The 50,427-nt window shown below is 38.3% G+C and carries 40 protein-coding genes, 1 pseudogene and 1 other annotated feature; of the genes and pseudogenes, 39 read left to right on the forward strand and 2 right to left on the reverse strand.

Going from position 1 to position 50,427, the window contains the following annotated elements:
* Positions 1-354 precede the first annotated feature (354 nt).
* From ftsE to HMPREF3103_RS01845, 12 genes are all read left to right on the forward strand, one after another.
* On the forward strand, positions 355-1,041 hold the full coding sequence (gene ftsE / locus HMPREF3103_RS01790) for a cell division ATP-binding protein FtsE (protein WP_049555840.1): 687 nt from the start codon (positions 355-357) through the stop codon (positions 1,039-1,041).
* Positions 1,031-1,918 carry a permease-like cell division protein FtsX gene (gene ftsX, locus HMPREF3103_RS01795; protein ID WP_005604931.1) on the forward strand — a complete coding sequence of 296 codons (888 nt, stop codon included), beginning with the start codon at positions 1,031-1,033 and terminating at the stop codon, positions 1,916-1,918. The genes ftsE and ftsX overlap by 11 nt, the downstream gene beginning before the upstream one ends.
* A 508-nt stretch (positions 1,919-2,426) precedes the next feature.
* Positions 2,427-3,284, forward strand: a complete 858-nt coding sequence (locus tag HMPREF3103_RS01800) for a MetQ/NlpA family ABC transporter substrate-binding protein (RefSeq protein WP_049555838.1) — start codon at positions 2,427-2,429, stop codon at positions 3,282-3,284.
* A 97-nt stretch (positions 3,285-3,381) separates the two neighbouring features.
* Positions 3,382-4,407, forward strand: a complete 1,026-nt coding sequence (locus HMPREF3103_RS01805) for a methionine ABC transporter ATP-binding protein (protein ID WP_049555837.1) — start codon at positions 3,382-3,384, stop codon at positions 4,405-4,407.
* Positions 4,400-5,113, forward strand: a complete 714-nt coding sequence (locus HMPREF3103_RS01810; RefSeq protein WP_070437013.1) for a methionine ABC transporter permease — start codon at positions 4,400-4,402, stop codon at positions 5,111-5,113. The genes HMPREF3103_RS01805 and HMPREF3103_RS01810 overlap by 8 nt, the downstream gene beginning before the upstream one ends.
* Before the next feature lie 248 nt (positions 5,114-5,361).
* Positions 5,362-5,703 (forward strand): MazG nucleotide pyrophosphohydrolase domain-containing protein, encoded by a 342-nt coding sequence (locus HMPREF3103_RS01815; protein WP_005604940.1) that lies wholly within the window; start codon positions 5,362-5,364, stop codon positions 5,701-5,703.
* 38 nt (positions 5,704-5,741) lie between these two features.
* Positions 5,742-5,944: a binding site (T-box leader), on the forward strand.
* Between the two features lie 49 nt (positions 5,945-5,993).
* Positions 5,994-7,442, forward strand: coding sequence for a proline--tRNA ligase (gene proS / locus HMPREF3103_RS01820; RefSeq protein WP_070437014.1), 1,449 nt, complete (start codon positions 5,994-5,996; stop codon positions 7,440-7,442).
* Between the two features lie 35 nt (positions 7,443-7,477).
* The gene (locus HMPREF3103_RS01825) at positions 7,478-8,962 is read left to right on the forward strand and encodes a UDP-glucose--hexose-1-phosphate uridylyltransferase (protein ID WP_070437015.1); all 1,485 of its coding nucleotides are present in this window, start codon (positions 7,478-7,480) and stop codon (positions 8,960-8,962) included.
* Positions 8,963-8,980: 18 nt separating this feature from the next.
* Positions 8,981-9,712, forward strand: a complete 732-nt coding sequence (gene tsaB, locus HMPREF3103_RS01830) for a tRNA (adenosine(37)-N6)-threonylcarbamoyltransferase complex dimerization subunit type 1 TsaB (protein WP_070437016.1) — start codon at positions 8,981-8,983, stop codon at positions 9,710-9,712.
* Positions 9,696-10,778 carry a ribosomal protein S18-alanine N-acetyltransferase gene (rimI, locus tag HMPREF3103_RS01835; protein ID WP_070437017.1) on the forward strand — a complete coding sequence of 361 codons (1,083 nt, stop codon included), beginning with the start codon at positions 9,696-9,698 and terminating at the stop codon, positions 10,776-10,778. The genes tsaB and rimI overlap by 17 nt, the downstream gene beginning before the upstream one ends.
* Positions 10,779-10,788: 10 nt before the next feature.
* Positions 10,789-11,808, forward strand: coding sequence for a tRNA (adenosine(37)-N6)-threonylcarbamoyltransferase complex transferase subunit TsaD (gene tsaD, locus HMPREF3103_RS01840; RefSeq protein ID WP_005604945.1), 1,020 nt, complete (start codon positions 10,789-10,791; stop codon positions 11,806-11,808).
* Positions 11,809-11,915: 107 nt separating this feature from the next.
* On the forward strand, positions 11,916-12,161 hold the full coding sequence (locus HMPREF3103_RS01845) for a type B 50S ribosomal protein L31 (protein WP_005604946.1): 246 nt from the start codon (positions 11,916-11,918) through the stop codon (positions 12,159-12,161).
* A gap of 533 nt (positions 12,162-12,694) precedes the next feature.
* Here HMPREF3103_RS01845 and HMPREF3103_RS01850 read toward each other — a convergent pair.
* A complete protein-coding gene (locus tag HMPREF3103_RS01850) occupies positions 12,695-13,552 on the reverse strand; it encodes a DUF368 domain-containing protein (protein ID WP_049555828.1) in 858 nt (285 codons plus the stop codon).
* A gap of 195 nt (positions 13,553-13,747) precedes the next feature.
* On the opposite strand from HMPREF3103_RS01850, the gene HMPREF3103_RS01855 reads away from it, so the two are divergent.
* From HMPREF3103_RS01855 to HMPREF3103_RS01900, 10 genes and pseudogenes are all read left to right on the forward strand, one after another.
* Positions 13,748-14,623: a DegV family protein gene (locus HMPREF3103_RS01855; protein WP_049555827.1), complete on the forward strand. Its 876-nt coding sequence runs from the start codon at positions 13,748-13,750 to the stop codon at positions 14,621-14,623.
* A 46-nt stretch (positions 14,624-14,669) separates the two neighbouring features.
* On the forward strand, positions 14,670-15,212 hold the full coding sequence (locus HMPREF3103_RS01860; RefSeq protein ID WP_070437018.1) for a TetR/AcrR family transcriptional regulator C-terminal domain-containing protein: 543 nt from the start codon (positions 14,670-14,672) through the stop codon (positions 15,210-15,212).
* A 140-nt stretch (positions 15,213-15,352) separates the two neighbouring features.
* On the forward strand, positions 15,353-17,125 hold the full coding sequence (locus tag HMPREF3103_RS01865; RefSeq protein ID WP_070437019.1) for an oleate hydratase: 1,773 nt from the start codon (positions 15,353-15,355) through the stop codon (positions 17,123-17,125).
* A gap of 63 nt (positions 17,126-17,188) precedes the next feature.
* Complete coding sequence (locus HMPREF3103_RS01870) at positions 17,189-18,286, forward strand: competence protein CoiA (RefSeq protein ID WP_049555824.1); 1,098 nt, start codon at positions 17,189-17,191, stop codon at positions 18,284-18,286.
* A 204-nt stretch (positions 18,287-18,490) separates the two neighbouring features.
* Positions 18,491-19,264, forward strand: a complete 774-nt coding sequence (gene udp, locus HMPREF3103_RS01875) for a uridine phosphorylase (RefSeq protein WP_070437020.1) — start codon at positions 18,491-18,493, stop codon at positions 19,262-19,264.
* Between the two features lie 14 nt (positions 19,265-19,278).
* Positions 19,279-19,950 (forward strand): deoxyribose-phosphate aldolase, encoded by a 672-nt coding sequence (deoC, locus tag HMPREF3103_RS01880; protein ID WP_070437021.1) that lies wholly within the window; start codon positions 19,279-19,281, stop codon positions 19,948-19,950.
* 299 nt (positions 19,951-20,249) lie between these two features.
* Positions 20,250-23,724: pseudogene (gene rpoB, locus HMPREF3103_RS01885) on the forward strand (DNA-directed RNA polymerase subunit beta); the annotation flags it as partial.
* Between the two features lie 215 nt (positions 23,725-23,939).
* The gene (gene rpoC / locus HMPREF3103_RS01890; protein WP_070437022.1) at positions 23,940-27,584 is read left to right on the forward strand and encodes a DNA-directed RNA polymerase subunit beta'; all 3,645 of its coding nucleotides are present in this window, start codon (positions 23,940-23,942) and stop codon (positions 27,582-27,584) included.
* 127 nt (positions 27,585-27,711) lie between these two features.
* Positions 27,712-28,350: a PepSY domain-containing protein gene (locus HMPREF3103_RS01895; RefSeq protein ID WP_049555819.1), complete on the forward strand. Its 639-nt coding sequence runs from the start codon at positions 27,712-27,714 to the stop codon at positions 28,348-28,350.
* 306 nt (positions 28,351-28,656) lie between these two features.
* On the forward strand, positions 28,657-29,736 hold the full coding sequence (locus HMPREF3103_RS01900) for a hypothetical protein (RefSeq protein WP_049555818.1): 1,080 nt from the start codon (positions 28,657-28,659) through the stop codon (positions 29,734-29,736).
* A 237-nt stretch (positions 29,737-29,973) separates the two neighbouring features.
* Here the strand turns inward: HMPREF3103_RS01900 and HMPREF3103_RS01905 are convergent, their stop codons facing one another.
* Positions 29,974-30,606 carry a YigZ family protein gene (locus HMPREF3103_RS01905; RefSeq protein ID WP_070437023.1) on the reverse strand — a complete coding sequence of 211 codons (633 nt, stop codon included), beginning with the start codon at positions 30,604-30,606 and terminating at the stop codon, positions 29,974-29,976.
* Positions 30,607-31,635: 1,029 nt separating this feature from the next.
* Here HMPREF3103_RS01905 and HMPREF3103_RS01915 point away from each other — a divergent pair.
* The 17 genes from HMPREF3103_RS01915 to cls all read left to right on the forward strand — a co-directional run bounded on the left by HMPREF3103_RS01915 (position 31,636) and on the right by cls (position 50,089).
* A complete protein-coding gene (locus HMPREF3103_RS01915; RefSeq protein ID WP_049555815.1) occupies positions 31,636-32,142 on the forward strand; it encodes a hypothetical protein in 507 nt (168 codons plus the stop codon).
* Positions 32,143-32,155: 13 nt separating this feature from the next.
* Positions 32,156-32,755: an ATP-binding cassette domain-containing protein gene (locus tag HMPREF3103_RS01920; RefSeq protein WP_049555814.1), complete on the forward strand. Its 600-nt coding sequence runs from the start codon at positions 32,156-32,158 to the stop codon at positions 32,753-32,755.
* Between the two features lie 564 nt (positions 32,756-33,319).
* Entirely contained in the window at positions 33,320-33,550 is a 231-nt protein-coding gene (locus tag HMPREF3103_RS01930; protein WP_049555919.1) for a DUF1146 family protein, read from the forward strand.
* A gap of 27 nt (positions 33,551-33,577) precedes the next feature.
* The gene (gene murA, locus HMPREF3103_RS01935; protein WP_005604981.1) at positions 33,578-34,894 is read left to right on the forward strand and encodes a UDP-N-acetylglucosamine 1-carboxyvinyltransferase; all 1,317 of its coding nucleotides are present in this window, start codon (positions 33,578-33,580) and stop codon (positions 34,892-34,894) included.
* A 180-nt stretch (positions 34,895-35,074) separates the two neighbouring features.
* The gene (locus HMPREF3103_RS01940) at positions 35,075-37,237 is read left to right on the forward strand and encodes a transglycosylase domain-containing protein (RefSeq protein ID WP_053091369.1); all 2,163 of its coding nucleotides are present in this window, start codon (positions 35,075-35,077) and stop codon (positions 37,235-37,237) included.
* 78 nt (positions 37,238-37,315) lie between these two features.
* Positions 37,316-37,660, forward strand: coding sequence for a YlbF/YmcA family competence regulator (locus tag HMPREF3103_RS01945; protein ID WP_005604985.1), 345 nt, complete (start codon positions 37,316-37,318; stop codon positions 37,658-37,660).
* A 111-nt stretch (positions 37,661-37,771) separates the two neighbouring features.
* On the forward strand, positions 37,772-38,941 hold the full coding sequence (locus HMPREF3103_RS01950) for a metallophosphoesterase family protein (protein WP_049555811.1): 1,170 nt from the start codon (positions 37,772-37,774) through the stop codon (positions 38,939-38,941).
* On the forward strand, positions 38,941-41,370 hold the full coding sequence (locus tag HMPREF3103_RS01955; RefSeq protein WP_049555810.1) for an ATP-binding protein: 2,430 nt from the start codon (positions 38,941-38,943) through the stop codon (positions 41,368-41,370). The genes HMPREF3103_RS01950 and HMPREF3103_RS01955 overlap by 1 nt, the downstream gene beginning before the upstream one ends.
* An 18-nt stretch (positions 41,371-41,388) precedes the next feature.
* A complete protein-coding gene (locus tag HMPREF3103_RS01960; protein ID WP_070437024.1) occupies positions 41,389-42,345 on the forward strand; it encodes a 3'-5' exoribonuclease YhaM family protein in 957 nt (318 codons plus the stop codon).
* Positions 42,346-42,433: 88 nt separating this feature from the next.
* Positions 42,434-42,958, forward strand: coding sequence for a hypothetical protein (locus HMPREF3103_RS01965; protein WP_070437025.1), 525 nt, complete (start codon positions 42,434-42,436; stop codon positions 42,956-42,958).
* A gap of 117 nt (positions 42,959-43,075) precedes the next feature.
* The gene (locus HMPREF3103_RS01970; RefSeq protein WP_070437026.1) at positions 43,076-43,624 is read left to right on the forward strand and encodes a GNAT family N-acetyltransferase; all 549 of its coding nucleotides are present in this window, start codon (positions 43,076-43,078) and stop codon (positions 43,622-43,624) included.
* Between the two features lie 13 nt (positions 43,625-43,637).
* On the forward strand, positions 43,638-44,084 hold the full coding sequence (locus HMPREF3103_RS01975; RefSeq protein ID WP_070437027.1) for an HIT family protein: 447 nt from the start codon (positions 43,638-43,640) through the stop codon (positions 44,082-44,084).
* Between the two features lie 143 nt (positions 44,085-44,227).
* Complete coding sequence (locus HMPREF3103_RS01980; RefSeq protein ID WP_070437028.1) at positions 44,228-45,595, forward strand: FAD-dependent oxidoreductase; 1,368 nt, start codon at positions 44,228-44,230, stop codon at positions 45,593-45,595.
* 8 nt (positions 45,596-45,603) lie between these two features.
* Entirely contained in the window at positions 45,604-46,020 is a 417-nt protein-coding gene (locus tag HMPREF3103_RS01985; RefSeq protein ID WP_070437029.1) for an RrF2 family transcriptional regulator, read from the forward strand.
* Between the two features lie 246 nt (positions 46,021-46,266).
* Positions 46,267-47,940 carry a ribonuclease J gene (locus HMPREF3103_RS01990; RefSeq protein ID WP_049555804.1) on the forward strand — a complete coding sequence of 558 codons (1,674 nt, stop codon included), beginning with the start codon at positions 46,267-46,269 and terminating at the stop codon, positions 47,938-47,940.
* 20 nt (positions 47,941-47,960) lie between these two features.
* Positions 47,961-48,566 (forward strand): energy-coupled thiamine transporter ThiT, encoded by a 606-nt coding sequence (locus HMPREF3103_RS01995; RefSeq protein WP_049555803.1) that lies wholly within the window; start codon positions 47,961-47,963, stop codon positions 48,564-48,566.
* A gap of 62 nt (positions 48,567-48,628) precedes the next feature.
* Positions 48,629-50,089, forward strand: a complete 1,461-nt coding sequence (cls, locus tag HMPREF3103_RS02000) for a cardiolipin synthase (RefSeq protein WP_083278695.1) — start codon at positions 48,629-48,631, stop codon at positions 50,087-50,089.
* Positions 50,090-50,427: the final 338 nt, after the last annotated feature.

The following is a 50,427-nucleotide window of genomic DNA, read 5'->3' on the forward strand; positions in this document are numbered from 1 at the left end:
ACTCGTGATTCAAGAAAGTCTAATAAACTGTGTGGAAATCGTTCTATTAGGAACGATTTGGAGTTAGATAGAGAAGAATAACCTCACACTGTGAGGTTATTCCTGGCTTCTGTCTCTCTCCCTCGTATCCTGAAGTTGAACTCGAGCTCACAGAGCCGACGTCCATTTCAACAAACATCCGCACGACTTGTTCCAAGTCCCTTGCGGTGTTTGTTTCCAATGATTCGGCTCTGAGCGTTCGCCCTCGTATCCTTAATTTAATATTTCTGTAATCTTATGTGAAGGTGTTGTAATATTAGGGTGCTATAATAGTGAAGATTAAAAAAATCGTAGGATTAGAAAGCTGGTGAGTTTATGATTGAAATGATGAATGTAACTAAGAAATATAATAAAGGCATTACTGCTATTAATAATCTATCCATTCAAATTAAAGATGGAGAATTCGTTTATGTAGTAGGACCTTCTGGTGCAGGAAAATCAACTTTCATTAAAATGATGTATCGTGAAGAAAAAGCGACAAAGGGTAGAATTCGTGTGGGAAAATATGATTTGATGAAGATTAAAGATCGTCAAATTCCATTCTTACGTCGTTATGTTGGTGTCGTATTCCAAGATTTTAAACTTTTACAACATAAAACAGTTTATGAAAACGTGGCATATGCGATGGAAGTAATTGAAAAATCTCCTCGCGAAATTAAACGCCGTGTAGACGAAGTGTTAGAATTAGTAAATTTAAAACACCGTATGAATAACTTCCCAAATGAATTATCTGGTGGGGAACAACAACGTGTAGCGATTGCTCGAGCAATTGTGAATACTCCGGGAATTTTAATTGCCGATGAGCCTACAGGAAACCTAGATCCGGATACATCTATGGAAATTATGGATATTTTAGAAAGAATTAATGAACAAGGAACTACAATTGTGATGGCGACTCATAATAGTCAAATCGTAAATGAGAAAAAACATCGTGTTTTAGCCATTGAAAGTGGACAAATTGTTCGTGACCAAGAACAGGGGGAATACGGATATGAAGATTAGAACGATGGGTCGTCATATACGTGACGCCTTCAAGAGTCTTTTCAGAAACGGATTAATGACGTTTGGTTCGGTTTCTGCGGTATCAATGATTCTTTTAATCGTTGGTGTGTTTGTTTCACTACTATTTAATGTGAACAAAATTGGATCAGATATTGAAAATGACGTTAATGTTCGTGTATATATTGATTTGGCAGCAGATCAGGAAAAGACAGATCAATTAGAAGCGAAAATTAAAGAATTAGCGGATGTAGAATCTGTAACATTCCGTTCAAAAGATGAAGAATTAGAAGATGTAACAAAGAGCTTTGCTGAAGAATTTTCATTGTTTAAAAATGATGGAAATCCACTTCGTAATGCTTTTGACGTAAAAGCAAAAGAACCTCAAAAAACAAGCGCAGTTGCTAAAGCGATTGAAGGTATGGATTACGTAGCACGTGTTCGTTATGGTGAAGCTCGTGCAGATAATTTATTCCGAATTATTGCTACAGCTCGAAACATCGGTGCTGTCATTATTGTGGGGCTATTAGCGTTAGCAATGTTCTTAATCTCTAATACGATTCGCTCAACAATCTACTCAAGAAGAACTGAAATTGAGATTATGCGCTTAGTAGGAGCTACAAAGGCGTATATTCGCTGGCCTTTCTTCTTAGAAGGTGGGATGATTGGATTACTTGGTTCTATTATTCCAATCGGATTAGTATGGTCAATCTATCTATGGATTTATAAAGGTGGATCAGACTTCTTCTCTGGTTCAAGTTTTAGCTTACTTGATCCTAATCCATTCTTAATTTATGTCTCATTGGCCATGGCTGCTATCGGTATCACTATCGGAGCTTTTGGTTCTATTCTTTCAATGAGAAGATTCTTAAAGAAATAAATCTTAAACTAAAGGTGAGCAGAGATGCTCATCTTTTTTATTTTTAATATGCATAATAGTTATAACGAGTTCAAAGAAACTGATATATATAAATAACGCTTTTTGCATTGACTCCAAGATAGCTCATCGTTTATAGTAATTTCATCAGATAAAACAATGCAATGAACAGATAAGTAAATAGAGAAGAATGTGAAAGAGAATCCGGATGGTGAGAAAGGATACAGGGCACTTTATTGAAAATGGTCTGGGAGCAACAAAGGTGATCAAGCTTTTGCGTCTTGTACTCGATAAAGTACAAAAGTATCTTGCAAATGCAATGTACTTTTTAAGCAATGAACTGTGAGGTTCATTGGAACTAGAGTGGTAACGCGAAACTTCGCCTCTAAAATAGAGGAGAAGCTTTTTTTATGGCCCAAAACCAAATCAATCATGCATCCATCTGGTGGAAATCCCGACGCGCGCATGTGGGTTTCCAAAATGAATTATGGAATAATAAGGAGAGAAAAATATGAAATTATCAAAAATCTTTAAAACAGCGACTTTAGGACTTGTAGCTACAGCACTAGTAGCGTGCGGAAACAATAATTCTCAATCAGGAGAGTCAAAAACAACAACAGCAGAAAAATCAGAAGATAAAAAAATTACGGTAGTTGCTTCACCAGCACCTCATGCTGAAATTTTAGAAGCTGCAAAACCGATTTTAGCAAAAGAAGGTTATGAATTAGAAATTAATATCGTCAACGACTATGTGACTCCAAATAATATTGTTTATGGTGGAGATGCTGATGCAAACTACTTCCAACATACCCCATATCTTGAAAAATTCAATAAAGAGCACGGTCAAGACTTAGTATCAGTTGGGAATGTACACATTGAACCAATGGCAATTTATTCTAAGAAATACAAATCAATCCAAGAATTACCAGAAAATGCTGTAGTTTATGCTTCAACGAATCCTGCTGAAGTAGGACGTTTCTTAAGCTTCTTTACAAAAGCTGGTTTAATTAAATTAAAAGAGGGCGTTAACCCAGTTACTGCAGGACTAAGCGATATTGCGGAGAATCCAAAAAACATCCAAATTAAAACTGAAATTGCTCCTGAATTACTAGTTTCTACTTATGAAGCAAATGAAGGGGATGCAGTAATTATTAACTCAAACTTTGCAATTGATGCAAAACTTTCACCAGTTAAAGACTCAATTGCTTTAGAAGATCAAAGTTCTCCATATGCGAACTTAATTGCAGTAAAACCGTCAGAAAAAGATAGTGCAAAAATTAAAGCATTGATTAAAGTGTTGCAAAGTGACGAAATCCGTAAATTTATTAGTGAGAAATATACAGATGGTTCTGTAGTTCCTGCGAAATAATGTGATATACTATTTAATAGAAACAAGAGGAGTGGAAAGCCGTTAAGGGATGTGCCTTGGACTTTCCACTCTTTTTAACAGTTGAAGGAGTGAAGAGATGATTAAAGTGGAACACGTGTCGAAAACTTATAAAGCAAAACAAGGCACGGTTGAGGCAGTGAAAGATGTCTCTTTAGAAATTAGCCGAGGGGAAATTTTTGGGATTATTGGTTTTTCAGGTGCTGGTAAAAGTACACTCATCCGTTTGTTGAATGGGTTAGAATCAGTTACTAGTGGACAAATTTCTATCAATGGAAAAGACATTACCAAATTAAAACGAAAAGCTTTATTAAAAGAACGCCAAAAAATTGCGATGATTTTCCAACATTTTAACCTACTTTGGTCTAGAACCGTGGAAGAAAATATTGCTTTTTCTCTAGAAATTGCAGGCGTTGCTAAAGATGCCCGTAATCGTAAAGTGAAAGAATTGATTGAATTAGTGGGCTTAAGTGATCGTGAAAAAGCTTATCCTTCAGAATTATCCGGGGGACAAAAGCAACGTGTGGGAATCGCTCGTGCTCTTGCAAATGATCCGGAAGTATTACTTTGTGATGAAGCAACGAGTGCTTTGGATCCTAAAACGACCAAAGATATTCTTCAATTGCTAGTAGAAATCAATGAGAGATTAGGTTTGACGATTGTGTTGATTACACACGAAATGCATGTTGTTCGTCAAATTTGTCATCGTGTAGCCGTGATGGAAGAAGGTCGAGTGGTTGAGAGTGGGGAGGTTATTGAAGTATTCAAGAATCCTAAACAACCTATTACAAAACAATTCGTTGGGGAAGAACGAGTGGAAGACGAAATGGAAGAAGTATTTAGTCACTTAGCGACCTCTCTTCGTCCTGGTGTAGTCGTGCGTATTCAATATTTAGGAGATCGAACAGGAGATGCTGTTCTATCCGAAGCAATTCGAAAACTAGATGCGACTGTATCAATTTTACAAGCAAAAGTGAATATAACCCAAAAAGGTGTGCTGGGTAGTATGATTATTCTGATTGAAGAAAACGAAGAAAAAGCAGAAGCAGTTATTCAATACCTTCAAAAAGCAGAAATTATTGTGGAGGTGTTAGAGAATGTTTAATGTATTTTTAGCTCAAACGAGTATAGAAGAATTGTTTCAACAAATGTTTTCTTTTGAAAACGTGAATTGGAATGAAGTGATCAAGGCGACTAATGAAACATTATATATGACCTTTATTCCAACTTTTTATGTTTTTGTCATTGGTTTGCTACTAGGTATTTTGCTATTTTTAACGGGGAAAGGACGTAGTCTCCAAAATAAGTTTGTTCATTTTATTTTAGGAGGCATTATCAATGTGTTCCGCTCTATTCCGTTTATTATCTTGTTAACCTTGCTGATGCCATTTACAAAGGCGATTATGACCACTATTATTGGTCCAAAAGGGGCAATTCCAACCTTAGTGATTAGTGCAGCTCCATTCTATGCTCGACTAGTCGATATTGCTTTAAATGAAATTCCTTCTGGAGTGATTGAAGCAGCTGAGTCGATGGGGGCGAATACTCGCCAAATTATCACAAAGGTTTTAATTCCAGAATCTTTACCAGCTCTTGTCTCAGGAATTACGGTAACCGCCATTGCACTTGTAGGTTCTACTGCTGTAGCCGGTGCAATAGGAGCAGGAGGCTTAGGAAACCTTGCTTATATGATTGGATTTACTAGAAACAAACAAGATATCATTTTTGTGGCAACAATAGCTATCCTTGTTTTAGTATTCATCATTCAAATTATTGGAGATTTAACCGTCAAAGCAATAGATAAACGATAGGATACGAGCCATCGCGCCCAGAAATGGAACGTTGGACCGGAATACCGAAAGCGGCTGGGGCAGCCGTGCGGATATTTCGGGAAACGCACGCCATTTCTGCGATGGCGAGTTCAACTACACAGGATACGGGCCATCGCGCCAAGAAATGGCTCATAAATCTCTGCAGTATCTGTCTTTATTTGCCTCAATAAATTATGTAAAATAGCAATAGACATAGAGTCTATTGCTATTTTTTGGAGCGTGAGAAGATGTCAAAACTAACGATTAAAAAGTATCAAGAGTACTTAGAAAATGTATATAAGAATAGAAACAATGATCAAGGACTTTTTATTAAATTAGTGGAAGAAATTGGTGAAGTTGCTGAACAAATTAGCATTCGAGACGGAAGAAAAGATGGAGATAAAGAAGCTGTGATTGAAGAATTAGGGAAAGAACTGGCGGACGTAATTCATTATACGATTGCTATTGCAGGAGTAAACGGAATTGATTTAGAGAAAGTCATCTTAGAAAAAGACTTAAGTGCGGCTATTAAATACCAGCATTCAACGAACTTGATGGAGTACATAGAGCAAACAGCAAAAAACGACTAGTTTACAGCAAGAAAACACTTGCTTTACGAGTGTGTTTAGAGTAGGATAGGATTTGGAAAAGTAAGTGAAATGATGGGTACAGAAAGTTCTGATTGCTGAGAAAGAACCCCCGCTCTTTAACTGAACCTACCAAACGAGGTGATTATGAAAATAATCCGGTGAAATCATCGTTATCAATGTTAAAGAGACATTTACAAAGTAAGTGTAATTAAGGTGGTACCGCGAGTCATTCGTCCTTTTTAGGGGAGTGGCTTTTTTTATTTCACAAAAAATGAAAAGGAGCTAAGCAGATGGCAGAAAAAACAAACTTACAAAGAGAAGATTTCTCTAAATGGTATATTCAAACCATTCAAAAAGCAGATTTAATGGACTATTCACCAGTGCGTGGATGTATGATTTTCAAACCAGACGGATATGAAATCTGGGAACATATTCAAGAGGAATTTAACCGTCGTTTTAAAGAAGAAGGCATTCGTAATGCATACTTCCCAATGTTAATTCCAGAAAGCTTCTTCACAAAAGAAGCAGACCACATTGAAGGGTTCGCTCCTGAATTACCATGGGTGACAGAAGCAGCTGGCGAAAAATTAGAAGAACGTTTAGCGCTCCGTCCAACAAGTGAAACAATGATTGGAACAGCTTTTTCAAACTGGATTAATTCATACCGAGACCTTCCATATGAAATTAACCAATGGGCAAATGTATTCCGTTGGGAAAAGAAAACTTTACCATTCTTACGTACTTCAGAATTCTTATGGCAAGAAGGACATACAGCGCATGCAGATGAAGAAGATGCACGTCGCAGAACAATGAAGATGTTAGAGGTTTATAAAGAAGTTGTAGAAGGCGTATTAGCAGTGCCAGTTTACGAAGGTCAAAAAACTCCGTCAGAGCGTTTCGCAGGGGCAGTAGACACTTACTCCATCGAAGCAATGATGAAAGACGGAAAAGCCGTTCAAGCGGGAACTTCTCATTATATGGGAACAAAATTCGCTGAAGCGTTTGACATCAAATATTTAACAAAAGAAAATGAACATGTATACGCTCATACAACTTCATGGGGAGTATCTACTCGTTTAATCGGTTCATTAATTATGACTCATGGGGACGAACAAGGGTTAGTTTTACCTCCAAAAGTGGCTCCAACACAAGTAGTCTTAATTCCAGTTGGACCATGGAAGAAAAATCCAGCCATCTTAGAAAAATTAGAAGAGCTTCAAAAAGAATTGAAAGCTGCTGGATTACGCGTGAAAATCGACGACACTGATAACTCACCAGGATTCAAATTCAATGAGTGGGAATTACGTGGTGTTCCAATGCGTATCGAATGCGGACCTCGCGACTTAGAAAACAATCAAGTGATGACAAAAATGCGTGACTTAGATGAAAAAGTAGCAGTTGGATTCGACGGTTTAGTAGATACCATTTTATCTGAATTAGATAAAATGCAAGTTCGTATGTTAGAAACTGCTCGTGCGATGCGTGCTTCTAACGAATATACAAACATTGATACTTTGGATGAGTTAAAAGCTCACATCGAAGCAAAACGCGAAGCTGGCGAAGTACCTGGTTGGGTATTAGTTGGTTGGGATGGAACAGAAGAAAGTGAAGCAAAAATTAAAGAAGAAACAGGCTTTACAACTCGTAATATTCCATTTAATGCTCCAGTGAAAAAAGAAAAATGTATTGTTACTGGTAAACCAGCTGTGCATACAGTTTGGATTGCACGTGCATATTAATAGAAATGAATTTTAATTGGTAGGGGGACCAGATTATGAAAATGAATCAAGCGATTCAGGAGTTTGTAAATAGTGCGATTGAATCAGGGTATGTATCAAAAGAGGATCGTAGCTATTTATTAAATCGCGTGCTTTATTTAGTGGGAGAAGAATCTTTTGAGGCTTGTAAAGAAATCAATCAACCATCTCTATTAGAAGCAATGGCGAATGTGGTTGAAGCATCTGTTGAAGCAGGGAGGATTGCAGATGACGCTGAAGAACGCGACTGGCTTGAACAAGAGCTAATGAACCTTGTGATTCCAAAACCTTCAGAATTGAACCGTCTATTCTGGAATAAATACGAAGAAGGGCCTAAAGTAGCGACAGACGCGTTTTATAAAATGGCGCTCGATTTGAACTTAATTAAGGTCAATGATATCGCTAAAAACATTTCTTTTAACGGAGAAACAGAGTATGGCGATTTAGAAATCACGATTAATTTATCAAAACCAGAAAAAACGAAAGAAGAAATCATCAAAGCAGCGCAATCGAAGGATTTCAATTATCCTGCCAACCGTTTATGCTTTGAAAACGTAGGCTATCATGGTCGTATCAATTGGCCAGGTCGTGCCAACCACCGTATTGTTGGGATGGAACTTGGTGGTGAGTCTTGGGGCTACCATTATTCTCCATATGCTTATTATTCAGAGCATGCCATCTTCTTGTCTGAAAATCTAGAGCCAATGAAAGTGGATGAGGGTGCGTTTAGCCGACTTCTTGAAATTGTGACACAATTCCCACATTATTTTGTAGGGTCAAATGCAGGGCTTCCAATTGTTGGAGGATCGATTTTAAGTCATAACCACTATCAAGGGGGACGTTACGTATTCCCAATGAACCTTGCTAAAGTCTTGGAAACTGGAATTTCTAAGAAGTTTGATACCGTTGAAATCGAACGTCTATACTGGCCACTTTCTGCGCTTCGTCTTCGCGGAAATAATCGTGAGGAAGTATTTGAAGTAGCAGTTGATATCTTAAAAGCATGGGAAGACTACGAAAACAAAGACCTTGAAATCTTACGTGAATCAAACGGCGAACCGCATAATGCGATTACTCCAATCGTGCGCCGTCAAGGAGATGCGTATGAGTTTGATTTAGTATTACGTAACAACCGTACGACAGAGGAGTTCCCAGATGGAATTTTCCATCCACATGCGGATGTACAACATATTAAGAAAGAAAATATTGGTTTAATTGAAGTGATGGGGCTTGCGATTTTGCCGCCACGTCTTGAACGCGAGCTTCGCGAAGTGAGAGACTATCTCGTTGGAGAAGCACCTCTTGAAGCAGTCGCAGCTATTCACCAAGAATGGGCGAAAGAATTAAAAGCACAAGCACCAACAAAAGAAACTGTAGACGCATTTTTACAAAAAGCGGTGAGTGCAAAATTCTGCCGTGTATTAGAATATGCAGGCGTCTTTAAACAAACAAAAGAAGGTCAAGAAGCATTTAGCGCCTTCATGCATGAATTTACGAAATAGTTAGAAAGGAAGTGCCGTATGACAATCCTCGCACTAGATACATCGAATAAGACATTATCGGTCGCTGTAGAACTGACAAACGGTACCATGATTGAACAAACGATTGAGAACACGTTGCAACATAGTGTTCTCCTTGTGCCAACCATTGAAGCCGTTTTTGAAGAAGCCGGCATTACAGCAAAAGATTTAACGAAGGTTATTGTTGCTGAAGGACCCGGTTCTTATACGGGACTTCGAATTGGCGTTACTGTTGCTAAAACACTCGCAAAGAGTCTGGGGATTCCACTTGTTGGCGTCTCCAGTCTCGATGTCTTTTTACCCTACCTTGCTTCAAAAGTCGAAGTAGGAGAAGTCATTGTGCCTTTTTTTGATGCTAGACGTGGGAATATTTTCGCGGTAGGCTATCAAAAGACTGACAAAGACTTTAAAAAGGTAATTCCAGAGCAACATATTTCATGGGATGATTTCTTGAAAGTGTTGCCGGAATTTGCAATGGGAGTAACTTTTGTAGGGCAATTACAATCGATTACAAAAGATGCAATCGTAGAAAAAGGAGCGAGTGAGGCGAAGTGGCTTGAAGGGCCTGACGCTATTCCTCACGCAACATCGCTCATTGAATTAGGAAGAAATAAGGAAGCTGTTGATGCGGACGTATTTGTCCCAATGTACTTGAAACTGGCAGAAGCTGAAGAGAATTGGCAAGCTGAGCATCCTTTAGAAAAGGGGTCAGTGTATGTGGAACGAGTTTAAAGAACGCTTCATTCAGTGGTTTGAAAAAATCAAAGTACTGTTTCTAGACGGGTCGCAACAGAAAGAACCGATTCGCAATCAATTTGAAAATTTTGAAAAAAGAGTCATTCTTGGAAATGGGGCGCAAGCCAAAATTCGAATTGGAATTCCAGAAGATGCCGCTCGTATTTTTGAAGTGGAAGAGGCAGCTTATAACGGAGAGTCGCCATGGGCAAAAGATATTCTTGAAAAAGATGTTGCCTATAATCCTGATGCCATTTATATCGTACTGGAAGTGGAAAAGGATATTGTTGGCTTTATCGGTGCAAGAACGACAGAGAGTACGGATTTACATATTACAAATGTAGCTGTACTACACGATTATCGTTTTTTAAATGTAGCTACATTATTGTTAAAAGCAATTGAAAAAATTGCAAGAGCCCTTGATAAAAAAGAAATTACTTTAGAAGCTCGAGTATCGAATACCAAAGCAATTCGTTTATATAGAAAGAATGGTTATAGCGTTATGGGAACGAAGGAAAATTATTATACTCCTGAAAATGAGGATGCTGTAGAAATGCTCTATACATTACCACCAAAAACGCCATCTTCCTTCCATTCGTCAGAGTACTCTTTTACAAGACTTCAACCAGCTGATTTAGCGATGGCTGAGGCTTTAGTTGAGTTAGTGCAAGAAAATTACGAGCATCCCAATCATTGGAGCGCCGAGAGTTTCCTTGCAGATTTGGAGAATCCAGCAAACACGTATTACGGAGTATGGATGCAACGCCAATTAGTAGGATTTCTTGGAGTCCAAGCAGTTCTTGATGAAGCAACGATAACGAATATCGTAATTGCTAAAGACTATCAAGGTAAAGGGCTGGCACAACGTTTATGGCAAATGGCCTTATATGACTTGAAACAAAAGGACGTTAAAGTTGTTTTTCTAGAGGTACGCCAGAGTAACAAGCGTGCTCAATATTTATATGAAATTCTTGGATTCGAAGCCTTCCATACGAGAAGAGATTATTATAGTGATCCAGTAGAAGATGCGATTGAATATCGCTTAGAAATTGAACAAAGATAGGAGGAACAATATGAAAGAAACATTGATTCTAGCAATTGAAAGTAGTTGTGATGAGACAAGTGCAGCCGTGATTCAAAACGGAAATACCATCCTTTCAAATATTGTTGCCTCTCAAATTAAAAGTCATATGCGTTTTGGCGGAGTTGTGCCAGAAATTGCCAGCCGCCATCACGTCGAACAAATTACGCAGGTTATCGACGAAGCTCTTGCTAAAGCAGGCAAAACTTTGGATGATATGGATGCTATTGCGGTGACATACGGTCCAGGACTTGTGGGAGCACTTCTCATTGGGATTTCTGCAGCGAAAGCCTTGGCATTAGCGAGTGGAAAACCACTGATTGCAGTGAACCACATGGCAGGGCATATTTATGCTAATCAACTTGTAGAACCTCTTCAGTTTCCTTTAATGGCACTTGTGGTCAGCGGAGGGCATACAGAATTGGTGTATATGCCAGAAGATGGAAAGTTCCAAATTATCGGTGAAACAAGAGATGATGCGGCAGGAGAAGCGTACGATAAGATTGGTCGTATTTTGAACTTGCCCTATCCTGGTGGAAAGAAAATGGATGAATTAGCTCATCTAGGAACGGACACTTACGACTTTCCACGTGCGATGATTCATGAAGACCATTTTGATTTCAGTTTTAGTGGATTAAAATCAGCGGTCATCAATCGTGTTCATAACGCCAAACAAAAAGGCGAAGAGATTGTCCCCGAAGATTTAGCTGCTAGTTTCCAAGCCAGTGTCGTAGAAGTTTTAGTCGAAAAAACAAGACGTGCGCTTAAAGCCTATCCTGTAAAACAATTCGTGTTAGCAGGAGGAGTGGCTGCCAATAAAGGGCTTCGTACAGCGATGACACAGATGATGGAAGAGCACTATCCAACAGTCACATTCTCCATCCCGCCATTGTCACTTTGTGGAGATAATGCGGCGATGATTGGTGCTGCAGCCTTTACTAAATACATGCAAAAAGACTTTGCGAAAATGGATTTGAATGCTGTTCCAGGGCTAGAATTAGGGGAAGAATAAAACTATTGCAAATTCAATTTGAGCATGGTATTATATTCGTGTTGCATTATGCATGCGAAAATAAATAACTCTGGATTAGCAAATAATTCAGGGCAGGAGGAATAGAAATGAAACAAGGAATTCACCCAGATTATCATCCAGTAGTGTTCATGGATACAACTACAGGATTCAAATTCTTATCAGGTTCAACAAAGACTTCAAGTGAAACTGTTGTATGGGAAGACGGTAACGAATACCCATTACTACGTGTGGAAATCACTTCTGATTCTCACCCATTCTACACAGGTCGTCAAAAATTCACTCAAGCAGACGGACGTGTGGATCGTTTCAACAAAAAATACGGTCTCAAATAAGAACTTTACAAACTCTCTCACTTCGAGAGAGTTTTTTTGTGCGCTAAATATCTTTAGTAACCGCCAAGGGCGGCGATTATGGTGTTAGCAGGGATGGTGCTTGAAAGAGAATTCTTATTATCAGCCATTGTTTATTGAAACAAAATAGCGGGATACCGGAGAAAGTCTTGAAGTCTTTCTCCTTCGAAGCCTCAAACAAGCCGTTATGGATTTATCCATTACGGCTTTTAATTCGCATTCGATAGTTTTTCCCGCTATGGTTTCAATGAATGTCTGATAAGCGAATTCTCTTTTTAGTTTTCTGGTGCAATACCAAAATCGCCTATTGGGTTGAAAATTCTACTCAAGTAGAGAGGTTGTAAGTTCTATTCGTGACAAAGTTCAAGATGATTAATAAAAAAGCAAAATGTAACATATAAGTTACGTAACTTATATGTTACATTTTGCTTTTTTAAGTAGAAGAGGAAATTAACAGAACGGTTAATTTGAGACATAAAAAAACAGCCTTGCGAGAAGCAAAGCTGTTTGAAATGTTATTTATAAGTGTCTTCAAGTTTCGCCATAAATGCACCTAACCATGTTCCAAATCCTAACATAACAACGCAGGCAAGGTATTGAACAATGTCAAATCCAGCGTAGTTTGTTGGGATGATCATTACAGTTGAAGCAAGCACGATTCCGAAAATGAAGTGGAATAATTGTGGATAAGCTTTCTTAAAGATGTAGTGTACAAGTTTTGAGAAGAGAGCTAATGTTACAAGTCCACCTAATGCGATTGGAAGAATCACACTCATATCTAATGTTTTGAAACCATCTGACATTTGTTTGTACATCCCCATATATACGATGAAGTTTGATGGGCTAAGTCCAGGAACGATAATTCCAAGAGCGATTAATCCACCGGCAATCATCCAAGTGAAGAAGTTAGCTTCAACGCTACCGCCAATTGCATTTTCACCTAAGTAAAGGAGTAAGCATCCGCCGACAAATGAAGCAATCAGAATGATAATATCGCGTGTTGAGCGACCTTCTTTTCCAGCTTCTTTCCAAAGAGCAGGGATTGTTCCTACGATACATCCGATGAAGAACCACAGGATGATTGTTTCAAAGTTTCCAAGTAAGTAACTTACGCCAAATGATAAGACAACGATACCTGCTAGAGCACCGATTCCGACTGGTAAGAAGAATAATACGTTCTTCTTGAAGTCTTTTGTCACGTTTGCGAGGAAAGCAATCATGCGTTCATAAAGTCCAAAGATAGCAGCAAGTGCACCACCGCTGACACCAGGGAGGATAAATCCTGAACCGATGAACATTCCTTTGAAGAATCGTAAAAACCAGTCATTTTTCTTTTGTTTATCTAATTGATGTTGCGTAGATCTTTGTTCCATAATACCTCCAAAAAAATTACTATGTCTTCTATTATACTGCAATTTGATGGATGAGCAAGTATTGTTAAGCTTCTTTTAGAAAACTTACCATTCATTGCGCAGGTATTTATTTTTTGTTATACTTGAATGTAGGAGTTTTGAAGTTTTTTTGACTTTAAAGTTCACTTAATTTCAAATGTGAAAGGAGTTGGATAGATGAAAATTGCTGTCGTTACAGATAGTACAGCTTATTTAACGAAAGAAGAATTAGCCGAGCTAAATGTATATGTGATGCCGTTGTCTGTTATTTTTGGACAAGAGACGTATCGTGAAGATATAGATATTTCATCTGAAGAATTTTATGCAAAAGTAAAATCTTCTTCAATCTTTCCAACGAGTACACAACCACCAGTAGGAGAAACTTACGAATTATTCCGCGAACTTGCAAAAGATTATGATGCTATTATTCCTATTACTATTTCTAGCGGAATTAGTGGGACTTATCAAACTTGTGTGGCTGTGGCCGATGACATGAAAGATGAAGTGCCGATTTATCCAATTGATTCAGGGATTAGTTGTGCACCTCAAGCAAGAGCTGTAAAATTAGCAGCGGTAATGGCAAAATCTGGAGAGTATTCTCCTTCAGAAATTTTAGAAACTGTTCAACGATTAGTTGATCGTACGACAGCCTACTTTATCGTTGATGATTTAAGCAATTTACAACGCGGTGGACGTTTATCTGCAGGGGCTGCATTAGTGGGTTCTATGTTGAAAATTAAGCCAATCTTGACATTTGTCGATAAAAAAATTGTTCCATTTGAAAAGATTCGCACGCAACAAAAAGCGATGAAACGTATTGAACAATTATTTGCAGATGAAACAGGAACAACGGACGGAGATGGCTATGAATTAGTCATTATTCATGCAAATGCTCCAGAAGCTGGTGAAGCTTGGAGACAAAAAATGCAAGAACAATATCCTAAATTACGAACATCATTGGCCTATTTTGGTCCAGTTGTTGGAACTCACCTTGGTGAAGGGGCTTTAGGCTTCTCATGGGATATCGTACAAGAAAAGAATTTAGAAAAATAAAGAGTGGGGAAACCCGCTCTTTTCTTCATGAAACAGAGGGATACAAATGACACTTGTTGTGAAAAAGATGTTAGCCAATACGCTAAAAGAACTAATGAATGAACGGCCATTGACGAAAATTACAGTACAAGATTTAACGAAGAAGTGCGGTATTAGTCGTCAAACGTTTTATAATCATTTCCATGATATATATGAATTAGTAGAATGGATCTATTTAAATGAGGCGCATATTACGCTTGGAGAAAATATTTCTTATGAGAATTGGCAAGATGCCCTGGAGGCACTGTTTCAATATATGGATGATAATCGCAACTTTGTTCTTAACACGTATCGCTCTGTTAGTAAAGAAAATGTCGAGCGGCTCTTACAAAGAGAAGTAGAAAGATTTTTAACGGATTTAATTTTTAATGAAATCAAAGTAAGTGGCGCAGAAGCAGAACAAGTGCAATTTTCGATCGAGTTTTATACGTATGCACTTGTTGGGGTTGGGCTTGATTGGATTAGTCGTCAAATGCCAGGCACGGCTAAAGAACTTGTTGAAAAAATCGAACAAGTTATGATTGGAACGATTGTGGCTCGCGTTTCCTAATAAATTACTTTACAATTTTATCTCAATGTCCAAAGTTTGGACATTGGGATTTTTTTGTCTATGGTACTTTTGGTAAAACGGGAGTAGAGTAATGCATGTAAAGAACAAAACCTGATTTTCAGGAACTAGGAGGAATTACTATGTATCATTCAAACGGAAATTACGAAGCATTTGCTCGCCCTAAAAAACCACAAGGCGTTGATCAAAAATCAGCTTACTTAGTTGGTTCAGGACTTGCATCCTTATCAGCAGCTGCTTTCTTAGTCAGAGACGGCCAAATAAAAGGAGAAAACATTCATATTTTAGAAGAACTTCCACTTGCAGGAGGAAGCTTAGACGGAATCTTAAACCCAACACGCGGATTCATTATTCGTGGAGGTCGTGAAATGGAAGACCACTTCGAATGTTTATGGGACTTATTCAGATCAATCCCTTCACTAGAAGTCGAAGATGCCTCTGTACTAGATGAGTTCTACTGGCTTAATAAAGAAGACCCTAACTTCTCAAAATGTCGTGTAATTGAAAACAAAGGACAACGCATTCCAGATGATGGACAATTCACTTTAAGCGATAAATCAAGCGAAGAAATGGTGAAATTATATATGATGTCTGAATCTGAATTACAAGGGTTAAAAATTACCGATGTATTCAGTGAAGAATTCTTCGAATCAAACTTCTGGACTTACTGGGCTAGCATGTTTGCTTTTGAAAAATGGCATTCAGCGATTGAAATGCGCCGTTACATTTTACGTTTCATTCACCATATCGATGGTCTACCTGACTTATCTGCATTGAAATTTACGAAATACAACCAATACGAATCACTCGTTTTACCACTCGTGAACTACTTGAAAAAACATAATGTTCAATTCGAATACGATACAGTTGTTAAAAATGTGATTGTTGAACACGTTGGAAGCGACATGATTGCTAAAGAACTTGTGTTAGAAGTAGGTGGCGTTTTAGAAACACGCAATCTTACAGAAAACGACTTAGTATTCGTGACAAACGGTAGTATTACTGCTGCAACAACATATGGGGATAACAATACTCCAGCATCAATTTCAAAAGAATTAGGTGGAGCATGGAGCCTATGGAAAAACTTAGCCAAACAAGATGAACGCTTCGGACATCCAGAAGTATTCTGTGAAAACTTGCCAGACCAAAGCTGGTTCGTTTCAGCTACAACAACTGTAAAAGACAAACGAATCGCGCAGTATATTCAAAAAATCTCAAAACGTGATCCTTATGCCGGAAAAGTGGTGACAGGAGGAATCGTAACCGTTCGCGACTCAAACTGGATGATGAGCTACACATTAAACCGTCAACCACACTTTAAAGCACAAAGTAAAGATGAATTAGTCGTTTGGATTTATGGTTTATATTCAGGAATCAAAGGAAACTATGTGGAAAAACCAATTGAAGAATGTACAGGGATTGAAATTGCCGAAGAATGGTTATACCACATGGGTGTTCCAGAAGAATTGATTCATGAATTTGCTAGCGAAGGATGCAACACGGTTCCTTGCTACATGCCTTATATCACAAGCTACTTCATGGCTCGTAAAGATGGCGACCGTCCGCTCGTCGTTCCAAATGGCTCTAAGAATATTGCCTTCATTGGTAACTTCGCTGAAACTCCTCGCGATACAGTGTTCACAACAGAATATTCTGTTCGTACAGCGATGGAAGCTGTGTATACATTGCTTGATGTCGATCGTGGGGTGCCAGAAGTGTTCGCTTCAGCTTACGATTTACGCGTTCTTACAAAATCAACAAGCCGCTTGATGGATGGTAAGAAATTAGCCGATGTGAAAGTTCCGTTCTTAGTGAAATTATTTGAAAAACGTGCTGCTAAGAAAATTAAAGGTACGATGATTGAAGAACTTCTCAAAGACGCCAACTTAATCTAATGAGTGAAACCTCTCTAAGTCTCTTAGAGAGGTTTTTTCGTATCTGTTGTTGAGGTGATGGGAATGAATATTGTTCGAACGAAATCAGGGGATTTAGTCCATGCAACCCAAATAAAGGAAGATGAGGTTTGCTTTTGTCCAGAGTGTGGGGAAGAAGTGATGAAGAAGGTTTCTAGAAATGGAGTCGTGTTCTTTGCGCATATTCCAAAGAAACACAGGCAGGAGGAAACTCAGGCACATCAAGAAGGAAAACACCTACTACTAGAGAGTTTGAAGAGTCATGGCTTTCATGCTGAGTTAGAGCCGTATGTGTCGTCTATTGAACAGATTCCAGATATCGTCGTCACAGAAGGCAAGAATGCTTGGTGCATTGAGTATCAATGTAGCGTAATTTCTCCTGAGGATATCGTAGAGCGGACGAAACATTTAAATGAAATTGGAATGTCAGTTCAGTGGATTTTAGGGGAGAATTATGAGAGTCAGCATAAATTGACAGATACCTTTAGCTTTCTAATGAAATATCACCCGCAATTAGGGAATTATTTAATTTTCTTTGTGAAGGGGGAGATGATTTTTCATACGCGAATTAAGATAAAACCTCGATCTCAGCAAATGACTTATCAAATAGTACGGGTACCGCTCTTATCGTTCTCATGGAAAAAGTGGAAGAAGCTTGTCGAAGATTCTGTTCCTGTAAAAGCACACTTAAAACCGAATAGAGAGATGAAATGGACGTCAAGGGACACAATGCTTTTTAAGAAATTAGCGTCTCCACTCACGAGGGCATTTCTCGTAAAGTTATACCGATGCCGTCAAACCATAGAAGACCTTCCCGATTCTTTCTTAACGTTCCCGATTTATACGGAGACGTTTAAGGTGCCTAATCTTGTGTGGAAGGGATATGCGTGGATATTGTTGAAACAAATGTCTTTTGGTGGAGATGTCGAAATGATGGGTTTTATTGAAAGAGTGAAAGAAATCTTGCGACCATTCTTGCGCCCGGTCTCAAATCCAGAAAGTCAGATGGAGGCTTGCATTTGGGAGTTCATAGACGAGCTATTAGCTGATAAAAAAATAAAAATTTCGTATCCAAAATCAAAAATGAACCGTTTGCAAAAAGATGGTAATTTTGGTAAAATATTCATGAGTGTAGAGGGATGAAGAGGCAAATAGAGATAATTATGGTAACTGTATATCCAATTATTTAATCCTTTCAACTATACTTGCAAAAGGCATCTATAGGCATAATTATTTGATGAAGATTTGTCATCATCCTCCTATCTGGGGCTATGGAAAAACCATGGCCCCTTCCTAGTTTGCTAGGGGAATATTGAGGCACGCATGGTGCAGGGAAGGAAGGTATTCATGAAATATTCAGAAGAGGGATTACAATATCATATCCATACACGTAAAGGGGATGTAGGTCGCTATGTGATTTTGCCAGGGGACCCAAAACGCTGTGCTAAAATTGCGGAACACTTTGAAAATGCGCAGTTAGTAGCCGATAACCGCGAATACGTTACGTATACAGGATACTTAGATGGAGAAAAAGTAAGTGTGACGTCAACAGGAATCGGTGGACCGTCAGCTGCAATTGCGCTTGAAGAATTAGTACGAAGTGGTGCCGATACTTTTGTCCGTATTGGAACTTGTGGCGGAATTGATATCGACGTTAAAGGTGGCGATATCGTGATTGCGACAGGTGCGATTCGTACAGAAGGGACAACACGTGAGTATGCGCCAATCGAATTCCCAGCCATTGCGAACTACGATGTCGTAACAGCGCTAATTAATGCTGGTAAAGGCTTAGGATACACAACACATGCAGGGGTTGTGCAATGTAAAGATTCATTCTACGGACAACATGAACCTCAAGTGATGCCAGTTAGCTATGACTTACAAAACAAATGGGAAGCTTGGAAGCGTCTTGGCGTGAAGGCTTCTGAAATGGAATCAGCAGCGTTATTCGTTGTGGCGAGCCACTTAGGCGTTCGTGTTGGATCTACTTTCTTAGTAGTGGGGAACCAAGAACGGGAAGCATCAGGGTTATCAAATCCAATCGTACATGATACAGAAGCAGCCATTAAAGTAGCGGTTGAAGCACTTCGTAATTTAATTAAAGAAGACCGTGCAAAATAAGAAAGAGGGATTATATGGAAATCAAAGAAATCTTGAAAACAGTTGACCATACATTATTATTGCCCGCATCTACTTGGAGTGAAATCAAAGAGATTTTAGATGATGCGATGAAATACGAAACTGCTTCAGCATGTATTCCAGCTTCTTTTGTCAAACGTGCGAGCGAATATGTGAATGGAAAATTAGCTATCTGTACCGTTATCGGATTCCCAAACGGCTATAGCACAACAGCAGCCAAAGTCTTCGAGACAAAAGATGCTATCCAAAATGGAGCTAGCGAAATCGATATGGTCATCAATATTGGAGACGTGAAAGATGGACGCTTTGATGCTGTAGAAGATGAAATTCGTCAAATTCATGAAGCATGTGGCGGTCATATCTTAAAAGTGATTATCGAAACAGCACTTCTTACAGAAGACGAAATCATCAAGATGTGCGAAATCATAACAAAAGCGGGTGCGGAATTCATTAAGACTTCAACAGGATTCTCAACTGCGGGTGCGACATTTGAACATGTGGCGCTAATGAAGAAACATGTTGGAGAAGGTGTTCTTGTAAAGGCCGCTGGCGGGATTTCTAGCATTGAAGATGCCGAAAAATTCATCGAATTAGGAGCAAGTCGTCTTGGAACAAGCCGGATTGTGAAAATCGTGAAGAATCAATCGGTTGAAGAGGGCACATATTAGTCCGAAAAAACCAGATAAAATCTAACTTTCCCAAGTGTCGTCAACCTTGACGATGCTTGGGATTTTGTGTATAATAATATAACGCAATAAGTGTGGATTTTAATCGGTGTGAGGGTTGAAATATTGTCCAATTCCTTACAAATAAAGGCTTAAAACAAAAGAATTTGCATTTTTCACAAATGACCGCAAACAATTCTTTTGGTTTTTTTTTGTTTAAAAATCGACCGAAATCTCCATTTGTTACGAACTTTTAATAAATGTCATCATATTGTAACATTTATCAATACTAATTATTAGGGGTGGAAGAGTTGGCACATCATGATGTGAAATACGGTAGACACCGTGTGCGTAGAAGTTATGCACGAATCAGTGAAGTATTAGAATTACCTAATCTGATTGAAATCCAAACAGATTCTTACCAATGGTTCTTGGATGAAGGAATCCGTGAAATGTTCAAGGATATTTCTCCTATTGAAGACCATACAGGTAATTTATCATTGGAATTCTTAGATTATGAATTACATGCTCCAAAATATAATTTACAAGAAGCTAGAAATCACGACGCAAATTATGCGGCTCCAATTTACGTAAAAATGCGTTTAGTGAACAAAGAAACTGGTGAAGTGAAAGACCAAGAAGTATTCTTCGGTGACTTCCCATTAATGACAGAAATGGGTACATTTATCATTAATGGTGCTGAACGTGTAATTGTATCTCAATTAGTTCGTTCACCAGGTGCTTATTTCCATGACAGACCTGACAAAAACGGTAAGCAATTATATGGTTCAACATTAATTCCAAACCGTGGTGCATGGTTAGAGTATGAAACAGACTCAAAAGACATTTCTTATGTGCGTATCGACCGTACTCGTAAAATCCCATTAACGGTATTAGTTCGTGCGTTAGGTTTCGGTTCAGATGAGCTTATCCAAGAAATCTTCGGAGATAGCGAAACATTACGTTTAACTCTAGATAAAGATGTTCATAAACGTATGGATGAATCTCGTACAGAAGAAGCCCTAAAAGACATTTACGATCGTCTACGTCCAGGTGAACCAAAAACAGCTGAAAGTTCGCGCAACTTATTAACAGCTCGTTTCTTTGACCCACGCCGCTATGATTTAGCAGCAGTTGGACGCTACAAAGTCAATAAAAAATTAAACTTAAAAAATCGTTTATTACACCAAACAATTGCTGAGAACTTAGTAGATCCTGAAACAGGAGAAATCGTTGTTGAAAAAGGAACGGTTCTTGAACGCGATGTAATGGAAAAAGTGGTAGAAGTCCTTGAAAAAGGTGCGAACCTATTCACTTTACATCCATCAGAAGACGGTGTTATTAAAGAGCCAGTAACAATCCAAACAGTAGAAGTTTATTCACCAGCTGACCCAGAACGCGTGATTAAAGTTATTGGGAACGGAAACGTGACTGAAGACGTGAAACACGTGACTGCAAGCGACATTATCGCTACAATCAGCTACTTCTTAAACCTTTACGAAGGAATCGGAACAACAGACGACATCGACCACTTAGGAAACCGTCGTATCCGTTCAGTAGGAGAATTATTACAAAACCAATTCCGTATTGGTTTATCTCGTATGGAACGTGTGGTTCGCGAACGTATGTCTATTCAAGACACTGCAACAGTAACACCACAACAATTAGTAAACATTCGTCCAGTCGTTGCGGCTATTAAAGAGTTCTTCGGATCTTCTCAATTGTCACAATTCATGGACCAAACAAACCCATTAGGAGAGTTAACACACAAACGCCGTCTATCAGCGTTAGGACCTGGTGGTTTGACTCGTGACCGTGCCGGATATGAAGTTCGTGACGTTCACTATTCTCACTATGGTCGTATGTGTCCTATCGAAACTCCTGAAGGACCAAACATCGGGTTGATCAACAGCTTATCAACTTATGCGAAGATTAACAAATATGGTTTCATTGAAACTCCTTACCGTCGTGTAGACTGGAACACTCATAAAGTTACAGATAAAATCGACTACTTAACAGCTGACGAAGAAGATAGCTTCGTAGTAGCGCAAGCAAACTCTCCATTAAATGAAGATGGAAGCTTCGTGAATGATGTTGTTATGGCGCGTTACGTATCTGAAAACTTAGAAGTGCCAGTAGAACGCGTTGACTATATGGACGTTTCTCCAAAACAAGTAGTTGCAGTTGCGACAGCATGTATCCCGTTCTTAGAAAACGACGACTCAAACCGTGCGTTGATGGGTGCGAACATGCAACGTCAAGCTGTTCCATTGTTAAATCCAAAAGCACCATTCATCGGTACAGGTATGGAATACGTATCAGCACATGACTCAGGGGTTGCCTTGTTATGTAAACGTGATGGTGTAGTCGAATTCGTTGATGCTAAAGAAGTACGTGTACGTACAGCTGATGGCTCATTAGATACTTACCAAATCACTAAGTTCCACGGATCAAACGCGGGTATGTGTTACAACCAACGTCCAATCGTGGCACAAGGGGATAAAGTCGTTAAAGGCGAAATCCTAGCAGATGGACCTTCTATGGAAAAAGGTGAATTAGCATTAGGACAAAACGTTCTAGTAGCGTTCATGACTTGGGAAGGTTACAACTACGAGGATGCGGTTATTATGAGTGAACGTCTAGTTAAAGATGATGTGTATACTTCAATCCACATCGATGACTACGATTCAGAAGCTCGTGATACAAAACTTGGACCTGAAGAAATTACTCGTGAGATTCCAAACGTTGGGGAAGACGCATTGAAGAACCTTGACGCAGACGGAATTATTCGTATCGGTGCTGAAGTTAAAGATGGTGATATCTTAGTTGGTAAAGTAACTCCTAAAGGGTTAACAGAACAATCACCGGAAGAACGTTTATTACACGCAATCTTCGGAGAAAAAGCCCGTGAAGTTCGTGACACGTCTCTACGTGTACCTCACGGCGGTGGCGGTATTGTCCGCGATGTACGTGTGTTCACACGTGCAGCAGGTGATGAATTAGCACCTGGTGTAAACAAATTAGTTCGTGTATATATTGTACAAAAACGTAAAATCAATGAAGGGGATAAGATGGCCGGACGTCACGGTAATAAAGGGGTTGTTTCCCGTATTATGCCGGAAGAAGATATGCCATTCTTACCAGATGGAACACCAGTTGACATCATGTTAAACCCATTAGGGGTACCTTCACGTATGAACATCGGACAAGTGTTAGAGTTACACTTAGGAATGGCAGCTCGTGAATTAGGTATTTACATCGCAACACCAGTATTCGATGGTGCGCAAGATGAAGACGTATGGGGAACTGTTGCAGAAGCGGGTATGGCTCGTGATGCGAAAACGATTCTATATGATGGACGTACTGGGGAACCATTCGATAACCGTGTGTCAGTAGGGGTTATGTACATGATCAAACTTGCCCACATGGTTGACGACAAACTTCACGCTCGTTCAATTGGACCATACTCACTCGTTACACAACAACCTCTTGGAGGTAAAGCGCAATTTGGTGGACAACGTTTTGGGGAAATGGAAGTATGGGCACTAGAAGCTTATGGTGCTGCTTATACATTACAAGAAATCTTAACGTACAAATCAGATGACGTTGTTGGTCGTGTGAAGACTTACGAATCAATCGTTAAAGGTCAACAAATTTCACGTCCAGGTGTACCTGAATCATTCCGCGTATTAGTAAAAGAATTACAAGCTTTAGGTCTTGATATGAAAGTACTGGATGCACAGGATGAAGAAATCAAACTAGAAGATATGGACGAAGACGAAGGAATTCGTTTCAGTGACGTTGAAAGAACAAACGAAAGACGTGCGCAATTAGATGAATATTCAGACCGCGCAGCTGAATTATCAGCAGCAGAAGAAACTTCATCTGAAGACGTTGAAGTAGACGTTGTTGAAGATGATTTTGAAATTGACGAAGAGTAATAGAACTATTGGAATCGTAGGGCAATTCCAAAAGAAAGGGAGGTAGGCCCCTTGATAGATGTAAATAATTTTGAAAGTATGCAGATTGGTTTGGCGTCACCGGAGAAAATCCGTGAATGGTCACATGGGGAAGTTACAAAACCTGAAACAATCAACTACCGTACTTTAAAACCAGAACGCGATGGTTTATTCTGCGAGAAAATCTTTGGACCAACAAAAGACTTAGAATGTTCTTGTGGAAAATTAAAGAAAATTAATAATAAAGGTAAAGTCTGCGATCGTTGTGGCGTTGAAGTTACGCGCTCAAAAGTTCGTCGTGAACGTATGGGACACATCGAATTAGCAGCTCCAGTATCACATGTGTGGTACTTCAAAGGCATTCCAAGCCGCATGGGACTTGTGTTAGACATGAGTCCACGTGCGTTGGAAGAAGTCATTTATTTTGCAAGCTATGTTGTTATTGACGCTGGCGACACAACTTTAATGAACAAACAATTATTAACAGAACGTGAATACCGTGAAAAACGTGCTGAATTTGGAACTCGTTTCCATGCAGCAATGGGTGCGGAAGCCGTTCAAGAATTATTAAATAAAGTTGACTTAGAGGCTGAAATCGCTGAATTAAAAGAAGAGTTGAAAACAGCTCAAGGTCAAAAACGTACGCGTGCAATCCGTCGTTTAGATATTCTAGATGCCTTCAAAGAATCAGGAAACAAACCTGGTTGGATGGTAATGGATGTTATTCCAGTTATCCCACCAGATTTACGTCCAATGGTTCAATTAGAAGGTGGACGTTTTGCGACAAGTGACTTAAACGATTTATACCGTCGTGTAATTAACCGTAATAACCGTCTAAAACGTTTATTAGAATTAAACGCACCACGTATCATCGTTCAAAACGAAAAACGTATGTTACAAGAAGCGGTCGATGCTTTAATTGATAATGGTCGTCGTGGCCGTCCAGTTACTGGACCAGGTAACCGTCCATTGAAATCATTAAGCCACATGCTTAAAGGGAAACAAGGACGTTTCCGTCAAAACCTACTTGGTAAACGTGTAGACTACTCTGGACGTTCTGTAATCGTAGTAGGACCAAACTTGAAAATGTACCAATGTGGTCTTCCTAAAGAAATGGCGATTGAATTATTCAAACCTTTCGTAATGAAAGAATTAGTTGAACGAGAAATCGCTGGAAACATTAAGAGCGCTAAACGTAAAATTGAACGTTTAGATGACGATATTTGGGGAATCCTTGAAGAAGTCATTCGTGAACACCCAGTTCTATTGAACCGTGCACCTACACTTCACAGACTAGGGATTCAAGCGTTTGAACCAACTCTAGTAGAAGGTCGTGCCATCCGTCTTCACCCATTAGTGTGTGAAGCCTACAATGCCGACTTCGATGGAGACCAAATGGCGGTTCACGTGCCACTGTCTCAAGAAGCTCAAGCAGAAGCTCGCTTACTGATGTTAGCGGCTCAAAACATCCTAAACCCTAAAGATGGTAAACCAGTTGTTACTCCATCTCAAGACATGGTTTTAGGGAACTATTACTTAACAATGGAACAAGAAGGCCGTGTTGGGGAAGGTATGTTCTTCAAAGACATGGACGAAGCAGTATTAGCTTATAACAATGGTTATGTACACTTACACAGCCGTATTGCGGTTCCTGCAAGCTCACTTGCTCATAAACCATTTACAGATTGGCAAAAAGAGAGAATGATGGTCACAACTGTTGGTAAATTATTATTCAACGAAATCATGCCAAATGAATTCCCTTACTTAAATGAGCCAACAATGGAAAACTTAGAAGTAGCTACACCAGATAAATACTTCTTAGAGCCAGGAGCAAACATCAAAGAAGAAATTGCTAAACGTGAAATCGTTTCGCCATTTAAGAAGAAAAACTTAGGTCAAATCATCGCAGAAGTGTTCAAACGATTCCATATCACTGAAACTTCAATGATGTTAGACCGTATGAAAGACTTAGGATATAAATTCTCAACTCGTGCTGGTTTAACAGTAGGGATTGCAGATATTTCAGTTGCAGATAACAAGAAAGAAATTCTTGAAGATGCACATAAACAAGTCGACAACATTTCTAAATTATTCCGTCGTGGTTTAATTACAGATGACGAACGTTATGAACGTGTTATCGAAACATGGAACAAAGCGAAAGATGATATCCAAAAAGCGTTAATTCGCACATTAGGTTCTCGTAACCCAATCTTCATGATGAGTGACTCTGGAGCCCGTGGTAACATCTCTAACTTTACTCAGCTTGCTGGTATGCGTGGACTTATGGCCGCTCCTAACGGTAAGATCATGGAATTACCGGTTACATCAAACTTCCGTGAAGGGTTAACCGTTATGGAAATGTTCTTGTCTACTCACGGTGCTCGTAAAGGGATGACCGATACGGCCTTGAAGACAGCCGACTCAGGTTACTTAACTCGTCGTTTAGTAGACGTTGCGCAAGATGTTATCATTCGTGAAACAGACTGCGGAAGCGATCGTGGTTTAACAATTACTGCGATTAAAGAGGGAAATGAAGTCATTGAAACACTTGAAGAACGTATGTTAGGACGTTACGCACAACGTTCAGTGAAACATCCTGAAACAGGTGAAGTGTTAGTAGCACGTAATGAAATCATTACTGAAGATATTGCTCGTAAGATTATTGAAGCTGGAATCGAAGAAATTACAATTCGTTCAGCCTTCACATGTGATACAAAACATGGTGTATGTAAATACTGTTACGGACGTAACTTAGCTACAGGTTCAGAAGTTGAAGTTGGGGAAGCAGTTGGTACAATTGCCGCTCAATCAATCGGGGAACCTGGTACACAGTTAACAATGCGTACGTTCCATACCGGTGGGGTTGCCGGAGACGATATTACTCAAGGTTTACCTCGTATCCAAGAAATCTTCGAAGCTCGTAATCCTAAAGGGGTTGCGACAATCAGTGAAGTAGCGGGTGAAGTCGTTTCTATCGAAGAAAATGCTGGAAGTCGTACAAAAGAAATTACGATTAAAGGCTCTACAGATACTCGTTCTTACACAGTTCCATTTACAGCTCGTCTAAAAGTGGAAGAAGGACAAATCATCGATCGTGGTGCTCCATTAACTGAAGGTTCTATCGATCCTAAAGAATTATTACGTGTTCGTGACGTATTATCCGTTGAAAACTACTTATTACGTGAAGTACAAAAAGTATACCGTATGCAAGGGGTAGAAATCGGCGATAAACACGTTGAGGTAATGGTTCGTCAAATGTTACGTAAAGTTCGCGTAATGGATCCAGGTTCAACAGAAATCCTTCCAGGAACATTACTTGATATTGCAGACTTTACAGAACGTAACCGCTCAGCAATCATGAACGGTGAAGTACCTGCGACAGCGCGTCCTGTATTATTAGGTATTACAAAAGCTTCATTAGAAACAAACAGCTTCTTGTCTGCTGCATCATTCCAAGAAACAACTCGTGTCTTGACAGATGCTTCTATCCGCGGCAAGAAAGACCACTTACTCGGATTGAAGGAAAATGTTATCATTGGTAAGATCATCCCTGCTGGTACAGGTATGGCTCGTTACCGCAATATGGAAACAAGTACTTCAGAACCAGTATTATCAGTGGAACAAACAGAAGTTCTTGTTGGAGAACCAACTCCTTCTGAAGAAGACACAAATGAATAATCTGTGAATTCAAGCACCCTATTGATGTTTTCAATAGGGTGTTTTTTCTTAGATTATTCATAGAAGTTTCTTTGAGGTTCTAACAAAATAGTGTATAATAGCGGAAACTTAAGAATGGAGTGAAGAAATGAAAAAAACAACAAAAATCTTAAGTCTTGCAGCCGCAAGCCTATTAGCAGCCTGTTCAAATCAAGCTGCACCAGCAAAAGAAACTACGACTGCTGCTCCTGAAACAACAGTGCAACAGACAACACAAGCTCCTGCTACAACTGTGACAGCCACTACAAGTACAGCCAATACAGCTACTACTTCAAGTGCTACGACAAATTCTAGTCAGTCTATGGGAAGTCAAAATGCAATGCAGAAAGAATTGATTGACACTTTCAAAAAAGCTTTCCCTGATTTAGACATTACCACTATCGAATTTGTAAATGGGATGTATTATGAAATTGAAGCAATCAACGATACAAAAGAATATACGTATCGCTATGATAAAGCTACAAAATCATTCTCTAAATATGCTGAAGTACCAGCTGAACCAGGTGAAAGAAATGAAGAGAAAATTGACACAGCTTCATTGAAACAAGTGGATGATATGGCTGCTGTCGCTCAAAAAGAATATCCTAACGGTTCTATCCGTGAGTGGAGTGTTGACAGAGATGATGGTGAAGTCATTTGGGAATTTGACATTTATCTAGGTGCAAATGATGATGTCACTGTTAAAGTTTCGAATGCTACAGGAAAAGTAACAGAAATCGATCGTTAAGAAGTATTCCTTACCCCGTCAAGGATTGGGTTTCCAATGCTTGAGGGGGTATTTTTTTACCCAAATTAAGAAATTATCACGATTAAATAATTAAGAAAAGATTAAGTTTTCTGAAAATAGAGAAAATTGAGCGGTTAAAAAAACGAATAAATTCATGAGATAGTGGGAATTAATAGTTTATGAAGGAAATAAATCATTAAAAAACGTCAAATATATAATATTTTAAATAAAAACTAAAAACGCTATCAAAAAAATGTGAAAGGTAGTATAATAAAAATGAATAAATGAAAGATAGGGGTAGTGTATATGAGTCAAGAATTGTACCAACTGATACCGTTGCTTCTTAAGAAGGTAAAAAAGCAAACAGAACTCAAAAATGCTGCCTTTGCTTTCCAGAATAAGACGGGAGCTGTTAAGTTTTTCTTCCTAATTGAAAAAAATCAACCACAAGATCTTCGATTATTATTCTTTAAGAACGAAGAGGAACTTGTTCGATATCGACTTTCTGAAAGACTTGTTTCGATGTCAGATGAGGTTGTTGGAGAAGAAAAACCAGAAGCATTTTGGTTTCGAAAAGGCATCGAAATTCAGTTTGTAAAGCGAAGTGAATTTGATGAAGGCGAAATGGAATACTTAAAGCAAAAAGGGTATCCTGTGAAAGGAGCTAGAGAATTACCAATTATCTCGAGCTTCAATGAACCATTTGATCTTTTTGCTGATTTAAAAAAGTCTGAAATTACTTTTGTACAACGAATCACTACAGTATTACTTCAAGAAGGAAACTGGGAAGAAATTTTAAAAGCGGCGAAAGTTCTTAAACAAAAAGAAGAGGATTTTTACTCTGTTTTAGAATATAACCAAAAAACAAAACAAATTAAGTCTCTAGGAATCACTCGTAAAGAGATGAGTTTCGATACGATTGAAGAACTCAAGCCATTTTTCCAAGTGAAGCCGGAACCCATTGTGGTTAGTGATTTTTCACTTCTGAGAGCTAAAAAGATGATTCAAGGAATTCTTACAGGTAGCTGTGAAATTCAACTGACACTTTCTCCAATTGCTGCGATGGGATTCTATAAAAAAGGTGCTTTTATGCTGGCGATGGCCGATGAGAGAGAAATCATCTTTTTACAAGAAACAGATTTAGATACGAAGGCCATTCAAAATTATATTTTAGAAATCATCATGATGATGGAGGCAGTCCCACGTAGATTTATTACGAGTGGCCCTTTTGCAATGCGACTTTCGAATATGATTGATCAATTATTAAAACGCCTTGGAACAGATATCGTCATACTGGATGAACTTCCAACGATGAATCGTTATTCCAATTTAGCGAAAATGGATCTTCTATTGTCGCAAACCGATATTGATAATCTTCTCTTTTAAGGAAACGTCTGGAAACCCGTGCCCCCTCTTTACGTTTCCTCTAGTGTAGGTCAAAGGAGAGGCCAGAACTCAAACCTTTCTCAATGAGTTCCTATGGCTCCCACGCAAAGTTGATTCGGCTTAAACAAAGAATCAAAGCTTTGTTTAAGTCAATCAACTAGTGCGATCATTTTTTTGAAATTGAACTCCCTTTAAAACCTTACAAAAAGACCTATTCATTTGAATAGGTCTTTTTGATTAGATTTCGTATTCGGTATATTTTGTACCAAGACTATCAAAAGTGACTTGATTTTGTAGGAGCTCAATGATTTCTGCTTCAAAGTGTTCCACGTCTTGAACGGGCAGGCTACATGTAAATTGTACGTCGTTTAGAAAGACTTTATCCACAATTGGAATCTGTTGAGTTTGGCAATAATATTCTACTTTTCCTACATGTGCATAGTTGAAAGAAAGTGAGAGTTGTTCCTCAAGCCGACATTCTACCACTCCTATGGCTTTCAGGCCTTCACTTACTGCCCCAGAATATGCGCGAACGAGGCCCCCTGCACCTAGTTTTGTACCGCCAAAGTAACGAGTGACTACCACAGCAATGTCTTTTAATTCATTTTTCTTCAACACTTCTAGCATGGGAACACCTGCCGTTCCGCTAGGTTCGCCATCATCCATTGCTCGTTGAACTTGATCGTTTTCACCAATGAGAAAACTAGAGCAGTTATGAGTGGCTTTCCAATGTTCCTTTTTGATCGTTTGAATAAATTCCAGCGCCTCTTCTTCGTCTTTTACACGGCTAAAATGGGCGATAAACCTGGACCCTTTGATCTCAATTTCATGGACTCCATTTTCTTTAATCGTTTTATATTTTTCTAACATTCTTTTCCCTCGCTTTCTTTCAGTATAGCATAATTCTTCTTTTTTTAGTTTGAGTTTTAAAAGTAGTGGATTTTTATATGTGTTTATCGATAATTTTCATAATTGATTATTGTTTGTTGCACATAAAAAGAGTACAATGAAAACGGAAACAAAGTTATTCTTAGTGTAAAAAAATTGAAGGCAAAAGTAGGTGAAAAAAATGGTATTTTATAAAAATAAATGGTCAATGTTCTCAATCATTTTCTATTGGATACTTTCCATCGTTATGATTCTAAACTATATTCATTATCATTTGTCAACGGGACACTTTGGAGGAGCAGAAGGAGGAATACCACTGTTTTATGAAATTATATTCAGCTCCATTCAGATATTGGACGCTGTGTATGGTTTTGTGGCATTTATGATTCCACCGCTATTCTTTTCTCACGAATGTATTAGACAAAGGATAACGCATTGCGACTATTTACAATCTGTGAGATTACGACATAAAAAAACATTCTTTTCACCACTTCTATTAAGACAATTTAAAACGAACTTTATCATAATCTATTTTGTTTTCTTTGTAAAAATGGTGCTCCAAGCTATCATGGTCCATATTTTCTATTCTCCTTTTATCTTCGAGGAGAATAGTTCATATTTGACATGGTCCTTTACTATCAACTTTTCAACCAATAGTTTTGTCAATTTAATCTGTACGATAGTAATAATACCTTTAGGATATGCTATTTTCTATTCATTTGTTTTTTCAGTTGGATTGTTCCTAAAGCGATATATCATTTATTTATGCAGTGGATTGTTATTAGTGATTATATCGCTTTTATTAGCAATGGTTATAGGTGGAATTTCCCCGATTATCGGCTATTCAATTTGCGTTTTATCACTCATTCAACCAGGAATGTACACATTATTAGCAGAAACTATTTCTCATTCAGCCTGGGTTATTTTTGTATATCCTGCGATATTTTATAGTCTTTTGACGATTCTCCTATTAATTATCAGAAGAAAGATGGATTTGAAGGAGGGATATTAATGAATGAGCTCCTAAAAGGAAAAAGACAACAATGGGTGTATGGATTATCGATTGTTTCTGGAGTCTCTTTTGTTTTAAAAGGGCAAATTTTCGGTAACTTAATACTAGACTTATTGTCTTCCCATTTTACAGCATATTTCTCAGACACCTTATTATTAGTTTTACTAGGGGTTGTCATTTGGAGACGACATCAAATCCGTTACCTTCTCATTCAAAGAGTTGGGGAGAAAAACTATCAATTTTATCAATTGGGAACTGTGTTAGTTTCAGTTGTTTGTTATTTTGTTGCTCAATTCTCCTTAGCGTTACTATTCCAAATGATGAATGGACAAGCATTTTCAAAACTGATGCTGATATTTGCTCTATTAAAAAGCGTGTATTTAATTTGTTCGGGATTAATCATCTATACGATTTCTATTGGGTGTAATAGAAATATGGCTATTATTGGTTCTATCCTATTTTCATTAACATCTTATTTTACGATATTGTTTCTATTACGAGAGTGAAGGGGAGGTACTCATGTTAGAATTAAAAAATGTATCCAAAAAATTTGGCTTTCAAGTGATTTTAGAAGAGGTTGATTTCAAAATTGAACAAGGAGAGCTTATTCATATTGTAGGAGCTAATGGATGCGGAAAGTCTACTTTATTTAAGCTTTTTTGTGATATTTTGGAGCCGGATAAAGGTGAAGTTGTTTTAGATAGTAATGTACGAATTGGAGCTTTGATTGAGAATCCAGCGTTCATGGAAGAAAGTAGTTTAAAAACGAATCTTAAATTTTTAGCATCTATCAATAAAAATTACAATGAATCAAAAATTAGAGAAATAGTGAATAATTTTGATTTAGATTTTGATAGTAAAGTTCACGTGAAAAAATATTCCGTTGGAATGCGTCAGAAAATGGGGATTACTCAAGCTGTGATGGAGGATCAAAATTTAATTTTATTAGATGAGCCAACTCGAGGACTAGATAAAAAATCACTTCAACAGTTTCATCAACTAGTCCAACAGCTTCACAAAGAAGGAAAATCGATTGTGATTGCTGCTCATGATAATTTAGCCGAATTACAGTTTGATAAGGAATATTTGATGGAAGAAGGGAAGCTGATTCTTCAATGAAACAGTTATTTCCAATTCGAGAGTGGATTCTCTATCTTTTTGGTTTGTTAATAGTATGGAATTTGTTTCATCCATTACCGTCGTTTTATATCGAGGCTCACTTCAGCTTTATACCCGTTACCTTTCTTTTTGGGCATCTTTTAAGTGTTTTCTTAATGGTAATGGAAGTTCTTATTTTGATGTATTTTATTAATGAGTATGAGAGCATGCGACTTTTGATACTAGTTCGAAGCCGAAACTGCGTTTTTATAGGACGAATATTAGTGAGGATGATGTGGCCTTCTGTATTATTAATGTTCTGCATCAAGGCAGTTTTACTCTTTGAGATTGGAGGAATTCATCCTCTAATATTAGGTTCAATCCCCATTCTGTTTTTAGGGATGACTCTACTAGCAATATTCATTCAAGACTCTAAAAAAACGTTATTTTTAAGCCTGATTTTAGCCGCACTTATTAGACTAGGATGTTTTTACTTCATTGGATAAGCAGGAAGATATCTCCTGCTTTTTTTTAATGGTCAAATATGGTAGTATAGAAAGGCAGTATATGACTGGGGGAATACGTATGATTCAAGTAACATTGATGGTTAGAATGACGTTAATTATTGCTTTTATTGTACTGAGTTACTGGGCGCTTCAAGGAATTCAAATTGAAAAAATCCTGAAAAAAGGGCGCGTACAAGAAGCACGAATCCTCTTTTTACTTATCGCCATTTGGATGGGCGCAAGTATAGCAAAAGTCATATTCGATTTATCAGACTATTTAAATCAGTATATTCAAAATGTGATACAGTAATTGGATTGAGTTTTCGGAGGTTATTTCATGGAAAAGATGATCGTTCGCGGTGGCGATACACGACTTCAAGGGACAGTAAAAGTTGAAGGAGCTAAAAATGCGGTATTACCGATTTTAGCAGCAAGTATTTTGGCAGATAAAGGCGTTACTCATTTAACAAATGTACCGAACTTATCAGATGTACATATGATGTTAAACGTATTAGGAAGCCTAAACGTATTAAGCACATTTGATGAAGAAGAAAAAGCTATTACGTTGAATGCTACAAAAGATATTACAACGACTGCTGCTTTTGAATATGTGAGCAAAATGCGTGCGTCAATCGTTGTGATGGGACCACTATTAGCTCGTTTTGGACATGCGCGTGTGGCGATGCCAGGTGGTTGTGCCATCGGTAGTCGTCCTATCGACCTTCACCTAAAAGGGTTCGAAGCGATGGGAGCAACAATCGTTCAAACAGAGGGATATATTGAAGCGCATGCAGACGAACTTCATGGAGCTCGTATTTACCTAGATTTCCCATCAGTAGGTGCCACTCAAAATATTATGATGGCCGCAACATTAGCAAAAGGAACTACTCACTTAGAAAACGTAGCTCGTGAGCCAGAAATCGTAGACTTAGCTAATATTTTAAATAAAATGGGTGCTAAAATTGTAGGTGCAGGGACTGAAAATATGCGTATCGAAGGGGTGGAACGTTTAGATGGAACCATCCATTCAATTATCCCTGACCGTATTGAAGCAGGAACTTTCATGGTCGCAGCAGCGGTAACGAAAGGGAACGTATTTATTGAAGATGCAATTGCGGAGCACAATCAACCATTAATTTCTAAATTAGGGGAAATGGGTGTTCAATTTATTGAAGAGGAAGATGGCATTCGTGTGATTGGCCCAGATTCATTGAAACCTACCGATGTGAAAACATTACCTCACCCAGGATTTCCAACAGATATGCAAGCGCAAATGACGATTGCCCAATTACTAGCAACAGGAACTAGTACGATGACGGAAACAGTTTTCGAGAACCGTTTCAATCATTTAGAAGAAATGCGTCGTATGGGAGCTCAATTCCGAATTGATTCTCACACAGCTGTGATGACGGGTGCATCTGTCTTGTCTGGTGCAGAAGTAAAAGCAACGGATTTACGTGCAGCGGCGGCATTAATTATTGCGGGTATGGTCGCTAAAGGATATACAAGAGTCACAGAATTACAGTTCTTAGACCGTGGATACTTTGAATTCCATGAAAAATTGCGTGCTTTAGGAGCAACAATTGAACGTGTGAACGAACCAGAAGGCCAAGCGTTTAGTAATGAAGATTTAGAAAGACTATTTGCAGTATGACATCATAAGGACGTAAGGAAGAGATTTCCTTCGTCCTTTATTTCTTTTATGGGACATAGTAGAAAGACTGGGATGTAAAAGAAGAATCGTTTAATTTTTTGTAAAAGGTCAAAAACTTTTATGTGGATTTAAAAGTTTTTGTGGTACAGTATAATAGATTCAATTTAAAAGGAGGATTGTATGAACGAAGAATTTAATGAAAAAGATCATGTCGATCACGTGACACATGATCAAGAACAAGAAGAGACAGTCGAACATCGTCATACAGAAGAGCCTACACAACCATCGATTATAAAAAGAGTTTGGAATCATAAAATTATGTTAGCCATTCGTCGTTTTTGGAGAAAATTCCATGTGACGAAATTAATTCTTGTCCTCATTCTTACGGCTATTACGGCATTTTCAGCATTTTTAGTCTATACCGCTAAAACTACTGATGTTAGTGGTTTAAGAGCTGGGATGGTACAAGTAACAGAAGTCTATGACCGCAATAATCAAGAAGCGGGAGTTTTAAACATCAACAAAGGAGAATTTGTGACCATCGATCAAATCTCTCCAAATATGATTAATGCCCTCGTTTCTACCGAGGATAAGCGGTTCTATGATCACCATGGGTTTGATCCAATGGGGTTCTTACGTGCCACATTTGGGTTATTACTCAATCGCGGTCGTGTCACAGGTGGAGGAAGTACCATCACCCAACAGTTGGCTAAGAATGCCTTTCTAACACAAGATCAGACGTTTTTAAGAAAAGCAAAAGAACTATTTTTAAGTTTTGAGCTGGAAAAGAAATATTCGAAAGATCAAATTTTAGAGATGTATTTAAATAATGCCTACTTTGGTAACGGTGCATACGGAATTGAGAATGCGTCTTTACGTTACTTTGGTAAAAGTGCCAAAGATTTAACGATTAGTGAAGCTGCCGTATTAACCGGAAGCTTAAAGGCACCTAATGTGTATAATCCAATCGATGATATGGAAGCAACGGTGAAACGTCGTGCTACAGTGTTACAATTAATGGTGACTAATGGAAAAATTACGCAAGAGGAAGCGGATAAAGCTGGGGCGGAAGTCATTACGGTTCAAGACGCTTATGTAGCAAACTCTCGTTATAAATATCCTTATTATTTTGATGCCGTTATTAACGAAATTACTAATAATTATGGGATTAGTGAAGAAGAACTGCTAAATAAAGGGTATAAAATATATACAGGCTTAGACCAAAAGATGCAAGCAGATATGGAAGAAACCTTCTCCAATAGTTGGTTATTCCCGAAAGCTAGTGATGGAACGATTGCTCAGGCGGCTTCTGTAGCTATGGATCCACAAAATGGGGATGTCCTAGCAACGGTTGGAGGACGTACGAATGAGAAACATACCTTCCGAGGATTTAACCGTGCCACTCAACTACAAGCACAACCCGGTTCTACGTTTAAACCATTAGCTGTATATACTTCTGCTCTGGAAGAAGGATACCAACCGAATTCTGTACTCGTGGATGAGAAACGTTCTTATGGGTCAGACAAATATACTCCAGAAAACTGGAATAAACAGTATCAAGGAACTGTGACGATGACAGAAGCTTTGAACCAAAGTTGGAATGCTCCTGCAGTATGGTTATTAGATAAAATTGGTTTGAAAAAAGGAATCGAAAAAGTCCATCAATTTGGAATTGAAACCGATCCAGGAGATGAATATTTAGGAATTGCTTTAGGAGGACTTACAAAAGGGGTTTCTCCAATCCAAATGGCCTCAGCTTATACAGCCTTTGCCAATAAAGGTGTTCGTACGAAACCTCGTTTTGTTACTAAAATTGTAGATGCAAACGGGAAAGTCATTGTTGATAATACAGCGGTTAAAGACAATCGTGTAACAACTGAAGAAGTAGCTAAGAAGATGACAAGCATGCTTCTAACAGTCTATGGTCAAGAAGGGCTAGGAGCTCCATTTTCCCCTTCAGGTAAAATTATTGCCGGAAAGACAGGAACTACAGAAGCTCTTAATAATGAAAATGGTTCTAGGGACCAATGGATGATTGGATACACGCCGGATGTAGTGGTGGCAACTTGGATGGGGTATGACCAATCCGGAAACTATTCCTTATCAGCTTCTAGTAGAGAAGGGGTAGGGCCACTCTTTAAACTAGAGATGGAAGGCTTACTGCAATATACAGCCAATACGGCATTTAATGTAGAGCCTGTAAAAACCAAACAAGCAAATCAAAAAAATCAAAATAATACGCTAGATAATTTTATTCAGGACGCCCAAAAGACTGGAGAACAAATCTGGAATCAACTTCAGGAATGGGGTAGAAATATCTGGAATAAATTTAATAATCGATAGTACGAATGTACGTTCGTATTTGTAGTGTAGTAGACGACGATATGTTATAATAAAACAAAACAATCAGGAGGATGAAAGATGAGTAATATTTATGATACAGCAAACCAATTAGAACGTGATTTGCGTGATTTAGCTGAATTCAAAACTGTAAAAGAAAGCTTCGAAGCCATTGAAGCAGATGAAACAGCAAAAGCATTATTCGATGAATTCCGTCAAGTGAATATCGAATTACAACAAAAACAATATTCAGGACAAGAAATTACGGAAGAAGATATTCAAAAAGCTCAAGAATTAGGACAAAAAGTGAGCGAAAATGAATATATTAAAGCGTTGATGGAAGCGGAGCAACGTTTGAATACGATTATGCAAGACATTAACCGTATCATTACAAATCCACTTCAAGAGCTTTATAATGGTAAATAGTTCAATCAAACGGTTTTAATAAGAATCGATCCAAAGCATATTTTCTTTGAACGCACAACAGACGGTTCAGGAAAATATGCTTTTTTTGAAGAAAAGAAAGGAGTAACTAGAATGGTCAAATTGATCCATGCATCAGATGTCCATCTGGGGATTACTTATGCAGGCATTGGAAAGAATCATCGTGAGATCGCAAGGGAGTTAAAACAGGCTGCCTTTGATGCTTTTGAAACAGTTGTAAATAAAGCCATTGAAGAAGAAGTGGATGCACTTGTTTTATCAGGAGATTTATTGGATAGCCAACGGACCTTTATCAAAGAAAAGTTGTTTCTTCAACAGCAACTAAATCGGCTGGCTCCTTTTGGGATTCCTGTTATTTTAGCGCTTGGCAATCATGATGCGGGGACTCCTTATGTGTCAGGAGACCACATTTATACTTTTGGAAGTACTGTTGAAACAATTGAACTAGAAACAAAAACGGGAGAACGGGTGGCCTTTAGTGGATTTAGTTATGATATTCCTGTTATCCCTGAACGAAAAGTACAAGAGTATCCTATCAAGAGCCCACACTGTGATGTTCATGTTGGGGTTTTACATGGTGAGGTGACTTCTTCCAGTGGGCGCTATGCTCCTTTTTCAATTCCTGAATTAAGAGTTAAAAACTATGATTACTGGGCGCTAGGGCATATTCATCATTGCCAAGAAGTATCACAGAATCCATGTGCTTGGTATAGTGGAACGACACAGGGAGCTGACCGATCTGAGAGTGGAGAAAAAGGAGCGTTTTTAGTCGAAATCACTTCAGGGCGGCCTCCACAGATTCACTTTATTGAGACGAGTACAATGGATTGGATGGACGTCACAATAAGGATTACAGAAAGTGCTCGTTTGGAAACTGTTCCTTATCTCATTGTAGAGGATCTTCCAAAAGTAGAAAAACGTAGCCTCGTTACAGTCTTTTTGCAAATACAAGAGTCGCTATTTACAAGAGAAGAGTTACAGCAAATCTCACAGGTAGTGAATTCTTTATTGGAAGAAAGAGGCTCACTTGTGAGTGTAATGAGTATTAGAGAACGAATGATAGAGCCTTTACGCGGCGTCTCTGGAATCTCTTTAGTAGGGGAGAAGGATTCTACGATTTTTTCTGAAATGGAGATTGCAAAGAGCGGGTTTGCCAATCAATGGATGAGGGAGTTTCTCCATCAAGAAGATGTCCAAGAAGAGATTCACGAACGTGCGATGCGTTTATTAGAAGCTCGCTTTTTAGGAAGGGAGGAAGGTTAATGTATATTTCAAAAATCGAAATCGATCATTTTGGAAAATGGGAACATGAGACGTTTACCTTCCATCCGAACTTACAAGTCGTTCAAGGGCTGAACGAATCTGGGAAGACGACCATTCGAAGATTTATCGAACAAATGCTCTTTGATTTTAAGCAAAAGAAGAATGGGGTGTATCCTTATCAGCCACTTCATACGAATACGCGGGGCGGGCGAATGTGGATTGAAGATGAAGGACTAGGGTCTCTCATCATTGAAAGAACTGCAGTAGGTTCTCAAAAGAAATTAGTATTAAAATCGGCCGAAACGGGTCAGGCGTTACCAGAGTCTATGCTGGAGCGCATCCTTCACGAATTAACATTGAGTGAGTACCATTCTCTTTTTGGATTTAATGAGGAGGAGTTACAACAAAACGTCTTTAGTAATGAAGAAGAAATGCATCGTTTCTTATATAGTCTCAGTGTCATGGGACATAAAGGGGCATATGAACAGAGTCAAAGTCTATTGAACGATGCGAATAAACTATACCGACCTCAAGCCAAAAAACTAGAACTCAATGAGCGAATCGATCGACTCGAGGACTTAACGAATCGTTTGTCGCAAACAAAAAGCGAGAATACACTCTATGAAGGATATCTTCATGCTATTAAAGGGCTCCAACAAGAAGAAGAGGAATTGACGACAAAACTTTCCAAGATTCAAAACAGAATAGATGCTTTAGAAGAAAAGCATACCTATTTTGATGCATTGGAAGAATACCGCGCAATTGAAGGACAGTACGAGTTACCAAAAGAATATGACCATTCTAAGGCGATAGAGGCGAATCATTGCTTACGTTCGTTTGAAAAAGAAATCGAACAGACAAAAGAAGAGTTAAAACGAACAGAAGACCAAGTTCAAACTCTAGGGGAAGCTACAGAAGACACAGAGCTTGAAGCACTTTATACAAAAGCTCAAAGTGTGGCTGCTATTGAAGAACGTACCTTTGAATTGGAACGTGAGTTGAAGACTCATCCTGGAAATATCGGTGTTCAAAGAGAAGGTGTTCAACCCTTTACAGAGGCCGAACTCGCCAAATTCGATGCAATGCAAAGGGAAAATCAATCTACTACATCGATGCGAACAGAAATACTCATAGGGCTGATTGGGATTATCGTGATGATTGTTGTTGGATTTTTAACCAATCAAGTGCTAGTGAGTGTGATCATTGCTAGCGGTCTTGGGGTTGCAGGAGCTTTCTTTTTACAAAAAAACGGACAAGTCATTTCTCCAAAGAGCAAAAAAGAGAATGAACGTGTTCAACAAATTCTCTTGGATAAAGGCATTGAGGTGACCTTAGAAGATGCCAAACGCTTTATTAGCCGAAACGAAGGACGTAATGTTAATGATTTCATACAAAAGAAGGCACAGTGGAATCAGTTGGAAGAAAGACTTTCAGCATTTAAAGAAGAAATTCAAGACTTCTGGAAAAATGAACAGATCACTGCACCGGCAACTGTCCAGCAACAACTAGGAATCATTCGTGAGGCATGGATGAATTCTCAAAAAAGAGAAGCTAAAATGGAACAACTCCAAGAAAGTATCCTGAAGAAAGAGCAACATTTAGCGCAATTAGAACAAGATGCAACAGAAGTAAGAGAGGAATTGCTAAATAGCTTGCGTCCTCTTGGCATTACAACGATAGAAGCCTTTAGAAGTCACCTGGCAACTCTGGACCATCGAGTAGCCTTGTCGCAAAAAAGAGCCTATATTGAAAAGCAAGTCGCTATTTTCTCGAGTGATGAAAAAGAAAGCTTGCAACGTGAAACGCTTGAAGAAGAACTTCAAGACGAGGTTTTCACGAAGGCGCAGTTGGAAAGTAGACGTAAAGAAGTCAGAGACCAACTAGTAAGTCTCCAAACAAAGGCGGAACTATTGGAAGAAGATGAGCAGGTAGAAGATCTTCAAATGGAAGCGGACTTTGAACGATTCGAAGCTCAGGAAGCGATGAAGGATTGGGCAACTCAAGTGTATGCTGCAAAATGGATCTTAAAGCAACTAGATGAAAAGGTTCCGACGAAAGTTCCATTGATTGTAGAGGAAGCGAGTCGTATTTTTAGCCGATTAACAAGGGGACAATATACGAAGATTCATTTGAGCGATACACAGGCGAAAGTACAGCAGCAAAATGGTCAGTGGATGGAAGCTTTCTATCTTTCAAAAGGGGCATTGGACCAATTGTATATTGCGATTCGATTTGCCTTTATTTTCCAATTAGCTAAGAAAATGAAAATTCCGGTTCTGATTGACGATGGATTCGTAAACTTTGATAGAGAACGGCTATCGATTATGATAGAATTAATGGAAGAGCTATCTCGTGTAACACAAGTATTTTACTTTACTACGGAAGTTCCTACAGAAATTTCAAAAGAGAACATTCTAAAGTTGAGCTAAAGAGAAAGAGGGTCAATTATGACAAAGAAATTGTATGAATATAATGTAGATGAGAGCTTTGAGATTTTCCTACTCATTAAATCTGCGGATGTACGAATGGCCAAAAATGGGAAACCTTTTATTGCTTTTACCTTCCAAGATCAGTCTGGTCAAATGGATGGGAAGTACTGGTCAGCAACCTCTGAAGATATTGAAAAATATGTTCCAGGAAAAGTGGTTCTTTTAAATGGAAAACGGGAACTATACAATAATTCTCCGCAAGTCAAAATTGTGAGTCTTCGTCTAACAGATGCGTCAAAAGGAGAGCCGACTTCTGCAAGCTACTTTGTTGAACACGCTCCGATGACCAAACATGAAATGGAAGAAGAATTTAATCAATTAATGTTTGAGATTACAAATCCGTATTTTAGAAGAATTGTCCATAATATTCTAGGGAAATATCAAGAAGCCTTTTTTGAATATCCGGCAGCTAAACGTCATCATCACGCCTTTGTAGGAGGGCTAAGTTACCATACATTATCCATGTTGCGTTTAGCTAAATCGATAGCAGGTCAATATCCTCAAATCAATCGTTCACTATTATTTGCGGGCGTTATTATTCATGATATCGGCAAAACCATGGAACTATCAGGGGCTATTGGAACAGAGTATACCTTGAAAGGGAACTTACTCGGGCATATCGTGATTATGGACGAAGAGATTACAAAAGCTTGCGAAGAACTAGGAATTGACGAAAATCAAGAAGAAGTTCTCTTGTTGAAACATTTAGTGTTAGCGCATCATGGAAAGTTAGAATACGGGTCTCCAGTTCGACCACAACTACTTGAAGCTGAGGTACTGCACCATATCGACTTATTAGATGCGACGATTACAATGATGTCGAATGCACTCGATAAGACAGAACCAGGAGCATTCTCAGAACGCGTATTTGGTTTAGATAACCGATCATTTTATAAACCATTATCCAATGAGTAAGAAAAAAATTCGATAGTATGCGTAAATAAAGAAGCAATCACTATCACTAGCAAAACTCCAACCGATATTCATTTAATCGAGGTGTGAAATGAAAATATTGGGTTCAAAAAAACTATTAAAATTGATTTTACAATTTGCGATAAGCCTTTTGTTATGCGGGCTATTATGGATTTTGTTTAGTTTTACTCGTCCAAAATATAATGATGATGCTTTGTTTTCTTATGAAATCATCAATCAATCAAATCAGAATATAGAAGAATTGATTATCGGTGAATATTCTGAGAACGACATTAACTCTCCGGAGGATCGAGTGTATTTAAAAAATCTAGCAGCTAATTCTAGAACAAAAGGAGCAGTAGACATTTCTAAATCAGAAAGAAGTGTTTCTCCGTTCTATTTAGATTATGTATATCAAGGAAAAAGAAAAACGTTGCTAAAAACGGTATCTGTTGAAACTAGGCCAAAAGGACTTCATATCACTATCACTATTAAGGATGTGGATAATGAAGGCTACATGACGGGGACTACCGAAATCAATTCATTTATTTTTGAAAAACGAGAATTTACCCCAGAAAGTATAAAAAGAGCAGAAAAAGCTAATAGTACACCATAAAAAATAGTTAGGGTAGAATTAAGAGGAATTAAGCTAATCTAAAGCTTAGTTCCTTTTTTATATTGAAGCGGTTGACTACCTATGCTACCATAAAAAGGAGAGCTAGGAGGAGTATCGATGAACCCAATAGGAACAAAAACAATTCACACAAAACGGTTAATCCTCAGACCATTTCAAGTGGAGGATGCACGAGAAATGTTTGAAAACTGGGCAAGTGATCCTGAAGTGACACATTATCTAACGTGGCTTCCTCACGAGTCTGTGGAAACAACTAAGGAGAGTCTGAAAAGATGGGTGGAAGGTTATCAAGATCCGCTACAGTTCAAGTGGGCAATTGTCTTGAATGACGAGGTCGTCGGTAATATTGATACCGTGCACGTAAAAGAAAAGATTGACGCTGTTGAGATTGGGTATGCACTCAGTCGCAAATGCTGGGGAAAAGGAATAATGACAGAGGCATTAATTGCAGTTAGTCGCTATTTATTAGAAGAGGCGGGATGTAACCGGGTTTGTGCCCGACATGATGTAAATAACCCAGCAAGTGGAAAAGTAATGCAAAAGGCTGGAATGGCTTATGAAGGAACGCTGAGACAATATGGTAAGAATAATCAAGGTATCTGTGATATGGCCTATTATTCAATCATTAAAGCAGATTTGTTTAAGTAGGAGGAAAAGATAGATGTGTCTGATTTGTGATCGGATTGAATTGATCAAACAAGGAAGAAATCCGCATTTTGTTAAAGAACTTGAAACAGGTTATGTAGTGATAGGGGATGGACAGTATTTTAAAGGGTACACCTTGTTCCTAGCCAAACAACATGTAACAGAATTGCATCAAATGGAACCAGAAGAAAAACTAAAATTTCTCGAAGAAATGAGTATTGTGCAAGAAGCTGTTGCAAAGGCATTTCATGCGGAAAAAATGAATATCGAATTACTGGGAAATGGAGATGCGCATGTTCATTGGCATCTATTTCCAAGAAAATCAGGGGATATGAAGGATTATGGTCATAATGGTCGAGGTCCAGTGTGGTGGGTTCCTTGGGACGAAATGTCATCTGAGGAGTATCAACCAAAAGGCGAAGCGTTAGAGCAATTAGTGACCCAATTAAAATCTTTTTTATAAACGTTTATGAGGAAGGCATCTACGCCATGTAGGTGCCTTTTAAATTTTTTTCAAAACTGTGAGCAGATTCTTTGGAAATTTTTGGAAAACAGTGTATACTTCAAAATGTAATAAAAATAATTACAATTAGAAAGGTGATTTATATGACAACTTCAGTGAAGAATATTATTATCGGATTCGGTAAAGCTGGAAAGACTTTAGCCGGTTATTTAGGAAGTCAAGGAGAAGAAACAATCCTTATTGAAAAATCAAAAGCAATGTACGGAGGTACTTGTATTAATGTTGGATGTATTCCAACTAAAAAATTAGCGACAAAAGCTGCTCGTAAACAATATTCAACAGAAGAAGCAAGTACTTATTATGCAAAGAGCGTTCAAGAGAAAAAGACTTTAATTTCTGCATTAAATCAAGCAAACTACAATAAAGTAGATTCTGTTGAAAAAACAACGATTATTGACGGAACAGCCCGTTTTGTGGATGACCATACTGTAGCTGTAGAGACTGCAGAAGGAGAAAAATTATTTAAAGCAGAACGTATTTTTATTAATACAGGTGCTACTCCATTTGTTCCACCAGTAGAAGGGTTAACGATTGGAGGAAATATTCATACTAGCGAAACAATTATGGATGTGGAAGAATATCCTGAGAGCCTAGTTATCATTGGTAGTGGATTTATTGGATTAGAGTTTGCGGCAACTTATGCTCAATTCGGGACAAAAGTGACCGTAGTGGATGTCTTTGATACATTCTTACCTCGTGAAGATGATGATGTATCTGCTGCTGTTAAAGAGCAATTGGAGTCATTAGGGATTTCCTTTAACTTAGGAATTCAATTAAAAAATGTTCACCAAGAAGATGGAAAAGTAATCATTCAAGCGGTAACGGGAGAAGGAACACCTTTAGCCTTTACTACAGATGCGGTTTTAGTAGCAACAGGACGTCGTGCAAATATTCAAGGATTAGATTTAGATAAAGCAGGATTGGCTGTAAGCGAACGTGGTACGATTCAAGTGAATGAATTCTTACAAACAAATGTCCCTCATATCTTTGCAATGGGTGATGTGAACGGTGGACCACAATTCACATTCGTATCATTAGATGATTTCCGTATCGTTAAACGTTTCTTAGCGGGAGATACAAGCTATTCAACGAAACAACGTGCGAAATTCCCTACAGCAACCTTCATTAACCCACCTTTAGCAAGCGTTGGTTTAAATGAAAAACAAGCAAAAGAAGCTGGTATCGAAGTGAAAGTTGCCAAACTCCCTGCAATGGCGATTCCAAAAGCTAAAATTATTGGAAACCAAGTCGGATTCTATAAAGTGTTAGTGGACGCTTCAAATAACCAAATCGTTGGTGCAACCTTATTTGCAGAAGAAGCACATGAAGTGATTAATATTATTGCAACTGCAATGAATGCAAACTTACCTTACACAGTTCTTCGCGATCAAATCTTTACACATCCAACAATGGCTGAAGCATTGAATGATGTATTCGCAATGATTCAATAGGTGATTTAATGGGGAATGACTTCATCGTAATGATTCATTGTCTAACCTATTTAGCGATTCATCATGATAATCGTTATTCCAGTAAAGAGCTGGCTTTTAACGCTTGTAGTAATCCGGCTATTGTCAGAAAGCTCATGAGTTTAGCTGTGAAAAAAGGATGGGTGAGTACAGCTGCTGGAAAACAGGGTGGATATCAATGGATTTCAGATCCCTCTACAATTAAATTAGGAGACATCTTTATACTCGTTTCTGAAGATGAGCGCCTAGAAAAAACGTTTAAAGACGCTTCAGACCCTTCTTGCCTAGTAAGTTCTCGAATGGGAAAAATTATGGGCAAACTACAAGAAGAACAAATCCAAGAACAAATTCGATTTTATAATCAAAAAACGATTCAAGATATGATTGACAAGGTACAAGAACAGTAAAAGGAAAGACCGAGAGTTTCTCGGTCTTTTTTGCTTTAACAAAGTAAGAAGCTTAGGACTTTTAAAAGGATTTTTTTCGAATCGAAGGAATGAATGAAAGAGTTCTAATGCACACTAAAAGAGCATCGTGGAAGGACTTTGAAATTCGCAATATGTCGACAATTATGGTATTCTAAAAGAGCATATATGGTGGTGAAGTCCGCCTAAAAGAAATAATTGTAAATAAAAGAAAATGAGAGGTAAATCATGAGTTCAATTAAAATCATCGCACTAGGTGGCGTGAGAGAAAACGGTAAAAGTCTTTATGCCGTTGAAGTTGAAGAAGACATCTTCGTGCTAGATTGCGGTTTAGTTTATCCGGAAGATGAATTACTAGGGATTGATGTTGTCATCCCAGACTTCAGTTATTTAGAAGAAAACAAAGAGAGAATTGCAGGGGTGTTTTTAACGCACGGGCATGCCGATGCGGTAGGAGCATTACCTTATTTCTTACAGAATATTGATGCACCCGTTTTTGGTTCGAAATTAACGATTGCATTAGCGAAATACTATGTTGAATCTTCGAAATTAGTGAAAGGATTTAATGACTACCACGAAGTTACTGAAAATACAGAAATTGACTTTGCAAGTGCTACGATTAAATTCTTTAAAACAACACATACGATTCCAGATTCATTGGCGATTGTGATTAAAACGAGCGAAGGAAATATCGTATATACAGGGGACTTCAAATTCGATCAAAGTGCTTCAGTGGAATATCAAACGAATTTTGGTCGTATTACAGATGTTGGGGAAGACTATGTTCTTGCTCTATTAAGTGATTCAAGCGATGCGGAAAGTCCTGTTGAAAATGTGAGTGACCGTAAAATTGCTGAAGCGATGTTAGAAACTTTCCTAAATGCGCAAGGTCGTATTGTGGTGGCTTGTGTAGCAAGTAATATTTTACGTATTCAACAAGTTATCAATGCAGCGTATGAATCTGGGCGCAAAATTTTCCTAACAGGGTCAGAACTTGAAGAAATTGTTAATATCGCATTGAGTCTGAATAAATTAACTGTTCCTGATAAAGAATTAATTATTTCTTTCAATCAAATGAAGAAATTACCAGATAATGAACTTGTTATTTTAGAAACTGGAAATGCAGGGGAGCCTATTAAAGCCCTTCAAAAGATGGCATTAGGACGTCATCGTCAGGTAAACTTGCACGAAGGAGATTTAGTGTATATTGCAACGACTCCTTCAGTTGCGATGGAAACTCAAATTGCTCGTACGAAGGATTTAATCTATCGTGCGGATGCTGAAGTGTTTGAAATGGCAAACAGTAAAAAAGCAAGTGGACATGCAACTCCTAATGATTTGAAATTAATGATTAACTTGTTGCAACCAACCTTCTTTATTCCAGTCCAAGGGGAGTACCGTAGTTTATTAGCGCATGCGGAATTAGCGAATGAATTAGGAATTCCATATAAGAACATCTTCATTCCTGGAAAAGGGGATGTCGTAGAAATTGAAAATGGCCAAATGAATGCTTCTGGTCAAGTTGCAGCAGGAAATGTATTGGTCGACGGAATCGGCGTGGGCGATATTGGAAATATCGTTCTAAAAGATCGAAAAATTCTATCAGAAGACGGTGTTTTTGTTGCCGTTGTGACGATTTCTAGAAGACTAGGTAAGATTTTGAGTGGTCCTCAAATTATTTCTCGTGGATTCGTATATATGAAAACCAGTGAGGAATTACTAACGGAAGCTCAAAAAATTGTGACAGATGTTGTTGAAGAAAACTTGGCAAGTGAAGATTTCGAATGGCCAAGATTAAAACAAGAGGTTCGTGACGCTCTTAGTCGTTATCTATTCGATAAAACGAAACGTCGCCCAGTCATTTTACCAATGATTATGGAAGCCTCTAACTATAAAAAATAACGATTTTGAAGGAGATTAGAATGAATTCAAAAGCAGTAAAAATCTTACTTGAAGTATTAGGAGCTGTTGTGGTTTCAGTAGCTCTATCCTATATCCCACAAGAAAGCCTACCTTTCTTTGTGGATTTAGCGATTCTTCCATTAATTTTTGTGTCTCTAAGACAAGGATTAATTTGGGGAACGATTGCGAGTGTCCTCTTTGGATTACTCCATGTATTCTTACATCCAACAGGAGCAGGATTCCTCGTTGTTTCTCTACATGATTCCTTCATGGCCTATGGTTTTGTAGGTCTTTCAGGATTCTTTGCTAGAAACACGGTTCGTACAGCGTTTAATGCGCGTACATCATCTACTACATTAAATGTTGTAACAGCAAGTTTAATTGCGACTATTGTAAGTTATGGATTCCATGTGATTGCTACAGGAATTGGAGCTCCAACAGTGTTTTCTGCAGAAAAAGTTAGTTTAGCTCAAGGTATTTTCGAATTTGGGACGAACTTTTTAGTGACGCTTGCTGTGACTTTACTCATCTTTGTAACACTTATTTACGTAAAAAGAGATGTTTATATTCCAAAAGGAACTCGTTTCTTGTCACGTAGAGAACAATCTCATTTATTAAACGATTAATTAAAAATAAAAAGACCTTGATTCGTCGTGGTCTTTTTTATTTAAAAAAGAAAGGAGAGCGTATGGAATTTATTAGTTCATTCCTTTACCTCATCATTCTTGCGAATACGATTGGGGCAGTCATCACAGTTTTTAGGGAGCCTAGAGAAATTGCGGCTACTTGGGGCTGGCTTATTGTGCTCATCATGCTGCCGATTATTGGATTTATCATCTACTTCTTTTTTGGAAGAAGAATTCGGAAAAAACGGATTTTTAATATGAAATCTCAAGAAACAGTTGGCCTTCAAGAATTGGTCGAACAGCAACAAAGAGATTTAGAAAGAACCAAAGAAAAAATAGGTGCTCCCAAGTTTCGTTTTAAAAATGAATATCAAGAAGATTTAGCTTCCTTCTTTTTAGAAACCGATGATGCCATTATTACAGAAAACAATGAAGTGACTCTGTACGTGTCAGGAGAAGATAAATTTGCTCAGTTAAAGGCAGATATTGAGCAGGCCCAACATCATATTCACCTCCAATATTATATTTTTAATGATGATACGATTGGGCATGAAATTATGGATCTTCTAATTGAAAAAGCACGAGAAGGAATTGAAGTGCTCGTCATTTATGACGCCCTAGGAGCTCGTACGACTAGACAAGGATTTTGGAAAAAACTGCATGATGCAGGAGGACATACGGTTGCCTTCTTTGGTTATTCGTTAGGCTTTATTAACTGGCGTATCAATTACCGAAACCACCGTAAAATTGTTGTGATTGATGGAAAAATCGGGTATGTTGGTGGGTTTAATATCGGAGATGAATATCTAGGAAAAGGAAAACTTGGGTACTGGAGAGATACGCACTTACGAATTGTGGGAGATGCGGTATATTCGCTACAATCACGATTTTTCATCGACTGGAATGCTGCCGTATATGAAGACAAACGAAGAGAGTTCATTCCTGAATATTTCCCTGTGGTAGAGTCAATGGGGCAAAATACGATTCAAGTCGTCTCAACAGGTCCAGATGCTAGTTTACAAAAGATTAAACTAGGACTTATTAAGATGATTTCCATGGCAAAAAAATCTGTGTGGATTCAAACCCCTTACTTCATTCCAGATGAAAGCGTTCAGGAAGCTTTATCGATTGCAGCCTTGTCTGGAGTGGATGTTCGCATTATGATTCCAAGTAAACCAGATCATCCAATTGTTTACCGGGCAACAGAATTTTATGCTTCTCAAATTATTCAATCCGGAGTAAAGGTCTATGTATACCAAAATGGATTTTTACATGCCAAAACAATGATTGTAGACGGCGAACTAGTGACAGTTGGAACTTCTAATTTTGATATGAGAAGTTTCCGATTGAATTTTGAAGTCAATGCGTTTATTTATAATGAAGAAGTCGCTAGACAAGTAGAAACAGACTTTCTAAAAGACTTACATAATTGTACAATTGCGACTAAAGACTATTTTGATAAACAATCCCGATGGAAAAAATTCAAACAAAAATTTGCACGCTTATTCGCCCCGATTTTATAAAAGGATACGAGAAAAAGCGTTTAGAAACGGAACACTGGACCGAAGCGACGTAAGGAACGTGAAACGTTCAGCGTACGGTTCGGGAAGTGGACGCCGTTTCTGCTTTTTCGAGTTCAACTCCAGGATACGAGACATCGCGCTCAGAAATGGACCGTTGGAAAATCCTTCACAGTGCGAAGGATTTGGGGGTAAACAGTGCTCTTTAAATAATAATCCATTCTAAAAAATGATATAAAACTCTGATTTAGCAGTATTATTTTTTCCATTAAAAGCTTTGCAATATCGAATAAAAAAGGAACTCACAGTGTTGATATGTACCCCCTTTACTGGACAAACCA

Source organism: Granulicatella sp. HMSC30F09, assembly GCF_001806915.1.
Classification (GTDB): Bacteria; Bacillota; Bacilli; order Lactobacillales; family Aerococcaceae; genus Granulicatella; species Granulicatella adiacens.

Excerpts from the sequence above, each read along its gene's own strand:
- HMPREF3103_RS01960 (WP_070437024.1), top strand. The coding sequence starts at position 41,389 with ATGACAAAGAAATTGTATGAATATAATGTAGATGAGAGCTTTGAGATT.
- udp (WP_070437020.1), top strand. The coding sequence starts at position 18,491 with ATGAAATATTCAGAAGAGGGATTACAATATCATATCCATACACGTAAA.
- HMPREF3103_RS01950 (WP_049555811.1), top strand. The coding sequence starts at position 37,772 with ATGGTCAAATTGATCCATGCATCAGATGTCCATCTGGGGATTACTTAT.
- HMPREF3103_RS01905 (WP_070437023.1), bottom strand. The coding sequence starts at position 30,606 with ATGTTAGAAAAATATAAAACGATTAAAGAAAATGGAGTCCATGAAATT.
- HMPREF3103_RS01870 (WP_049555824.1), top strand. The coding sequence starts at position 17,189 with ATGAATATTGTTCGAACGAAATCAGGGGATTTAGTCCATGCAACCCAA.
- HMPREF3103_RS01930 (WP_049555919.1), top strand. The coding sequence starts at position 33,320 with ATGATTCAAGTAACATTGATGGTTAGAATGACGTTAATTATTGCTTTT.
- HMPREF3103_RS01920 (WP_049555814.1), top strand. The coding sequence starts at position 32,156 with ATGTTAGAATTAAAAAATGTATCCAAAAAATTTGGCTTTCAAGTGATT.
- HMPREF3103_RS01815 (WP_005604940.1), top strand. The coding sequence starts at position 5,362 with ATGTCAAAACTAACGATTAAAAAGTATCAAGAGTACTTAGAAAATGTA.
- HMPREF3103_RS01895 (WP_049555819.1), top strand. The coding sequence starts at position 27,712 with ATGAAAAAAACAACAAAAATCTTAAGTCTTGCAGCCGCAAGCCTATTA.
- HMPREF3103_RS01940 (WP_053091369.1), top strand. The coding sequence starts at position 35,075 with ATGAACGAAGAATTTAATGAAAAAGATCATGTCGATCACGTGACACAT.
- murA (WP_005604981.1), top strand. The coding sequence starts at position 33,578 with ATGGAAAAGATGATCGTTCGCGGTGGCGATACACGACTTCAAGGGACA.
- HMPREF3103_RS01855 (WP_049555827.1), top strand. The coding sequence starts at position 13,748 with ATGAAAATTGCTGTCGTTACAGATAGTACAGCTTATTTAACGAAAGAA.
- HMPREF3103_RS01850 (WP_049555828.1), bottom strand. The coding sequence starts at position 13,552 with ATGGAACAAAGATCTACGCAACATCAATTAGATAAACAAAAGAAAAAT.
- HMPREF3103_RS01900 (WP_049555818.1), top strand. The coding sequence starts at position 28,657 with ATGAGTCAAGAATTGTACCAACTGATACCGTTGCTTCTTAAGAAGGTA.
- HMPREF3103_RS01975 (WP_070437027.1), top strand. The coding sequence starts at position 43,638 with ATGTGTCTGATTTGTGATCGGATTGAATTGATCAAACAAGGAAGAAAT.
- HMPREF3103_RS01800 (WP_049555838.1), top strand. The coding sequence starts at position 2,427 with ATGAAATTATCAAAAATCTTTAAAACAGCGACTTTAGGACTTGTAGCT.
- HMPREF3103_RS01965 (WP_070437025.1), top strand. The coding sequence starts at position 42,434 with ATGAAAATATTGGGTTCAAAAAAACTATTAAAATTGATTTTACAATTT.
- deoC (WP_070437021.1), top strand. The coding sequence starts at position 19,279 with ATGGAAATCAAAGAAATCTTGAAAACAGTTGACCATACATTATTATTG.
- HMPREF3103_RS01810 (WP_070437013.1), top strand. The coding sequence starts at position 4,400 with ATGTTTAATGTATTTTTAGCTCAAACGAGTATAGAAGAATTGTTTCAA.
- HMPREF3103_RS01860 (WP_070437018.1), top strand. The coding sequence starts at position 14,670 with ATGACACTTGTTGTGAAAAAGATGTTAGCCAATACGCTAAAAGAACTA.
- tsaD (WP_005604945.1), top strand. The coding sequence starts at position 10,789 with ATGAAAGAAACATTGATTCTAGCAATTGAAAGTAGTTGTGATGAGACA.
- tsaB (WP_070437016.1), top strand. The coding sequence starts at position 8,981 with ATGACAATCCTCGCACTAGATACATCGAATAAGACATTATCGGTCGCT.
- ftsX (WP_005604931.1), top strand. The coding sequence starts at position 1,031 with ATGAAGATTAGAACGATGGGTCGTCATATACGTGACGCCTTCAAGAGT.
- HMPREF3103_RS01980 (WP_070437028.1), top strand. The coding sequence starts at position 44,228 with ATGACAACTTCAGTGAAGAATATTATTATCGGATTCGGTAAAGCTGGA.
- ftsE (WP_049555840.1), top strand. The coding sequence starts at position 355 with ATGATTGAAATGATGAATGTAACTAAGAAATATAATAAAGGCATTACT.
- HMPREF3103_RS01805 (WP_049555837.1), top strand. The coding sequence starts at position 3,382 with ATGATTAAAGTGGAACACGTGTCGAAAACTTATAAAGCAAAACAAGGC.
- HMPREF3103_RS01945 (WP_005604985.1), top strand. The coding sequence starts at position 37,316 with ATGAGTAATATTTATGATACAGCAAACCAATTAGAACGTGATTTGCGT.
- HMPREF3103_RS01825 (WP_070437015.1), top strand. The coding sequence starts at position 7,478 with ATGAAAATGAATCAAGCGATTCAGGAGTTTGTAAATAGTGCGATTGAA.
- HMPREF3103_RS01955 (WP_049555810.1), top strand. The coding sequence starts at position 38,941 with ATGTATATTTCAAAAATCGAAATCGATCATTTTGGAAAATGGGAACAT.
- HMPREF3103_RS01990 (WP_049555804.1), top strand. The coding sequence starts at position 46,267 with ATGAGTTCAATTAAAATCATCGCACTAGGTGGCGTGAGAGAAAACGGT.
- HMPREF3103_RS01865 (WP_070437019.1), top strand. The coding sequence starts at position 15,353 with ATGTATCATTCAAACGGAAATTACGAAGCATTTGCTCGCCCTAAAAAA.
- HMPREF3103_RS01985 (WP_070437029.1), top strand. The coding sequence starts at position 45,604 with ATGGGGAATGACTTCATCGTAATGATTCATTGTCTAACCTATTTAGCG.
- cls (WP_083278695.1), top strand. The coding sequence starts at position 48,629 with ATGGAATTTATTAGTTCATTCCTTTACCTCATCATTCTTGCGAATACG.
- rimI (WP_070437017.1), top strand. The coding sequence starts at position 9,696 with ATGTGGAACGAGTTTAAAGAACGCTTCATTCAGTGGTTTGAAAAAATC.
- HMPREF3103_RS01915 (WP_049555815.1), top strand. The coding sequence starts at position 31,636 with ATGAATGAGCTCCTAAAAGGAAAAAGACAACAATGGGTGTATGGATTA.
- HMPREF3103_RS01845 (WP_005604946.1), top strand. The coding sequence starts at position 11,916 with ATGAAACAAGGAATTCACCCAGATTATCATCCAGTAGTGTTCATGGAT.
- HMPREF3103_RS01995 (WP_049555803.1), top strand. The coding sequence starts at position 47,961 with ATGAATTCAAAAGCAGTAAAAATCTTACTTGAAGTATTAGGAGCTGTT.
- HMPREF3103_RS01970 (WP_070437026.1), top strand. The coding sequence starts at position 43,076 with ATGAACCCAATAGGAACAAAAACAATTCACACAAAACGGTTAATCCTC.
- proS (WP_070437014.1), top strand. The coding sequence starts at position 5,994 with ATGGCAGAAAAAACAAACTTACAAAGAGAAGATTTCTCTAAATGGTAT.